Source organism: Bremerella sp. JC817 (assembly GCF_040718835.1).
GTDB lineage: Bacteria > Planctomycetota > Planctomycetia > Pirellulales > Pirellulaceae > Bremerella.
Window position 1 is genome coordinate 346,029 of the sequence record NZ_JBFEFG010000280.1, and the last position, 57,355, is coordinate 403,383.

Annotated in this window: 55 protein-coding genes (2 of these 55 only partly in view); 32 read left to right on the top strand and 23 right to left on the bottom strand. The window is 56.7% G+C overall.

From position 1 onward, the window contains the following. Together AB1L30_RS19665 and AB1L30_RS19670 are read right to left on the bottom strand one after the other, a co-directional pair. Positions 1-50, bottom strand: partial view of a hypothetical protein gene (locus AB1L30_RS19665; protein WP_367015222.1) — the 5' end (the start) only. The gene continues 475 nt to the left of window position 1, outside the view; 50 of the gene's 525 nt are visible here — the first part of the coding sequence; the start codon lies at positions 48-50; the stop codon falls past the left edge of the window. A 2-nt stretch (positions 51-52) separates the two neighbouring features. Beyond that, entirely contained in the window at positions 53-979 is a 927-nt protein-coding gene (locus AB1L30_RS19670; protein ID WP_367015224.1) for a DUF1559 domain-containing protein, read from the bottom strand. A gap of 608 nt (positions 980-1,587) precedes the next feature. Between AB1L30_RS19670 and AB1L30_RS19675 the strand changes: the two genes are divergently transcribed. Then, positions 1,588-2,991 (top strand): DUF1598 domain-containing protein, encoded by a 1,404-nt coding sequence (locus AB1L30_RS19675; protein ID WP_367015226.1) that lies wholly within the window; start codon positions 1,588-1,590, stop codon positions 2,989-2,991. A 185-nt stretch (positions 2,992-3,176) separates the two neighbouring features. Then, on the top strand, positions 3,177-3,608 hold the full coding sequence (locus AB1L30_RS19680) for a peptidylprolyl isomerase (protein WP_367015228.1): 432 nt from the start codon (positions 3,177-3,179) through the stop codon (positions 3,606-3,608). Positions 3,609-3,679: 71 nt separating this feature from the next. Here AB1L30_RS19680 and AB1L30_RS19685 read toward each other — a convergent pair whose 3' ends face one another. The 3 genes from AB1L30_RS19685 to AB1L30_RS19695 form a co-directional block, all read right to left on the bottom strand. Continuing rightward, complete coding sequence (locus AB1L30_RS19685; RefSeq protein WP_367015230.1) at positions 3,680-5,068, bottom strand: DUF4147 domain-containing protein; 1,389 nt, start codon at positions 5,066-5,068, stop codon at positions 3,680-3,682. A 27-nt stretch (positions 5,069-5,095) separates the two neighbouring features. Continuing rightward, positions 5,096-5,689, bottom strand: a complete 594-nt coding sequence (locus tag AB1L30_RS19690) for a hypothetical protein (protein WP_367015232.1) — start codon at positions 5,687-5,689, stop codon at positions 5,096-5,098. Between the two features lie 80 nt (positions 5,690-5,769). Continuing rightward, positions 5,770-8,499, bottom strand: a complete 2,730-nt coding sequence (locus AB1L30_RS19695; protein ID WP_367015234.1) for a hypothetical protein — start codon at positions 8,497-8,499, stop codon at positions 5,770-5,772. A 254-nt stretch (positions 8,500-8,753) separates the two neighbouring features. On the opposite strand from AB1L30_RS19695, the gene AB1L30_RS19700 reads away from it, so the two are divergent. The 4 genes from AB1L30_RS19700 (at position 8,754) to asnB (ending at position 12,457) form a co-directional block, all read left to right on the top strand. Beyond that, positions 8,754-9,056 (top strand): transcriptional regulator, encoded by a 303-nt coding sequence (locus AB1L30_RS19700; protein ID WP_345089953.1) that lies wholly within the window; start codon positions 8,754-8,756, stop codon positions 9,054-9,056. A 320-nt stretch (positions 9,057-9,376) separates the two neighbouring features. After that, positions 9,377-9,868, top strand: coding sequence for a glutathione peroxidase (locus AB1L30_RS19705; protein ID WP_367016448.1), 492 nt, complete (start codon positions 9,377-9,379; stop codon positions 9,866-9,868). A gap of 164 nt (positions 9,869-10,032) precedes the next feature. Continuing rightward, positions 10,033-10,533, top strand: a complete 501-nt coding sequence (locus AB1L30_RS19710; protein ID WP_367015236.1) for a MarR family transcriptional regulator — start codon at positions 10,033-10,035, stop codon at positions 10,531-10,533. A gap of 7 nt (positions 10,534-10,540) precedes the next feature. Continuing rightward, positions 10,541-12,457, top strand: a complete 1,917-nt coding sequence (asnB, locus tag AB1L30_RS19715; RefSeq protein ID WP_367015238.1) for an asparagine synthase (glutamine-hydrolyzing) — start codon at positions 10,541-10,543, stop codon at positions 12,455-12,457. A gap of 6 nt (positions 12,458-12,463) precedes the next feature. Here asnB and AB1L30_RS19720 read toward each other — a convergent pair whose 3' ends face one another. After that, positions 12,464-15,145: a hypothetical protein gene (locus tag AB1L30_RS19720; protein ID WP_367015240.1), complete on the bottom strand. Its 2,682-nt coding sequence runs from the start codon at positions 15,143-15,145 to the stop codon at positions 12,464-12,466. A gap of 253 nt (positions 15,146-15,398) precedes the next feature. Continuing rightward, a complete protein-coding gene (locus AB1L30_RS19725; RefSeq protein WP_367015242.1) occupies positions 15,399-16,067 on the bottom strand; it encodes an RsmD family RNA methyltransferase in 669 nt (222 codons plus the stop codon). Positions 16,068-16,163: 96 nt separating this feature from the next. Here AB1L30_RS19725 and AB1L30_RS19730 point away from each other — a divergent pair, with 96 nt between their 5' ends. The 6 genes from AB1L30_RS19730 (at position 16,164) to AB1L30_RS19755 (ending at position 21,005) form a co-directional block, all read left to right on the top strand. After that, positions 16,164-16,382 carry a hypothetical protein gene (locus AB1L30_RS19730; protein ID WP_345089940.1) on the top strand — a complete coding sequence of 73 codons (219 nt, stop codon included), beginning with the start codon at positions 16,164-16,166 and terminating at the stop codon, positions 16,380-16,382. Positions 16,383-16,465: 83 nt separating this feature from the next. Further along, positions 16,466-17,056, top strand: a complete 591-nt coding sequence (locus AB1L30_RS19735) for a hypothetical protein (RefSeq protein ID WP_367015244.1) — start codon at positions 16,466-16,468, stop codon at positions 17,054-17,056. Positions 17,057-17,326: 270 nt separating this feature from the next. Further along, on the top strand, positions 17,327-17,833 hold the full coding sequence (locus tag AB1L30_RS19740) for a TadE family protein (RefSeq protein ID WP_367016450.1): 507 nt from the start codon (positions 17,327-17,329) through the stop codon (positions 17,831-17,833). Between the two features lie 104 nt (positions 17,834-17,937). Beyond that, entirely contained in the window at positions 17,938-18,420 is a 483-nt protein-coding gene (locus AB1L30_RS19745; RefSeq protein ID WP_367015246.1) for a TadE family protein, read from the top strand. Positions 18,421-18,513: 93 nt separating this feature from the next. After that, positions 18,514-20,370 (top strand): vWA domain-containing protein, encoded by a 1,857-nt coding sequence (locus tag AB1L30_RS19750; protein WP_367015248.1) that lies wholly within the window; start codon positions 18,514-18,516, stop codon positions 20,368-20,370. Between the two features lie 158 nt (positions 20,371-20,528). Then, the gene (locus tag AB1L30_RS19755; RefSeq protein WP_367015249.1) at positions 20,529-21,005 is read left to right on the top strand and encodes a hypothetical protein; all 477 of its coding nucleotides are present in this window, start codon (positions 20,529-20,531) and stop codon (positions 21,003-21,005) included. Positions 21,006-21,023: 18 nt separating this feature from the next. On the opposite strand, the gene AB1L30_RS19760 is transcribed toward AB1L30_RS19755, so the two are convergent. Together AB1L30_RS19760 and AB1L30_RS19765 are read right to left on the bottom strand one after the other, a co-directional pair. Continuing rightward, complete coding sequence (locus AB1L30_RS19760; RefSeq protein ID WP_367015251.1) at positions 21,024-21,968, bottom strand: endonuclease/exonuclease/phosphatase family protein; 945 nt, start codon at positions 21,966-21,968, stop codon at positions 21,024-21,026. 249 nt (positions 21,969-22,217) lie between these two features. Continuing rightward, positions 22,218-22,703, bottom strand: coding sequence for a HEAT repeat domain-containing protein (locus tag AB1L30_RS19765; RefSeq protein WP_367015253.1), 486 nt, complete (start codon positions 22,701-22,703; stop codon positions 22,218-22,220). 222 nt (positions 22,704-22,925) lie between these two features. On the opposite strand from AB1L30_RS19765, the gene AB1L30_RS19770 reads away from it, so the two are divergent. Further along, positions 22,926-23,639, top strand: coding sequence for a sensor histidine kinase (locus AB1L30_RS19770; RefSeq protein WP_367015255.1), 714 nt, complete (start codon positions 22,926-22,928; stop codon positions 23,637-23,639). A gap of 141 nt (positions 23,640-23,780) precedes the next feature. Further along, on the top strand, positions 23,781-24,854 hold the full coding sequence (locus AB1L30_RS19775; RefSeq protein ID WP_367015257.1) for a PP2C family protein-serine/threonine phosphatase: 1,074 nt from the start codon (positions 23,781-23,783) through the stop codon (positions 24,852-24,854). Between the two features lie 2 nt (positions 24,855-24,856). Here the strand turns inward: AB1L30_RS19775 and AB1L30_RS19780 are convergent, their stop codons facing one another. Next, entirely contained in the window at positions 24,857-26,929 is a 2,073-nt protein-coding gene (locus AB1L30_RS19780; RefSeq protein ID WP_367015259.1) for a fused MFS/spermidine synthase, read from the bottom strand. A gap of 550 nt (positions 26,930-27,479) precedes the next feature. On the opposite strand from AB1L30_RS19780, the gene AB1L30_RS19785 reads away from it, so the two are divergent. The 3 genes from AB1L30_RS19785 to AB1L30_RS19795 all read left to right on the top strand — a co-directional run bounded on the left by AB1L30_RS19785 (position 27,480) and on the right by AB1L30_RS19795 (position 29,655). Continuing rightward, positions 27,480-27,911 carry a nuclear transport factor 2 family protein gene (locus tag AB1L30_RS19785; protein ID WP_367015261.1) on the top strand — a complete coding sequence of 144 codons (432 nt, stop codon included), beginning with the start codon at positions 27,480-27,482 and terminating at the stop codon, positions 27,909-27,911. Positions 27,912-28,129: 218 nt separating this feature from the next. Then, a complete protein-coding gene (panD, locus tag AB1L30_RS19790; RefSeq protein ID WP_367015263.1) occupies positions 28,130-28,516 on the top strand; it encodes an aspartate 1-decarboxylase in 387 nt (128 codons plus the stop codon). An 824-nt stretch (positions 28,517-29,340) separates the two neighbouring features. Continuing rightward, positions 29,341-29,655: a hypothetical protein gene (locus AB1L30_RS19795; protein WP_367015265.1), complete on the top strand. Its 315-nt coding sequence runs from the start codon at positions 29,341-29,343 to the stop codon at positions 29,653-29,655. A 39-nt stretch (positions 29,656-29,694) separates the two neighbouring features. Here AB1L30_RS19795 and AB1L30_RS19800 read toward each other — a convergent pair whose 3' ends face one another. The 4 genes from AB1L30_RS19800 to AB1L30_RS19815 form a co-directional block, all read right to left on the bottom strand. Beyond that, positions 29,695-31,563: a transketolase gene (locus AB1L30_RS19800; RefSeq protein WP_367015267.1), complete on the bottom strand. Its 1,869-nt coding sequence runs from the start codon at positions 31,561-31,563 to the stop codon at positions 29,695-29,697. A 116-nt stretch (positions 31,564-31,679) separates the two neighbouring features. Beyond that, the gene (locus AB1L30_RS19805; RefSeq protein WP_367015269.1) at positions 31,680-32,315 is read right to left on the bottom strand and encodes a protein-L-isoaspartate(D-aspartate) O-methyltransferase; all 636 of its coding nucleotides are present in this window, start codon (positions 32,313-32,315) and stop codon (positions 31,680-31,682) included. Between the two features lie 104 nt (positions 32,316-32,419). After that, the gene (locus AB1L30_RS19810) at positions 32,420-34,591 is read right to left on the bottom strand and encodes a DUF1549 domain-containing protein (protein ID WP_367015271.1); all 2,172 of its coding nucleotides are present in this window, start codon (positions 34,589-34,591) and stop codon (positions 32,420-32,422) included. Then, on the bottom strand, positions 34,588-35,115 hold the full coding sequence (locus AB1L30_RS19815; protein WP_367015273.1) for a sigma-70 family RNA polymerase sigma factor: 528 nt from the start codon (positions 35,113-35,115) through the stop codon (positions 34,588-34,590). The genes AB1L30_RS19810 and AB1L30_RS19815 overlap by 4 nt, the downstream gene beginning before the upstream one ends. Positions 35,116-35,530: 415 nt before the next feature. Here AB1L30_RS19815 and AB1L30_RS19820 point away from each other — a divergent pair, with 415 nt between their 5' ends. Next, entirely contained in the window at positions 35,531-37,000 is a 1,470-nt protein-coding gene (locus AB1L30_RS19820; protein ID WP_367015275.1) for a trypsin-like peptidase domain-containing protein, read from the top strand. 210 nt (positions 37,001-37,210) lie between these two features. Beyond that, positions 37,211-37,960, top strand: a complete 750-nt coding sequence (locus tag AB1L30_RS19825) for a hypothetical protein (RefSeq protein ID WP_367015277.1) — start codon at positions 37,211-37,213, stop codon at positions 37,958-37,960. 10 nt (positions 37,961-37,970) lie between these two features. Here the strand turns inward: AB1L30_RS19825 and AB1L30_RS19830 are convergent, their stop codons facing one another. The 4 genes from AB1L30_RS19830 to AB1L30_RS19845 form a co-directional block, all read right to left on the bottom strand. Then, positions 37,971-40,979 carry a DEAD/DEAH box helicase family protein gene (locus AB1L30_RS19830; protein WP_367015278.1) on the bottom strand — a complete coding sequence of 1,003 codons (3,009 nt, stop codon included), beginning with the start codon at positions 40,977-40,979 and terminating at the stop codon, positions 37,971-37,973. Between the two features lie 115 nt (positions 40,980-41,094). Further along, entirely contained in the window at positions 41,095-41,811 is a 717-nt protein-coding gene (locus AB1L30_RS19835; protein ID WP_367015280.1) for a DUF1559 domain-containing protein, read from the bottom strand. Between the two features lie 31 nt (positions 41,812-41,842). Further along, positions 41,843-42,610: a DUF1559 domain-containing protein gene (locus tag AB1L30_RS19840; protein WP_367015282.1), complete on the bottom strand. Its 768-nt coding sequence runs from the start codon at positions 42,608-42,610 to the stop codon at positions 41,843-41,845. Beyond that, positions 42,607-43,245, bottom strand: a complete 639-nt coding sequence (locus tag AB1L30_RS19845; RefSeq protein ID WP_367015284.1) for a DUF1559 domain-containing protein — start codon at positions 43,243-43,245, stop codon at positions 42,607-42,609. The genes AB1L30_RS19840 and AB1L30_RS19845 overlap by 4 nt, the downstream gene beginning before the upstream one ends. Before the next feature lie 748 nt (positions 43,246-43,993). Here AB1L30_RS19845 and AB1L30_RS19850 point away from each other — a divergent pair. After that, complete coding sequence (locus AB1L30_RS19850) at positions 43,994-44,617, top strand: RNA polymerase sigma factor (RefSeq protein ID WP_367015286.1); 624 nt, start codon at positions 43,994-43,996, stop codon at positions 44,615-44,617. Next, positions 44,614-45,276, top strand: coding sequence for a hypothetical protein (locus tag AB1L30_RS19855; RefSeq protein WP_367015288.1), 663 nt, complete (start codon positions 44,614-44,616; stop codon positions 45,274-45,276). The genes AB1L30_RS19850 and AB1L30_RS19855 overlap by 4 nt, the downstream gene beginning before the upstream one ends. Positions 45,277-45,349: 73 nt before the next feature. Here the strand turns inward: AB1L30_RS19855 and AB1L30_RS19860 are convergent, their stop codons facing one another. From AB1L30_RS19860 to AB1L30_RS19870, 3 genes are all read right to left on the bottom strand, one after another. After that, entirely contained in the window at positions 45,350-45,520 is a 171-nt protein-coding gene (locus tag AB1L30_RS19860; RefSeq protein ID WP_367015290.1) for a hypothetical protein, read from the bottom strand. Positions 45,521-45,801: 281 nt separating this feature from the next. Further along, positions 45,802-46,836, bottom strand: a complete 1,035-nt coding sequence (locus AB1L30_RS19865) for a hypothetical protein (protein WP_367015292.1) — start codon at positions 46,834-46,836, stop codon at positions 45,802-45,804. Further along, positions 46,820-47,479 (bottom strand): RNA polymerase sigma factor, encoded by a 660-nt coding sequence (locus AB1L30_RS19870; RefSeq protein ID WP_345089859.1) that lies wholly within the window; start codon positions 47,477-47,479, stop codon positions 46,820-46,822. The genes AB1L30_RS19865 and AB1L30_RS19870 overlap by 17 nt, the downstream gene beginning before the upstream one ends. Positions 47,480-48,216: 737 nt before the next feature. Between AB1L30_RS19870 and AB1L30_RS19875 the strand changes: the two genes are divergently transcribed. The 11 genes from AB1L30_RS19875 (at position 48,217) to AB1L30_RS19925 (ending at position 56,541) form a co-directional block, all read left to right on the top strand. Beyond that, positions 48,217-49,494, top strand: a complete 1,278-nt coding sequence (locus tag AB1L30_RS19875; RefSeq protein ID WP_367015294.1) for a hypothetical protein — start codon at positions 48,217-48,219, stop codon at positions 49,492-49,494. Between the two features lie 49 nt (positions 49,495-49,543). Beyond that, a complete protein-coding gene (locus tag AB1L30_RS19880) occupies positions 49,544-50,230 on the top strand; it encodes a class I SAM-dependent methyltransferase (protein WP_367015296.1) in 687 nt (228 codons plus the stop codon). Positions 50,231-50,421: 191 nt separating this feature from the next. Then, positions 50,422-51,615, top strand: a complete 1,194-nt coding sequence (locus tag AB1L30_RS19885; RefSeq protein ID WP_367015298.1) for a GNAT family N-acetyltransferase — start codon at positions 50,422-50,424, stop codon at positions 51,613-51,615. A 58-nt stretch (positions 51,616-51,673) separates the two neighbouring features. Further along, entirely contained in the window at positions 51,674-51,973 is a 300-nt protein-coding gene (locus tag AB1L30_RS19890) for a hypothetical protein (RefSeq protein ID WP_367015300.1), read from the top strand. Between the two features lie 65 nt (positions 51,974-52,038). After that, the gene (locus tag AB1L30_RS19895; protein ID WP_367015302.1) at positions 52,039-52,797 is read left to right on the top strand and encodes a VIT1/CCC1 transporter family protein; all 759 of its coding nucleotides are present in this window, start codon (positions 52,039-52,041) and stop codon (positions 52,795-52,797) included. Positions 52,798-53,133: 336 nt separating this feature from the next. After that, positions 53,134-53,568, top strand: a complete 435-nt coding sequence (locus tag AB1L30_RS19900; protein WP_345089841.1) for a universal stress protein — start codon at positions 53,134-53,136, stop codon at positions 53,566-53,568. Between the two features lie 47 nt (positions 53,569-53,615). Further along, the gene (locus AB1L30_RS19905; protein ID WP_367015304.1) at positions 53,616-54,056 is read left to right on the top strand and encodes a hemerythrin domain-containing protein; all 441 of its coding nucleotides are present in this window, start codon (positions 53,616-53,618) and stop codon (positions 54,054-54,056) included. A 92-nt stretch (positions 54,057-54,148) separates the two neighbouring features. Continuing rightward, on the top strand, positions 54,149-54,586 hold the full coding sequence (locus AB1L30_RS19910; RefSeq protein WP_367015306.1) for a universal stress protein: 438 nt from the start codon (positions 54,149-54,151) through the stop codon (positions 54,584-54,586). A gap of 27 nt (positions 54,587-54,613) precedes the next feature. Beyond that, entirely contained in the window at positions 54,614-54,928 is a 315-nt protein-coding gene (locus tag AB1L30_RS19915; protein ID WP_367015308.1) for a hypothetical protein, read from the top strand. Between the two features lie 247 nt (positions 54,929-55,175). Further along, on the top strand, positions 55,176-55,805 hold the full coding sequence (locus AB1L30_RS19920) for a hypothetical protein (protein ID WP_367015310.1): 630 nt from the start codon (positions 55,176-55,178) through the stop codon (positions 55,803-55,805). A gap of 133 nt (positions 55,806-55,938) precedes the next feature. Next, complete coding sequence (locus tag AB1L30_RS19925) at positions 55,939-56,541, top strand: hypothetical protein (RefSeq protein WP_367015312.1); 603 nt, start codon at positions 55,939-55,941, stop codon at positions 56,539-56,541. Between the two features lie 97 nt (positions 56,542-56,638). On the opposite strand, the gene AB1L30_RS19930 is transcribed toward AB1L30_RS19925, so the two are convergent. Next, complete coding sequence (locus tag AB1L30_RS19930) at positions 56,639-56,854, bottom strand: hypothetical protein (RefSeq protein ID WP_367015314.1); 216 nt, start codon at positions 56,852-56,854, stop codon at positions 56,639-56,641. Between the two features lie 154 nt (positions 56,855-57,008). Next, on the bottom strand, positions 57,009-57,355 hold the final stretch of the coding sequence (gene ptsP, locus AB1L30_RS19935; protein ID WP_367015316.1) for a phosphoenolpyruvate--protein phosphotransferase. Its footprint extends 1,423 nt past the window's final position; only the last 347 of its 1,770 coding nucleotides appear in the window; the start codon falls outside the window, past its right edge — the gene reads right to left on this strand; it ends in the stop codon at positions 57,009-57,011.

Genomic DNA, 57,355 nt, shown 5'->3' on the forward strand with positions numbered 1-57,355 from the left:
CCGGCAGGACCACGAACAAACGAAACCAGGTTCTGTGGATCGATGCTCATCGTTACTCCTCAGAGATGATCTTGCCGTCATTGCGGCAAAGAAGGTACGTGATGTTACGGACATTCATACTGTCCGTCAGGAATCGCGCGGAACCATCCCCCATACCCACCATGACTCCACTTGGATGGAACGAATAGAGAGAGTTGAAGTTCTGGTTATTCAAGATTGGACCAGGACTAAACACAATCCCGACACTTGCTGAGTCGCTATAGGTGTAATAAAACTGCGCGGGATACCCGCCGCCGGCGCTTTCCGTCCAATATTTCCCCACATAAACGGTTGGATTCTCTGGAAGTACCTTTTGGCCATTCACCCAGCCATACGGGCCAGCAGCCTGTTCATGCATCATGATCGTATTCGAAAGGCCATCGGAGCAGTCTCGAAACTTGGAGTACTTACCAACGGCAAACATGGTGTCTCCCAGGTAGGATCCCCATGTTTTGTCGTAGTCCGCAACGAGCGCCGGCCAACTGTAATCCCTGGTCTGCAGGCCCTGTCGCAGTTGCCAACTCGCTGATGCGTTAGTCAGATTAGGTGCCACGCCTCCTTCTGGCGTGCTGGGGCAAACAAACGTTTGTGGCATCACGCCGATCGAGGCAGCCAAATTGTCGGGACTATACCAGTACTCGCCAGCCACCCATTTCTCAGCGATGGCTCCCTGTTCGATAAAGGGCAGCGTAACAACCAAAGGATTCGGTTTTTTGCTATCGCCGGGTCGAGGGAGACAACCATAAGTTGACTCATAGTTATGCATCGCCAGCACAGTCTGCTTCAGGTTATTTGTGCATTGCATCCGCCGGGCCGCCTCGCGGGCTTGCTGAACTGCGGGTAGCAACAGTGCGACTAAGACACCGATAATGGCGATGACGACCAACAGTTCCACCAAGGTAAAACCGCGGTTCTTTCTCGAAGGCCAGGAAGTGGACATGGGGAGTAATCCCTTTTGAATTAAATAGGCAAGCAGTGGGAAATGGCTACGCCACGTGATAATCGGCGGGAGTATTGCAAAGGCAATGCCATTGTATTATTTCACGCAAACTCGACAATTCCACCCCTCAGCCGACGCAAGAATGATTTCTTGCTGATCTACGTAAGTCACAGATATTACATCAGTAACGTCGTTTTTAAGAAATCTCACGGGATACCGTAGCTTCTTACTCTGGCTTCATTCAGGTCCCTCTCAGAACGTACTATCTTGCGCAATTCCCAGGCAATTGCTTGCTACGCTTTTGAGCTCGCGAGCTAAACGGGCACTTATTACACCACCCATAACAGGGATTTCCGGCTCCTGATCAATCAGGACGTTTCGGTTGTGCGGCTCGATATGGAAGAGGAGGGGAGGGTTTTGTCAGTCTTTCCGCTGTTTACTTGCCTTTCCTATCTCCTCAAATTATGATCACTGATAAACTTACCCAGTTTCCACCGACAGACCGACGACAGCATGCCAGTTATGTGGGAGACTACTAACAGGCCGTGCTCCGGACGTACGTCCGTCTTTTCACCTTCTCAAGTTAAGAACACATCCAGGGATCTACTATGGACTTGCGACTCATCAAGCTGTGGTCGTTGCTCGCGGTCGCTCTCATGTTGACGCTGAGTGCAAACACCGCCTTCGCTCAGACCACCGACGACGACGACGATGACACCACCACCGTTGCCGCTGGTATCTTCGTCGATGCCCAAGGTGTGCTGAAGATGCGTCGCGCACTCGATCCGACGGGTCAACTGATGCGTCGTCGCGTGCAGCAAGCCGCTTCGGTTCTTCCACCAGAACTGAATCGTCCGAGCAAGCTTCGTAAAGTCTCGCTCAATCGCCTTGAAAAAGCAGTCGCGGAAGCGGTTGCCAAGGGTGGCGGTATCCCAGACGAAATGAAGAACCTGGCTGGTCTGAACGAGATCCAGTACGTCTTCTATTACCCAGACACGAAAGACATTGTCATCGCCGGTACGGCCGAAGGCTATGTTCGCGATCTGAACGGCGTGAACGTCGGGACTTACTCCGGGAAGGCCACGCTGCAGTTGGACGACCTGGTGGTCGCTCTGCGTGCGTTTGCTCCTTACTCGAAGGGAACCAACGACGTCGGCGTCTCGATCGACCCGACTCAGGAAGGCCTGGCCAAACTGAATCAGGTGATCGCTTCGATCCCACAAACGAGCGTTCGTCCTGGCGACACCCAGGCCATCGTCAGTGCGATGAAGAACGCCCTCGGCCTGCAGGTCGTTTCGGTTCGTGGCGTCTCGCCAAACACTCACTTCGCTCGCGTGATGGTCGAAGCCGACTATCGCATGAAACTGATTGGTATCGGGCTGGAACAGCCACCCGTCAACATTCCTAGCTACGTCGAAAAGGCCCGACCAGGCTCGATCGCCTCGAACGCGATGCAGCGTTGGTACTTCGTCCCGAACTACGACTGCGTCAAGGTTTCGGAAGATGGCCTGGCGATGGAACTGATGGGCGAAGGGGTCAAGCTGATCGGTGCCAGCGAAATGGTCACCATGCAGGGTGGTCGTCAGCAGACGAACGCCGTCGATCGTTCGAGCTATATGTTCACCTCGACCTTCACCAAGAAGTATGGCGAACTGGCCGAACGGGAAGCGGTCTTCGCTCAACTGCGAGACCTGATCGACATGCTGATTGCTGCCGCTTACATCCAGGAACAGGATTACTACCAGGAAAGCGGTTTCGACCTGGGTGTCTTCGCGGACGAAGATTCGTTCCCAGTCGAAAACCTGGCCGCTCCTGAAACGGTCGAAACGGCCGTCAACGCGATCTGGAAGGGCAATCGACTGCTGACCCCAATCGGCGGCGGTGTCGAAATCCGAGCCAAAGAAGCCCTCACCCCTGAAAATGTCCAGCAGGACGAAAAGGGTGAACTGGCCGAAACGCAGAAGGGTATCAACCTCGATAACCTGGCCGCTGGTCAGTGGTGGTGGGACTAGTTTCCCTCCCTCGCCCTACGAGTTGAATTCAAACCAAGGCCGAATCCAATGATTCGGCCTTGGTCGTTTCTTGGGTCGGCCCATCCCCCACTCCGGTCAGATACCCGGTTATCGGCCTGAAAAGAACGCGCTATAATGAAGGCCGAATCTCAAAACGAACCCCCAACGCAATTAAGGGAAAGACGATGAAAGTCGCCACCATCGAAACCAACAAGGGCACCATCAAGCTGGAACTGTTCGACGACAAAGTCCCCAAGACGGTCGCCAACTTTGAAAAGCTCGCCGGCGAAGGCTTCTACGATGGGCTGAAGTTTCATCGCGTGATTCCTGACTTCATGATCCAGACTGGTTGCCCACAAGGCACCGGCACCGGCGGTCCTGGCTACAAGTTCGCCGACGAATTCCATCCAGACCTGAAGCACGACAGTCCTGGCATCCTGTCGATGGCCAATGCCGGTCCGAACACCAACGGATCGCAGTTCTTCATCACTCACACCGAAACCCCTTGGCTCGACAACAAGCACTCCGTCTTCGGTAAGGTTACCGAAGGCCAGGATATCGTCGATGCGATCGAACAAGGCGACAAGATGGAAAAAGTGACCGTCACCGAAGGCTAGTCACCAGCCTTTCGTCTCCGCCCAAACAAGAAGGCGGCCTCACACGTTGAGGTTGCCTTTTTTTATGAACGCTACTTCGGTTGCGGCTGAATGCGATCGACCACCACCACGCGCACGTCGCACACATTGGTATGGGTCGGCCCGGTCTTCACCAGGCGGTCGAGCGGTTGAAAGAAATGGTACGCATCGTTTCGCTTGAGGAACGCTTCCGGATCGAGCCCTTGCTGCCGCATCGCCTCGACCGAGCTGGCATCCATCCAGGCTCCAGCGGCATCGGTCGGGCCATCTTCGCCATCGGTCCCGCCACTCAAGATCGCCATCCCTTCGAGCGGATTTGCCGGTTGCTTCTCGATCGCCTCTTGCAGGGCCGCCAAGATCAGTTGCTGGTTACGACCACCCAGTCCACGTTCCGCTTCGTCGGCCAGTCGCACGACCGGTTCGCCACCGGTGATCAGACAATCGGGACCAGCTTCGCTTCGCATCTTCATTCCCATGCGAATCAAGTGCTGTCCAACTTCCTCGGCTTCGCCTTCCATGCCGGTCGAACAATGCATCACGTGCGAGTAGCCTCGCTTCTCGGCTTCAATCCCAGCCGCATCGACCGCCACCGCGTTGTTGCCGATGACATAGTTCGCCACGCCACAGGTCGTCCGCGAATCGTTACGCGGATGATGCTCCGCTTTCGCCTCGAGCACGCTCATCACGTTCTTAAAACGCTCGATCGAGTCGGCACCGAATGATCGCAACACGTTCAACGCATCTTCCGCGGTCGTCGAGTTCGGCACCGTCGGCCCTGACGCGATTACGTCGAGCGGATCGCCGAGCACGTCCGAGATGATCAAGCTGACTAGATTGCCAGCCTGACACTGCATCGCCAGGCCATGTCCTTTAAATCGGCTGAGCTGCTTACGAACCGTGTTAAGCTGTTCGATGTTCGCCCCATTGGAACTGAGAAACCGAGTCAGGTCTTGCTTCTCTCCCAGGCTGATCCCATCAATTGGCGAAGGAAGCAAGGCGGAGCCTCCACCAGAGATCAAACAGATACAAAGGTCGTGCACCGTCATCGATTGACAAAGCTGCAAGATCTGCCGCGTGATCTCGACTCCTTCGACGGTCGGCGAGTTCTGTCCGGCAGGGCGTCCCGCTTTGAGCTGAATGTGCGACAACGCTTGCACGCAGTCGGCCGGCACCGACAAGATTCCGTGCACGTGCTTTGACTCTAAAACCTCTTCCCCCAGCGACCGCTGCAGACCGACCGCCATACCGGCCCCCGCCTTGCCGCCACCAACCACAAAGATCCGTTTGATCGCCGGCAAATGAAATTCGGAATCGCCCACGTACAGCGTATCGCCGGCCACTTCGACCGCGTCGTACACCAACTGGTCACTACGAACGGCATCGACGCCCGCCTGCCAGATGGCTTGGACATCTTCGGCCAGTTGTTCCGGAGTACGTTTCATGGTTGTTCCGCGTTCTGCTTAGTTCGGTTACGAAATCCGGACGATGTCGGTCCATTGCTGCTTCTGTTCGACCAGGATGTGCCCCAGGGGATTGTCTTCGTCAGCACAACCAACCAGGCCGACAAGATAACCGGTTCCCTGGTAGTCGAAACGGCCAGCGATCGCCAGCCAGGGCGTTCCCTCGCCATGTTCTCCTGGCAGGTTCGCTTGGGCGAAGAAACGTTGGCTGAAACCACGCGTGCTCATCTGCCCAGGCCAGCGATAGACGTCTGGTCGATGGGCTCGCACGACATCCATCATCTGCGGCAAGAAGCTTTCCATGAGCCCCCGCAAAGTCTCTTCGCTAAGGATGTCATGGCCGCGTCCTGCCGGGGCAACGACGATCGCGACAATCCTCACCGGTACGTTGTAGACCCGCACGGTGGGTCCCAGTAGTGACTTCGGTCCCGAGGGGACCATCGGGTCGATGGCGATGTCGACTGGGGTTACCTCCGGCGGCTCGTCTTTCTTAGGCCAGACAAACCAGTACGCCAGCACCCCCACGGCAATCAGGCCCAGTACCAGGCCGCCCAGCAAGGGATTGGGGATAGGTATTTCTCCGAGGAAGATCGGAAAGATCACGACGCTGCTCTATCGATGAAGTGGACGACACCTGGAAAGCATCGATGTTACCGCAACCTGGCCAATGGTGCGAGCAGCAACTACGGTTGAAGCGTCTGGAATCGGTCGTCGTCGGTCGATTGGAAACCAGGAGCGATCTCGGGCCCGCGAACTGCTTCGTAAGTCGACACCGTCACGTCATCGAGAAAGACCTGACCGACATCGTTGAGCTCGAACGTCAGATACATCGTGTCGGCATCGCCGGTCGCGCGGATCAAACTGAACTCGGTCCAGTCGGTCGCTTCGGTCAAATGCAAACCGAGTTCGCGTCCCCCAAGTGAGTCGTGAATCAGCACCCCGCCCGATTCTTTCGAGAGCGGTTGAGGAATCCGGATCCATCCACGCACCAATACCAGACGATCTGGTTCCAGCTTGACCTTGGCACTTCGTACCGCGATGGGTGCCTGTTCCGGCCGGGCATAAAGTCCATCGGCATCAGGTGCGACCCGCATCGAGACGGAGTAGTTCCCACCGTGGGGCTGCTGAGGCGAGAACTCGACGGCCGAGTCGAAGCCTGGCTGGGGCATGATCTGCTGAATCCAGCCACTGGAAAGCACGAATGTCGGGTCTTCCATGTCGCCCCCTGGCAGGTGATTGGTGCCGGGGCGAAGGTACTGCAGGTTACCTTGCAATCGTGACGCGAACGGAACCAGGTCGTACGAAATAAGTGTTGGGTTGGTCAACGCGAAGCGATACTGCTGCGCGAGCTGTTCCCACTGCAATCGCTGCACGGTGGCCACCTTGCGTTCCGCTTTTTGAATATAGTCGTAGGCTGTTTGCAGGTTGTAGTCGGCAAACAGCGTGCGAGCCTGACGAATGTCGGCCCAGGCCTGATCGATCCCGCGACTAATCGCCGGGGAATCGGAAGGGGACTCTAGTTGCTGTTGAACGTTGCGAGCCAATTCAAACTCTTGGCTGATCGCTTCCATTCGCAAACGGACGATCTCGACACGATGCCGTTCACTGCGTGCACGGATCGCTGAAACGACGCGTGGGTCTTGCGTCAGCAAGATCAGCGAGACATGCTCACCCGGTTCAAGTTTGACCTGCATGTCACCCAGCCCGCGTGTGTGATCGACCGGATGAATCCCGGAGTCACCAATACGATGCGCTTCGGCGGCCATTGGCACGCCGCGCACATGAACCGTCACCTTCCGATCGGGCAGCGGCTTCACGACAAAGTGATCGTCCGGATTGGTCCGCACGGCGATCAACAGAATGGCCGTGTCGGTCGCCAACATCGATACATGAACGTTCGGATCTTCCGAGAACGCACCGTCACGTGGGGTTCCCTGAGCGACCCAGGGATAGATCAACTCCATCCGCCGATTGATGAGGTCGAGTGCCGTCCTCCGCGAAAGGTCGACCGGGTGATCCGAGTTCAGCGGCGTGTTGCTCTCGAACACAATGCCACGCACACCGTTGGACAGTGCCAGGAAAACTTCTTTCTCGAGCTGCTGTGGCTGGAATGCCATCGGAACTTGCGACTCTTGAGAAAGCAACGAAACCTGACGCTGGGTGTTCGGGCTGAACTGCGTTGGCACGACGGCCCAGCGGGTCACACTTGGTGAAGCAAACAGACTCCACGATTGCATCCAGCGGGCATAGTCCGACAACGTCTGCGAGGTGCCTAAGACCGGATGCCGCGAAGCGATGATCTCGCTGTGCTGGCTGAAGTCGTGGACCCGTCCCGGAGCGATCGCCAGGACCGGCCTTGGCTTCCGACCATCCAGCAGACGCAGGTCAGCCGCGCGAATCGCAAAGTCAGAGAAACCATCTTCTCCATCGGTAATGGGTAGTTCCCAGGCCAGCACGCCTGATTGATCTTTCGGCTCGCGTCCTTCGGGCGGCGAACTGACACTCCACATGTTGTATCGCAGCAGTTCCTGCTGAAGACGCGGCGAAGGAGCCTGACTGGTTCGAATGGCCGTGAAGCCAAGTCCCTTCAGGAACCCGAGAGGCTCGCCGTTGTAATCGATGATACGTGGCACGGCGGGGTGATCGTTCAGTTCGATGACCTGACCATTGGAGGCGGACTCGGCCCTTGGCGGTGCCAGTTGCACGTTGGCCCCGGTGGTGCCAGACATCCCACGGATGCCTCCCGACATGGTGACATGCTGCGAGGTGGTTTGCGTTTGAGGAACGTTGAGCAGGCCTTCCCCTTCGAGGTCGTCGATCTGCACCCGCATCAGGCCGGGCTGCGAATAGAGATTCAACTCGATCAGATCGACATACGCTTCGCGTGGATCGAACTGGGCTCCGTATTCGCGCCGGAGTGCCGTGACTTGCTCGTGAACCATTCGGTCGATCTGGCGAACGCCAAGCTGTGTCCAGCGGTCCGGATGGTTACAGCGATCTCCCAAGATTCGTGTCGTGATCGGACGCCGAGTCCGCGGATCGAGGCTCCGAGGAAAGACAACCCGGGCCGCGATCTGGATGCCTGGCCGATCGGTCTTCACCCAGACCGAATACTGAAGGTCGGGCACCACGCGAGCCGGCGCGACCGTATGGCCATAGTAAGCATACGAACCTTGTCCCAGCCGAACGACAATCTGTTCGCTGCTGGCCCCCATGTGCGAGTCGCCCACCTTACGTTGATGTTCGATCTGGCTGATCGGAGCGTCGGCGGAGGAAGGACGCCAGGTCGTGACGGCAGATTCAAAGTCCTCGATCACTTCGCCGCGCGCGCAGCGGACGCCGGTCATGTTGCTAACAAGCATCATGCCCAGCAGAAGGATCAGAAAATGGGTTGCCGCGTGACGTGATTTCACGCCCAATGTTTCCTGGATTCAACAAGATGTTTCTTTGGCCGTAAGTCGTGCTTGTACCTAGATTTAGAAATGGATTCCAGATCAATCACGAGGCAAAAAAACCACATGTCGAAATGCTTCCACTTTTTGGCAATTTCCACAAGTTGTTTGCCACTGGTGGTTTAGGTCGCATAGACTGGATGCTTGCACGTTCGTGGCACGAGGGCTGCAAATAATCGTGTCAGAAGCGAACAACTCAATTGCGGAGAATCATCATGAGCCAAGCCAACGAACGCATCGAAGACCAAGCCACCACCCAAGACGAATTGCCAAAGGACCTGGTTGAGCTGGCCATCATGATTGCCAAGTTGCCAACCGAACATCGCGAAGTCCTGGAACCAGCGGTGAACAAGGTCATCGAAAACAGCCGTCGTCGTCGCCGGATCTATACCCTGGTCCAGGAAGCCCTCAGCCAACTGCGGTTGGACATGAAGTACCTGATGTTTGACCTGGAAGCGACTCGTCGCGAACGCGATCAGTACAAAGCCGACTCCAACGGCAACGACGAAGACATCTAATCCCCCCGGTTAGAAACACCCCCCATCGAGCCTACCTCAAGCGTGGCAATGCAAGACCCAGGCGGGAGCAATTGCGTTGCCACGCTTTTTTTCTCCTGCCACTTTCCTGCCGGATCTCGCAGGGCCTGCCTAAGAAGTTTGTTGCCTCGACACCTGCGCGACCGGTACACTAAGACATGGCTGTTGGCACAACTATTGAGTGCCAAAGTCCTGCCTGGAACCAGAATTCCCCCCTGCATACGTTAGGAGTCCCTCTTATGAAGTCGGTTCTATCCGTCTTTGCGTCGTTGGCCCTGTTGGCTGCGTTTTCGGTCTCGGCCATGGCTGCCGATGAAGTTTTGACTGGTGAAGTGAAGTCGCTGGAAGGCGAAAAGGTCGATCTTTCCAAGTACAAGGGGAAGGTGGTCATGGTTGTGAATGTCGCCAGCAAGTGCGGCAAGACTCCTCAGTACGAACCGCTGCAGGCTCTGTACGAAAAGTATGGTGACCAGGGCTTCACCGTCCTCGGCTTCCCATGCAATCAGTTCCGTGGTCAGGAACCTGGCTCCGCTGCCGACATCCGTGCTTTCTGCACCGACAAGTACAACGTGACCTTCCCAATGTTTGAAAAGGTCGAAGTCAACGGCGACGGCACCTTGCCGCTGTACAGCAAGTTGAAGAGCTTCGACAGCGATCCTGGCGACGTGAAGTGGAACTTCGAGAAGTTCCTGATCGGCAAAGATGGCAAAGTGGTTGCCCGTTTCCGTACCCCAGTCGAACCAGACGACGCCAAGGTAGTGGAAGCGATCGAAACGCAATTGAAGAAGGACTAGTGCTCTTGGGCGAGACGCCTTGGATCACTTCCTTGCGATCAACAGAAAAAGCCGCTGGCGAATGTCGGCGGCTTTTTTGTTACTGGGCCCCCATACCCTTGGGTTTCTGATAATAATAGAAACAGTCGCTCGTAATATTCTTCTCGCTGGAAGGTTTTTTCGTTTTGCCCGAATCGATTCTTCAGAAGCAGCTGAAAAAGGAACAGCCGTTCGAGTCGATCGAGCTGGAAACCTTTCTGAACCTGCTTCGCTCGCACAACATGATCGCGGCCGCTCCTGGTCGTTTGATGAAGCGGCATGGTCTGTCCAGTGCCCAGTACAACATTCTGAAGATCCTCGATTCGCATCATGGCGAAGGGCTGCCATGCCTGGAGATCGTTCAGCAGATGGTCACCCGCGTTCCCGATATTACGCGACTGGTCGACCGCCTGGCCGAGGCCCAACTGGTCGAGCGCAATCGCAGCGAAAGCGATCGCCGCGTGGTCATGATTTCGATCACCCCCAAAGGACGCCAACTGGTCGAAACGATCCGCAGCCCATTGCTTGAAATCCACAAGCAAAACCTCGGGCACATGACCGAAGATGAACTCTTCCAGTTGAACCAACTGCTGGTGAAGGCCCGGATGCGAGCAGAAGCCACACCTCTTTGCGACGGATCTGAATAGACCATCTATGTGTGGCATCGCGGGCGCGTTCTGGGTTTCTCCTGAAAACGAGGTGAGCGAAGAAGTTCTCCGGCGGATGACCGACAGCTTGTCGCATCGCGGGCCGGACGACTCCGGCGTCTACCATCGCTCGCCGAGAGATCTTCAGCCTTACGGCCTGGTGCCAGGTATCGGGCTCGGGCATCGTCGCCTTTCGATCATCGACCTCAGCGGCGGTCATCAGCCGCTGGCCAACGAAGACCAGTCGGTGTGGACCGTCTTCAATGGCGAAATCTTCAACTACAAATCATTGCGAGCCCGTCTGGAAGGTGCCGGTCACACCTTTCAAACTCACAGCGATACCGAAGCGATCGTTCATCTGTACGAAGATGAAGGGCCAGAACTGTTCTCGCACTTCAACGGCATGTTCGCCATCGCGATCTGGGACGCACGACATCGCCGCATCGTGCTGGGTCGCGATCGCCTCGGGCAGAAGCCGCTGTACTACACCATTCAAGGCGACCGGTTGCTGTTCGGCAGCGAACTGAAAGCAATCCTTCAGGTACCTGGCGTCTCGCGTGAGATCGATCCCGGCGCGATCGATGCCTACCTGACGTATCAATACGTTCCGCATCCGCAATGCATCTTCCGGGGCATCCACAAACTGCCGCCGGGGCATTACCTGACCTTCGATGGCAAGCAGCTCACTGTCAAGAATTATTGGAAGCCTGACTTCTCGAACGAGATCAACATTTCGCTAGAGGCTGCCAAGCAGGAACTGATTCGATTGTTCACCGATTCGGTTCGATTGCGACTTCAGGCCGACGTTCCGCTGGGGGCGTTTCTTTCGGGCGGGATCGATTCGTCGCTGGTGGTGGCGACCATGAAGAAGCTGACCGATCAGAAGGTGAAAACCTTCTCGATTGGTTTTCCGCAGAAGGAATACGACGAGACCAGTTATGCTCGCCAGGTTGCGATGCACCTGGGGACCGAACATCACGAGTTTCAGGTCACGCCTGATGCCCTCGAGATGCTACCGAAGCTGATCCATCACTACGACGAACCATTCGCCGACAGCTCGGCGATTCCGACCTGGTACGTCGCCCAGAGGACCCGCGAACATGTCACCGTCGCGCTCAGTGGCGATGGCGGCGACGAGCTGTTCGCCGGATACGATCGCTACCGAGCCGTTCGCCTGGCGGCATTGGTCGACATGCTCGGTCCGGTCGGTCGCTTTGGCTCGAAGGTCGGCATGAAGTTTCTTCCGGCAGGTGGCCCACAGAAGTCACGACTGAGGCGCGCTCGCCGTTTCGCCGAAGCAATCGCGATGACGCCAGGACGACGTTACCTCGACTGGATCAGTATCTTCAACGAAACGCGTCGCAGCGAGCTTTACGCCGACGAGTTCGTCGAAAAGCTGCCCGATGTCGATCCGTATGCGTTCCTGAACTCGGCCTGGAAACGCGTCGGCAAACGCGACGTGATGACGGCCGCCTCGCTGGCCGACCTGACGACCTATTTACCGTGCGACTTGAACACGAAGGTCGACATCGCATCGATGGCCCACGCACTCGAATGCCGGCAACCGTTTCTCGACTATCGACTCGCCGAGTTCGCGATCCGCTTGCCATCGAAGTGGAAATGGCGGATGGGTCGCGGCAAGTTCCTGCTGAAGCATGCCTTCGGCGATCAGTTGCCGCCGAACATCTGGAAGCGACGCAAGATGGGCTTTGGTGTGCCGCTGAACACCTGGTTCCGCAATCAGCTTCGTGGTTTGCTGCACGATACGCTGCTATCTGAAACCGCGATGAGCCGCGGTTATTTCCGGCGTGATACGGTCGAGATGCTGTTGAAAGAGCACGACCAGAACCAGTTCGATCACAGTGCCCGGCTGTGGGCACTGTTGGTTCTTGAACTGTGGCATCGCGAATGGGTCGATGCCTAGTTCGTCTTAGCGGAACAAACGAGCTGGCTCGTCGGCCACTCGGTACAGCTTGTTTGGCTGCAGGTTCTTCGTCTTGGTTCCCAGCGACAACGCCATCCAACCTTCGTGCAGCGCCAATTGATCGACTTTGAAGTCGGCCAATCGTGGATCGACACTGGCACCTTCCGGGAAGAGCGGGATCTCGTGTTTCTTCGAGAGCACCTTCAAGAAGACCGCCCGCAGGGCAATCTGATCGCGGAAGCCAAGTCGCTTGCCAGTCAGGAATACCGTACTATCGCGAACCAGCTTGGCGTCGTAGTCGACACTGGTTGGGCTATAGAGGGCCGACACTTCCAGGTCTTCCCAGCGGTTGTCGTCGACCTTCAGCTCGTCGATTCGAAGGGTCAACTGAGCCTGACCATCTTTGAATTCGACCCGGATCGGATCTTCCTTCGCGAAGGTGAACTTCACCTCGGCTGGCAGCTGTTCTGTTTCGCCCTGGATCGCCGGGAAGCGAGCACTGATCTCGTACAGAAACTCGTGCGGAGTCAGTTCGCGTCCACCCAGTCGCAACTGGCGGATCATGTTGTTCAAACCTGACTGATGCAGTTGAACACTCATCACGCTGCCGATCGGGCTACTAGGTCGCGGCGTGTGGGCAGCCAACTGCTTCGAGCCAGCACCACGGAAACGACCACTGATCGAACGACTGCTGGTGTTCAGATCAACCACGGATGGTTCAAGCCCCAAACGGCTCAGCGGTTCCACCACGTTGACATAGAGCTTGTCTTGCCACTGCTGAACCTTGCCGTTGAGTTGGTCGTTCAACTGCGTTTCGGCTTTGCTACGAACCTTGCGTTCGACTTCTTGTTCGGCGGCATACTTCTTGTCTTCGGTCTGGCCGCGAGCGACGTTGCGAACGATCGAACCGATCAGCGGAATGCCGTCGTAGTCGCTTTCCAGGTTGTCGACGCTGGTGGTCGTTTCGGCCCGAGCGACCGCAGGCGACACCCAGAAGCCCTTCGAGTTCACCACGACCTGCTTGGCCGCGTGATAGCGGGAACGACCTCGGTTGAAAATCGTGATCGGGCCTGAGTAGCTGCGGGTGCGGCTATCGACGTTGCCCAGCACTTCCAATTGAACCCGCCACTGCTGATTGTCTGGCACTGGGCGAACGTTCAAATGCATCTCTGCCCGACTTCGGCCCAGCACGCGTGCCCCAAGGATGAAGTCATCCACGTCGGCTTCGTCTGGTTTCAGTTCCGGCATGAAGGCCTGCATCAGTTGCTGGCTGACCTCGAACCGAGCATTCGCGTTGCGGTAAGTGTGATCGATCAGCCGACCATAGGCGACGATCGGTTCCTGACCATGATGCTGCAACAGGTTCGCTTCCATGGCGATCCGCTTGGCGTCGTCAGCCGACTGGTCCAGCTCGTAACGTTCAATCGTGGCCAAGGTGGTTTCCGGATTGAACGAGATCCCCAGCCAAGGGCGGAGCGAGTGGGCGAGGTTCACAAACGGTGGCTGCGAAAGCAACTGCCGCTGCGACTCGTCAAAATCGGTGCTTTCCAGACGCGAAAGAACCTGGCTGGCGACTTCCTGCATCCGCTGCGGCGTTGGATTGTCCATTGCCTGACGAAGCTGCTTGAAGCGAAGGTAGTCACTCCAGCTCAAGAGCTGGCCACCATCACGCAGCACCGCTTCGGCCGCTTCCAACCGCTGCTGCAAATCGCCCAGCGTCGTTGGCGAACCGTGGAGCTCGGTGCCATTCAAGATGATGGCATGGGCCTGGTTCCATAGATCCAGTCGTCGCAGCATGGCATAGTAGGTTTGCGAGACGTCGGTTCGTTCCCAGCCGAGTTCCAGCCCTTCGGCCAATGGCACGGCGTGGCTAACCACTTCCGCCAAGGTTCCCAGGTACTGCGTTGCTTGCGGGGTGCCAATGGACGACTCTTCCCGCAATTGGCGGAGAGCGCTGCGAAGCTCCTTCGACCATTTGCGGGCCGAAGTGTATTCGTCGAGACGACCAAGCATATGGTCGATCTGTGGCGTCTTCGGCCAGCGATACGCCAGCGGCCGGGCCATGTCGACTTGCGGCAGAACCTTCGGTGGATCGAGCGAAGGGAATGAGGTGCTCGAATTGTCTGGCTCGTCGGTGATGCGGTACAAGTTGCCGTCTTGGCGGGTATCTGGCTTGTACGAAATAAGCGGCATCCGTTCGAGGCTAGGCAGGTTGTGCGACAGCGACAACGGAATTTCGATGGTCGGGTCACGCCATGGGCTGACTTCAACCGGTGGAAGCATCTCGTCCGTTCCCGGCGTGATCAGCGTATCGACTGGCTTGTCCATCGGCTGGGTGATGTCGTTCGGGTCGGCTTCCGCAGGACCTTCGACCGGCAGCAACATGTCCCGGATCTTGTCGACCGCCTTGGGAAGTTGCTGATGCAGATAGCGCAGGTCAGGCAATCCCATCCCCGGTGGTACCGACGGAAAGGTCTCGCTTTGGTTTGCCGGGGCTGGTTCGGTTTGAACCTTCGAAAGTGGCTGGAACTGTTTCTGCACCGGAGGCTCCAGTGCCATGGTCGCCGGCTTTTCGAGAACCGATGGCATCGATTCTTCGACAGGCGCAGCAACCGCCCAACCGGCCTGGCCGATCATGGGCAACAGTATCGATACCAGCCAAACGCGGTATTGCCGTTTGGATTCCATCCGCCTTTTGATCATCACGCTCAAGAGAATACGCCGGGGGGTCATCGTCACTCGGTGAATTCGGACTAAGCCGTCTTCTCCCTACATCGGTCACAAACCGAGCGGATCTGAAACCTTGCCTGGAAAGATGCACTGCTAGCAGAAAACAGCGTGCGAGAACCCACCGAAACGCGCAGGCAGATAGCGTCAGAAACCACATTCGGTGGGAGATTGCCAGCAAAGCTGCCGGCGGAAGTCTACGAGCGGGCGGCGTTTATTCGGCTGGCTCGTCGGACGCGTCTTCTTCCGTAACTCGATAGATACCGACATGCGCCGGCGAGTAGACACGGACGTCCCAGTTCTCGGCGTCAGGAAGTTTCGCGCCGTCGTACTGCTGATCGAACTCTACAATCAACACGCTTCCGTCCGGAGCGTTCTCGATCAGGGTGTTGATTTGCTTGTCCATCTCTTCGATACGCGACACGAAGAATTCGTACGGAGGGCAGATAAACACAGCCCAAGGGGTCCGCGGCAGATTATCCAGTTCCTTCTTCACCCAGATAAACGAGTTATGGGCGTAGATCGAAACCTGGTCGACTACTTCCAGTTCTTCGGCGTTGGCCCGGATCAGCTTCGACGTCGGAACGTGGCGTTCAATCAGATGGGCGTGGATCGCGCCGCGGCTGATTGCTTCCAGCCCGAGGGCTCCGGTACCAGCGAACAGGTCGACGGCGATCTTTCCTTTGATCGAAGGGCCGACCAGGTTGAAAACCGCCTCGCGAACCCGTTCCTTCATTGGACGGGTACGCGTGTCCCCGGAGTACTCGATTCGCTTGTTCTTCAGTTGGCCACCGATGATGCGCATCGGCGTGTCCACCATCGGCTGCGATTGCGGGCCGGATCCACGATTGGGCTTCTTATTGGTGGGGCGACGTTTGGCCATGCAAGTCCAAGCAGGGGAGTAGGGAAAGACGCACTGTCGAGAAGCGTCTATAGTAACATGCTCCCCCCTGGTGCGCACCCCACATGGTCCGAAGAGATGAACGAAGAGCAGCGATTAACGATCGAAAAGTGGCGTCGGCGGCAGATTTACTGCGTGGCGATAGGCAACCTGGCGGCAATTATCGCCTTGATGGGGATCGCTCTGGGCAGCTTCATTCTGCTGGGAATCGGGGCGGTGGCATTTCTGGGCTGTCTGCTGGGTATCTTTGTGGGGGGCTACTGTGCTTCCCAGGCGGCCCGGTCTTCCTCGTCCTAGTTGCTTGCATCGCTTGGCTTTCGGGGGGAAAATAGGGCCTGTGGTTTTCGACGACTCCTCTTCTTTGGATTGGCTCTTTCTCCATGTCTCGAATCTTTCTTTGCGTTGCGTTGTTGGCATTGGTTGGCTGCGAAGGTAAACCGCTGGTCGATCTCCCACCCTCCGGCGAGTCGGCACCGGTCCAAGGGTCAGCTTCTGGGGATTCGACACCGACCAACGAACCAGCCTCCGGAGGCGCCCCGCCGGCTCTCACACCTGAAACGATGATTCCTCCAGGCGTATCGCCAACCGCACAGCCGCCGGCCGAATCGAAGCCAAAGAAGGGTGTCATCCACCAGACCACCGACGAGATCGTCAACGCCAAAGAGTGGTTGATGAAAGAAGGGATCGAGGTCAAAGATGGCAAAATCCAAGGCACCGATCCATTGAGTCAGGCCGCTTCGGGCTACTTCACCCTGGCCGCCCAGGCCAGCACGCTGGGTCTGAAGCACCAACTGCAGCAGTACAAAGCGGTAAACGGCAAGTCGCCGACCTATGCTGAATTCAAGCAGATGCTGCAGGACAACCGGATCCAACTGGCGAAGCTTCGCTGGTACGAAATTTACGCTTACAACGAAGATACCGGCACGATCTTGGTGCTGGTCGATACGGTCGCCCAGGAAGAAGGCCCGTAACGCTTTTGTCTTCTTAGGACGTACTCGGCCAACCGCAACGGGTCTGCAAAGCGGTTGGCATATCTCACGTCAGTGCGCCGGGTCGAGCGATTGCGCTGAATCCCCAGAATTTCTTTCCGCACAAGATAGATTCGTGACCTAGGTTTTCAATAGCAATCAATCCCGATCCTCTGATGCGTCTGCTCAGGGGGTCAGGTGCGGCTGCTACGGAACCAATTCTCTTAGCACGAAACCGCGGCGTTGCCGCACACTATCGAAGAGGCTCTCGCCATGTGGCGAACGCGTCCGCAATCACGTCGAGTATCCCGTTTCTTGCATGACAAAAAGGGCAAGCGAACCGGCGCTACGATTGTGGAAACTGCACTCGTGATGCCGGTTTTTTTCATGTTTGTGTTCGCGATTATCGAGTTTGGCCATGCCACGATGATCAACAACGTGCTGAAGAATGCCTGCCGTACGGCTGCTCGCTGGGGTTCCGCGACCGGAGCGACAACCGCTCAGGTCGAACAATATGCCCGCGACCGCATGGGCGGTGCCGTCAATCCTGCGATGGTCAACATCCAGATTAAAGACGCGAGCATGTTCGACACCGGCGGAGATGCTCCGAAAACAAACGCAGATTTCCAGGCAATGCCTGACATCGAACTCAAGAACGCCGAGCCGAGGCAGATGTTCATGGTCCGCGCGTCGATCCCTTACGGCGAGGTTTCGCTGATTCCTCAACCCTGGCTGGGCGGTGTCACGCTCAGCGGCCAGACCTTTACTCGTCACGAATAACCACTGGCCGACGACTCCCATACAGGAACTGACACGCTTTCATTGAAAAGCAACTTACGCACTTCGGTGCTTTATCTCATTCTTCTATTCCACTACCCAGTGCCATGAACCTATTCACGCGAAGACGAGCACTCAACAATCGACGGGCCACGGCAACGGTCGAATTTGCCGTGATCGCTCCGGTATTTTTAATGCTCATTCTGGGAATGTTGGAAGCCAGCCGGCTGTTCGATACTTATTCGCAACTGGCCCAGGCTGCTCGCGACGGGGCTCGACTTGGTGCCATGGATCGCGCCGATTGGGTTGCCAGCGGACTACGCTCGAACGACAAGATCATCGCCGACATTCGAAGCAGTCTTGAAGCTGCCGGGTACGACCCCGACAAGCTCGAGATCTCGATCGAACCGGCGAACAAGCCAGGCGAATCCTTCGATCTGGATGATCCCAATAACGATCTCGACTTATTCCAGGTACGCATTGCACTTCCATTTTCTGAGGTAGCCGCAATGCCTGTACCTGACGGAGTAGATTACGACCTGTCTACGGCCGTAATCTTCCGCAACACGCGGTCGACGATTGTTCAATAGTCATCAATTCTCTTGCGTTTCCGTTCCGCCCCCAATCAAAGCCAGTTGGCAATTGCGACTGCACTCCCCCGCAGGTACAGAGAGATAAGAGTCATGGCCAGTAAACGACACTTCCGGCTGAAGTCAGCACAACCGCGGCGTGGTGTGTTCATCGTCCTCGCGGCCTTCGTGATGATCGTTCTGTTCGCGTTCCTTTCACTCGGGATCGACTCTGGGTTGATCGCGATGGAACAGACCCGTCTGCAGAACGCAGTCGACGCGGCGGCACTGGCGGCTTCGCAGGAGATTACTTCCGCAGTCCAGGACGCTCCTCAGGGAGGCGATCCTAATTCCATCTCGCTTGAATATGCTCGCGAGATGGCAGTCGACGTGGCGGAACGCAATGGCGTTTACATTGACCCTTCCCGCGACGTGATCTTCGGCAAACGAACTTACAACGAAGGCACCGGCAAGTGGGACATCAACTGGAACGAAGGTCCGTACAACGTCGTGAAAGTGGTCGCTCACCGCGATCAGCCCGACATGTCGGCCCGTGATAGTTCGCTGGCCCTCGCCTTTGGCTGGGCCGTCGGTAAGCCGACGATCGATTTGAAAGCGGAAGCAATCGCCTTCGTCGAAGCACGCGACATGGTCGTGGTGCTCGACTTCTCGGGCTCCATGAACGACGACAGCCGCTACTCCTCGATCGGTCGCCTTGGCCAGGACAGCATCGAGAATAACATGGTCGACATCTTCAACTCGATGAACCCAAATGTTGGTAGCCTGACCTTCGAGCAGGACTACCTGACCATCGTGGGTGCTCCACCGACCAACGGCGGCGCACCACAAAACACCGTGACCTTCAAAGATCGCGAAGTCTTTGTCAAATCGACCAAGACCCTCAAGCGAGTGATGCTGTACTTCGACAACGGCCGTACCCAGACCTTCAGCGCCAGTGGCACCAGCGGAACCTTCAAGGGAACCGGCAGCTATAACGGTCGCCAGATCGATCGGGTTTATGTCCGGGCCGGCAATGCGACAGGCAACGGCGAAGAATTCCGCGACACCAACAGCGCGGTTAAAGATGCCTTCGGTCTCTCGAACTTGAAATACCCATACTCGCGTGGTAGCTGGGACGAGTTCATCAACTATTGCCGCGATAACGTTTCCAGCAGCAGCGGAAACCGGCAGAAGTATGGCAAGCTGAACTTTGTCGACTACCTGCTGACCAACCGTTATCACAACTACGAAACGCAGGACTTGTGGAAGTCGCCGCACTACCCGTTCCACGCGATCAAGAACGGTTTCTCATTGTTCCTCGACTTCCTGGAAGATCTCGACTTTGGTGATGAAGTCGGTATCGTTTCTTACGACGAGTCGTCGCGAGTGGAACATACACTGAGCGATGGCGACACCTACGCCAGCTTGAATGGCAACTGGATTTCAGACGAGTACGACACGCTCGATACCATCCAGCGACACAAGCAAGCCGGTCATTATGGTAGCTACACGGCCATGGGTTACGGCGTGAAGGAAGCGAACCAGCTTCTGCTCGATCACTCGCGTCACGGGGCTCGCCCAACGATGGTGGTAATGACCGACGGTAATGCCAACCAATACCCCTATGGATGGAGCCTGCCCGGGGACTGGAACTGGAACGAAATCACCGACTACGACGGCGACGGTCGGGCCGACTACACCACCGGCGACCGCTCGAAGCAGTATGCCTTGTATGAAGCGGTCGAAGCCCACAAACGGGGCGTGACCGTGCATACGATGAGCGTGGGTGCTTCCGCAGACCGACAGTTGATGACCGCCATCGCAGGGGCGTGCGGCGGAATTCACATCGCTGTGCCGGGTGGTTCCACCATTGCTGAACTGGAAGCCCAGATGCTGGAAGCCTTCCAGCAGATCGCGGCCAAGGTTCCACCACCGCAATTGGTCTACGACCTGACCCAGGCCCAGGAATAAGCCAAACTCCGACATACACCACGACGTGTCCAGCAAGGTGGTTGCCTTTGAAGTCTCGACTCGGGGCAACCACCTTGTGTTATTTCTTGTCTGGCAATTGGTTCGTTAGAATGAGGGAAGCATTCTAACGACGACACCACCTCTTCTGATTGCCGACCATGGACGATTCAAATTCCATCCAACACAGCGAGACCTTTCCTGTCAAACCGCCGATTAGCTGGGTGATGTTCCCACATTGGCCGGAAGATGGCGACCATTGGATTCATCCTGAAGATCGTCATAAGGCCGAGGGGCTGATTCCGAGCGATGTCATCTTTCGTCGCGAAGCAACCGACGACGATTGGTACGAGCTAAGCTACGGCGATGTGACGCTGAGGGCCCGCCCTGTCATGGTGGAAGAATTGCCGGAGCCAAAATACAAGATGGGCGAGATCGTCGAATTGGCCAACCAGATCGATGGCGACAAGATGTCGACTGGCCGAATCTATGCGATCCGCTGGAGCGACTATCACCGCGAACCCCATTACTATTTGATTCGCGGTGATCTCAAGAGCCAGAACGCTTATCTGGCCAAAGATTTAAAACCGTACGAGCCGCCGAAGGAATTTCATGCGATGCATACCTACGAGGACTAAACCTCGTCGGATGCTTACTTAACGCGTGGTGCCGGCTGCGGCGGAAGCGACCGAACCCGAGCCTGTTTCGGCCGCGGTGAAGGTAGCCCAGATCGGCAAGTGATCAGAAACGTCGCTGGCTTGTTCCTGGGTCAGCTTGAAGGCGGTCATCAAGTCGAGCACGCCCACGTCGCCGGTGAATTCGGTCGTCAATCGCCGATCGAAGACAATGTTATCGTAGCTCTTGGTTTGCAGCGTGTTCGTAGGCGTGCCTTGGACCGTAGCAAAGATGCCTGGAATCTTGCCGAGCATTCCGAGCTTGGTGTAGTCGACATTCAAGTCACCCAGCAAGATCACGTCGTCTTCGTTCGGGTTCGCCTGGCGGACCACTTCATACACTTCGGCCAACGCGTCCAGTTCCTGGTCGGTTTCGTCCGGGTCGGTGTGGATGTTGATCAACGTGAAGCTGAATGGCTGCACGCCTTCAGGGACGCGGGCACGGAACGAAGCGACATATGGTTCGCGGTGCAACAGGTCGAGCGGATCGTTGAGCGTGAAATCGCTCTTCTCGACGAACTCGATCTTGGCTGTGTTGTACAAGAATACGTACTGCTCTTTGCTCACCGTTCGACCGATACGAGGCCCGACCAGCGAGGCCCAGTGCGAACCATCGGCGTTGATCATTTCCAGCCAACGTGGAATGACGTCTTGTTCTTTGCTGCGTAGCTCTTGCACCGCGACGACGTCAAACGACTTGACCACCTGGGTCAAGACTTGCATCACCTCGGGCTTATCCATCTTCGATTGTCCGAAGACCTGGATATTGAAGCTGGCAATCCGAATCGACTCGCCCGGCTGCGCGGCCACGGTGGTCCCACCGGCAGGCGTCTGGGGCAATTGCTCCAGCATCTGCTCGACATTGCAGCCAGTAGCCGCAAACAGACCTACGAGAAACGCCAGCGACGAAAGAATAAGAGCACGCACCAGAAGCCTCCTTGCTATGTGCGGTGTCGATTCGTGATGGAAAGCAGGCCATCCTTCGGCCTACTCCCCAACAAATGCGGGGCAACCTTAGCGGAACGAATGGAACGCTTCCAGATCAGTCACTGCGTTGAAAGCAGGAAAAGCGTTGCTGCGGCATTCTTTTTCAGAAGACAACCCGGCGCGAACCGCTAGCAGCGGCAGAGTGATCGATGCGGTCGCGCCGTAAGAGATCGGCTGCAAGCCAAAGGCTTACAGCTTTTCAAGCGCACTGGCAGCAAGCCGGGCCGTGCGAGGGTTGTCGCTGGCCGCTGCCTTTTGCAAGGCTTCACGCACCGACGCGTCGCCCGAACCGATCTTGCCGATCGCCCAGATCGCTCGATCGCGGACTTCAGGCGGGGTTTCCGGTTGATTGATCGCAGCCGCTAACTGGGGCAGGGCAGGAGAGCCTGCTTCTTCGAGTCGGCCCACCAGCGTCGCCGCCCAATAAGCCGTTGGCGCTGCGGCAGTTAAGAGATCGATCAACGCGGGCAGCTCTTCTTTGGCAGGCGGTCCCAACTCTTCGAGGGCACCGTTCGCCCATTCGCTGACTTGTTCGTCTTCGTCGGCACAGCATCGACAAAGTGGAATCACAGCGGCCTGGGCCAAGTCGGTATTTTTAGCACAAGCCTCCGCGGCTTGCCGCCTCTCGTCGACGTTACTGCTTCCCAAAGCTTGGATTGCGATCGATGGCTCCATACAGTTGCTTTCTAGAAACAAAGTTGAGTCGGAGTTTTCTGCCCAATTCGCAAATTCTCAGCTCATTGAGCAGAATTGCGCTAAACGATCCACCCACATGGGGGTACCATGTCGGGTGAGGGGCATTGGCAGACCGGCGACGGGCTGCAACTCTTGGATCTATGACCGCACCTAGCTTAGCGCCAACGTGAGATTATGAATCCCCATTTCGTGAATAACCCGATGCCTTTTTCGGACAGTGCCGAAGAGGCCAGCCCCTCCGGCTCTCAAGATATCGAAACCGGTGGGACGCCGCCACTAAGCCGCGAGGCCCAGGCCAACCTCTGGCGTTACATCGACCATTTAGAGCGGTGGCGGCAATCGATTGGATTTGAGATCCACGACGGGCTGACGCAGCAAATAACAGCCGCACTGCTGTTTCTCGAGTCGTACCAGCGCGAGCAGCCCGATCCGACGACACTTGAACGCTGCCGGGCGATCCTGGAAGAAGCCCTGGCCGAGTCGCGTCGTTTGATCCAAGGGCTCAGCCCCAAAAAGCTTGATGACGAGGGGATCGAAGCGGCCTTGGCCGAGTTCCTCACGGTGCCGTCGGTGTCACTGGCTACGGTCGAGTTGGAAGTCGATGCCGAGCTTCCTTCGCTATCTCCCTGGCAACGGACCACGCTGTTCCGCTTCCTGCAAGAGTGCATCACCAACGCCCGCAAGCATAGCGAGGCCTCGAAGATCGCTGTCTCGCTCCACCAACAAGATGGCCAGCTTGTCGGCAAGGTAATCGACAATGGGATCGGCTTCGACCTGGAAACCGTCAAGCTGGTGGGCTACGGAATGCGAAGCCTTCAGCAGAAGGCAGATCTTCTGAGCGGTGAGCTCACGATCGAAAGTGCCCCAGGCAAAGGAAGTGAAATCACGCTCCGACTGCCAATCGCTGCCAAGTAGCCAAATGCAGGTGAAATCGATTTCCGCGCGAAGATTCGGGAATCGTCCTTGCTGCCAAGTTGCCGACCGCCTCACGATCCTTGACAATCGTGGGGAACTGGCCTCATCCCTTCGCCGGAAGGAATCGGAAACGGCAGCAATATGGCATTCACCCTCGTTCTGGCACTCGCCGCTCTGTTTCAATTGGTCGCAGTCGTCCTGGCACTGCGGCTCAATACAATCTATCGTCGTCGCTATGCCTGGCTGTTTATCTCTGGGGCGGGCATCTTGATGACCTTCTGGATCGGTGCCAGTTTGATCGACACCTATCGGAACCCGCCCGAGACCATCGTCTGGGAGCCGACCCTCTGGGTGCAAACCTTGGCAACGCTGCTGACTTCGATCTTGTTCTTCGCCGGGATTGGCACGATCGAGCCCCTGTTTAAAGAGAACGAAGCGGCCAGGGCTTTATTGGCCAGCGAGAACGCGTTGCTCAATCGCGAAGTGCAGCATAGTCGCGAAGAACTACAGCTCGCCCAGAAGGTGCAAGCGAATCTGCTGCCGCATAGTGCGCCTTCGATAGAAGGCCTGGAGATCGCCTTTCTGACCCGGCCGGCCGAATGGACCAGTGGCGACTACTTCGACTTCGTTCAGGTCAACGACCATCGCCTGCTGGTAACGGTCGCTGATGTTTGTGGCCATGGTCTTGGTCCGGCCCTGCTGATGACGACGTCGCGGTCCTATTTTCGCGGTATCTCGCACACGCGGAAGGAATGTCAGCCGATCCTGAATACCTGGAACAAGGTGATCAGTGACGACATCGAGACGGGCGACTTTATGACCGCGATCGTCGTGGAACTCGACCTGCACCAGCTGCGACTTTCGTATCTCGGGGCAGGGCAGAATGGTCTGTTGATCGACGTTGATGGCAGCCACCACGAACTAGAACGAAGCGGCCCCCCACTGGGCGTTCTACCAACCTTCCAATTCCCCGAACCGAATGTGGAAGAACTTCGCTCGGGCCAGGTTCTCGTGCTGTGCACCGATGGCATTCACGAAACAGTCGGACAAGATGGTAGCCAGTTTGGCATGCAGCGATTGGGGGATCTCATCGCCGATCATCGTCACCAGTCGGCCAGCCAGCTTGTGCAAACGCTCGACAGCGAAGTCATCGCGTTCTCGTCCGCACCGCAGCCTCAAGATGATTTGACCGCGGTGATTATCAAGATTCTGTAGACCTACTTCAGCACTTCTAGCAGGTTACTGAAGTTGTCGGTCCAAGGCTTGGCATAAACCATCTTCGGCCTCAGCTTGGTCGTTGCCGATTGCATGGTGTCGTCCGAGAGAAACTGCGAGTTCTTCGAGGCGATGATCCACTGCGAACCGGTGGCCTGGGTGGCGGCATCGGGAGCCGTGGTGATGTAAAGCGTCTCGAAGTCGAACTGATCGCACGTTCCCAACACGACCGGCCGCAGGTCGAGGTGCTTGTTGCTGACATGAATTGCCAGCACACCGCCGTCGGCCAGATGACGCTCATAGATTTCGAACGCTTCCTGAGTGAGCAGGTGCGTCGGAATTGCATCGCCGCTGAAGGCATCCAGCACCAGCACATCGAATTGTTGATCCGGCTCTTGTTCGAGCGAAAGCCGGGCATCGCCGAGCACGATGTCGGTTTCGGCCGGGCAATCGCTCAAGTAAGTGAACGACTCCTCCGCCATCTCGATTACATCGTCGTTGATTTCGTAAAAGCGGAAGTAATCGCCAGGCTTGCCGTACGCGGCCAGCGTTCCGGCACCTAGTCCGACCACGCCTACCCGTTTGCCTTCTGCCTGCGGCAAGCGAGCCATCGTCAGTCCGACGCCGGTGTCTTCCGCGTAGTAAGACGTTGGCTTGCGACGCTTCTCCGGTGACTGATACTGAAACCCATGCATGATCCGGCCATGGTACATCGCCAGAATTGGCCCGCCGTTGGCGGTCGGAACCTGACCGAGGTTCAACACTCCGTAGAAGTTTCTATGCGACTCAAGATAGTCCGACTGGAAACCACGAAGCTGACCAGACAACATCGCCAGCATGCCCATGAACATCAGCCCCATCGACCAGAGCGGTACCGAACCGAATTGCTTTTCGACCGAGGTCACGGTGACATGCATCGCCAGCCCGAACGCAACGATCAAGCTCAACGGCATCTCGTAGTACTGCGAGAAGATCATCGGGCAAACGAGCGACACGAACAAACCACCGATCGCTCCACCGGCGGAAATCGTCAGATAGAACAATGTCAGGTGGCGTGGCGCTGGCTTTAAGCGGACCAGCTCGCCGTGGCAGATCATGCAGACGAAGAACATTGCTCCGAAGTAGGAAACCGCAACCCAGGCAATGTCGAGCATTCCGCCCAGAAGCTGCAACGCGCTGATCAGCACAATGCTGCCGATGGTCATCCAGCCGAGCCATCCCCGGCGATACCAGCCATCACCATCGAAGCAGAAGATGAACGTCAGCAGGTAAAGGCTCAGCGGCACCACCCACAAGAAAGGGACCACCGCCATGTCTTGGCAAACGTGATTGGTCGTGGCCAACAGCATGATGCAGGCAAACGCCGGCAGCGCAACCCAGGACGCCATTGTCTTCCAACTTGGGGCGGCTTGGTCGGCAGCTTCCAGCGTCGATTCGCTCGATTCCGTCGACATCGTTTCGATCGGAAGGCGTGAGATCTTATACGCAATCGGTAGCAGGATCAGGGCGAAACCGAAGTAGCCCCAGCTCCATGCTCCCGACTGAATCGGCAACGTCCAGTTCGGTTCTACCACAAACGGATAGGTCAGCAGCGCCGCCAGCGACCCGATGTTCGACAAGGCATACAACCGGTAAGGCACTTTGCCGGGGGCAATCTCGCTGAACCAATGTTGCAGCAGCGGTCCGTTGGCCGAGAGCAGAAAGTAAGGTAGCCCCAGGTGCGAGACCAGAAGCAGCAAGATATAGCCCGCCGGCCAGGCATCCGCTGGCGGCTTCCAATCTTCGCTGGGGGAAATCGGCATCAACAGCAAGGCTGCTAGCATCAATCCGGCATGGACTAAACCTTGCCAGCGGCGGGGACACCATGTTGCTAGCAAATGCGCATAAAGGTAACCCGTGAAGAGGAAGACCTGAAAAAACAGCATACAGGTCGTCCAGACGGTCGGACTGCCGCCAAACCAGGGCAAGATGGTTTTGCTGATCAATGGCTGGACCTGGAACAGCAAAAACGCACTCCACAGGACTGCCAAAGGCAAAAGCCAGGTCTGGACTAATGAGTTCTTCTCGCTCGCCACTGCGGGCCTTCCCACACATAAGACTGGAAATGATAGTCAGCCAGTGCGCAGTGCGCTCACCCATGCCCAATTGCGCAAACCTGCGTAGAAGTGTAGGTCACAGAAAACCCTAGTTTGCGCGTGGTAATACTCACACCCCATATAGGCGATAACGACCAGCGATTTATGCAACTTTAGCCGCCACTAAATTATGCGCAACGGATTTCCGGAGAAATCTTTCTGATTTAATCCGCGCAAGCCGATCAATTGTTCTTGGAGAAGACAAGATGGGAACATTAAAATCCTGTCTGTGCCTTATCCTTTTCTGCAAATCTTTATCTGCGATGTCCGCCTCGATATTGTGGGTAGAGAAAGGGTTCCTTAGGGAGTGCGTTTCAGCCAGATGCCTCGGCGATCGAGCTAGTTTCAAGCGGTTCCTGCAAGGTCAATTCAGAGTCGTTTTTGTCTCTTCCTTATATCTGACCTCTCCTCGAAACTGTCTTATTCAACTTGCTTCTTCTCTTGGGCCACGTTTGGTCAAAACGTGCTCGCGCATGACAGGGAGATTGTCGTGTACGCAACTGCTTCGGTAGAAGCGGATGTGATGAGTGTGCTGCGCCAGTTCGCAGACGCCTACGCATGCCGCGACAAGGGGAGACTCCTGGGCCTGTTTTGTTCAGATCGAGATGCTGTAGTCCTCGGTAATGGCAGCGACGAACGCAACGTCGGTGCAGCCGCCATCTGGGGACAAGTGCGTCGAGATTGGGAGCAAACGGACACCTTACGGATGCGATTTGGCTGGAGAAGCGTGTCGACCATGGGTCAGGTTGCCTGGCTCGCCACCGACTGCTACCTCTATGTCCAAGCTGGCTACCGTAAAGCGGAGTTACCTTTGCGAATTACAGCCGTCATGATCCAAGATCACTGCGGTTGGAAGATTGCTCAAATGCACTATTCCTCGCCAATTTGCGTGGAAGCAGATGCAGACACTTGTTTGGAATAGCTAAACCTATCTGCCTTGTATTTTATTTTTTGACCGATATCCCAGCTAATCCAAATTCAAAAAAGCCCCTAGGTTTCCATCTGGGGGCTTTTTCCATTCTTGCCATTATCCGATATAATCTAAGGCTTGGCTGATGTTAGCCATGCTGATAGTGGCTTCCCCGAGCCTGGAACCGGCGTCCTCGCCGCGACCGGCTTGAATCTACGAAAGCATTTGGGATGCTCCGTACTTTCCTCCGATCCAAGATTCACCGCGCTACCGTGACTCAGGCCGACCTGAATTACGTCGGTAGTATCACCATCGACTCCAATCTGCTGGAGGCCGCTCAGATTCTGCCCCACGAGCAGGTGGATGTTCTGAATGTCACCAACGGACAGCGGCTGACGACATACGCCATACCGGGGGAAGCGGGCTCAGGCGTGATTGGTATCAACGGGGCAGCAGCCCACCTGGTGAACCCGGGCGATCTGGTGATCATCGTGTGCTATGCCCAGTACACCGATGCCGAAATCCAGGGACATCAGCCCCGCGTAATTCTGGTGGACGAGTCGAATCAAATGACTGACTGCATCGTCGAATCGGCCTCGATGAATTCTTCTCTCTGACTGCAATTCTTCTGTGGTTATCCGTACTATCTTGAAGCTGCGCGTTTTGACAGTGGACGTCATCGCGCTAGGCACCCGATCTTCTAAAGTACAAAAGGCAGAGCTTTCCGATCGGCAACGATCCGGAGCCATTCAAACCACGAGTCTCGTGGCCAATCCTGGTTGAAAATTAGGTTTTCCTTTTCGAAGGAATCCGAAAACGCAGTTGTTTGTGGAAGTGGAAATGTGGTCTGGGGCAGCCTTCGCTAAGGAGGAAACAGATCCAACTTCCTAAACAACTGCGTTTTTTCGTGGAACCGTTGTTTCCCCCATCTACCAGACGGGATTCCGCATAATGCCAGAAGGGGAGCGGTTATCTCTTGCAGCGCAACCGCAAATGAGCAAAAGTAGCTTCGTCGATCGTTGCTGGGGGCAGAAAACGGTCGAACGAATTGCTCACGTTCAGAAGACATTGCCGGTTCCGCGATCGGCAAGAGGAAGCAAAGGAAGCAAAGGACGCAGGATGCATCCGTTCCGCGACAAGACGTCGCAACTTGCTTCCTGGTGAGCGCTGATGACAGTCAAGGAGACGGAATAACGTACCAGCGATGCTTTTCGGAGCATGTAGTTTGGGGCAGAACGTTAGTCCGTCTCCTTTTTTCATGCGCGCATCGCTGCCCGATGCTATCACCCGTTTTCTCGGCAATCTCAGCCATTTTCAGCGCCTCGGCGGAATTTCTTCTGGCTTTGACCTGACGTGTCATCAGGCCCGCGATAACTACTACTGCCCAAGAGGCAACCAAGTTATCGAGAACCCTAAAACAATACACGGAAGGATACTAATCATGGCCAAGTTCTACGTTGAATCGGGAACCCTGCGTTTGATCGTCGATGCTGCGGATGCTCGCCGTGCCGCGTTGTGGGCCGTGCATCGGTCCCTGGAACATATTCTGCCAAACGAAGAAGAGGAGTTGGACGTGGACAATCTGCCTGAAGTGGAACCTGCGGGATCGATGGTGCTGGGAGACGTCATTCGCTTGAGCGAACGTGGCTTCGAAACCCAAGACACCGTCGAATACGAGACCTTGAACATCGTCAGTGAATGGAGCCAACTGATGATGGCTCTATCAAACATGGAGCACGAACTGCGAGCCGCTTAGTTCGGGTCACAGTCACAAGCTTGCTGCTGGGACGATACGTTACCCAACTTGGACTTCGGTCTGCGTCGCCAAGGCCTCGCGGACCACTTTGACAATGTTAGCTTTCGAGATTCCCTCCAGATCGAACAGTTCGTCCGTCTTTCCACTCCGAGGACGAACAGTAACCGCCAAAGATCGAATCGGAGTTGGTTGGTCCGACAACGCCGCCGTGACCGCCTCTCCGATTCCACCGGCGGCGAAATGATCTTCCACGGTTATAAGCAACGAGGTCTCTTCGGAAGCCACACGCAACGTGTCTAAATCGAGTGGCTGGATCGAGTACAAATCGATCACTCGCACTGCCAGACCATCGGCCCGCAATTCTTCCTCGGCGGCCAGGCATTGATGTAATGTCGCCCCTGCTGAGATCAAGGTCACTTCGTCGTCGTCCGATTCCCGCAAGGTTTTGCTGCCACCGATCGGGAACTGTTCCTTGTCGTCATAGATCACCGGCAGCTTGCCCCGCGTTGTCCGGAGATATCCGATGCCTTCGGAATTTGCCAGCTGCTCTACACAGCGTTCTGTCGCGACCGCATCGCAAGGATAAAGGATCGCGGCATCCATGATCGTTCGGAACATCGCCAGATCCTCGAGCCCCATTTGGGAAGGGCCATCTGGTCCAATTTCCACGCCAGCATGCGATCCGACAAACTTCAAGTTCGGATTCGAGTAACGTGCCATCCGAATCTGATCAAATGCCCGTGTCAGAAATGCCGCAAATGTTGAGACGAAGGGAACTCTTCCCCGGAGCGCCATCCCTAGTGCTGTCCCCACCATGTTCTGCTCGGCGATAAACATCTCGAAGTATCGCTCAGGGTACTTCTCTTGAAAAAACTCGGCCCGCGTCGAATTTGAGACCTCACCATCGAGAGCGACAAGATCCATTCGGCTGTCCCCCAATCTCGCCAGGGCATTGCCATACGCGGTCCGGGTCGCCACCTGTTCCCCTCTTTCGTAATGAAAAGAAGGGGGATCACTCGCTTGAATCTTAGGGAATTCGGCGCGCTGAGGTTCCTTCAACTCGCCTCGCACATCGGGGATTTCGCCAAGTTCCCGTAACGCTTCGGCCAACTGGTCGTCGTCGAGTGTCTTTCCATGCCAGCCGTTTTCATTCTCCAGGAATGACACTCCCTTTCCCTTGATCGTGCGCGCGATGATCATCGTCGGGCGATCCGTCAGTTCGGCTGCCTGGCGATAGGCTTTGCTCACTTCGCCGATATCGTGACCGTTTGGGATCAAAATCGTATTCCAGCCGAATGCATCCAAGCGGCGACGGTAGACATCGAGGTGATAGCCTTCCATCGTTTCTCCCCGCTGCCCAAGCCGATTGACATCAAGAATGCCAATGAGGTTGTTCAGTCGGTAGTGCGCAGCGATCTCGATTGCTTCCCACTGCGATCCCTCCGCCAGTTCACTGTCGCCGATCAGCACATAGGTGCGATACGGAAGCTGATCGAGATACTTAGCGGCCAACGCCATACCGGCACCGATAGAAAGCCCCTGGCCAAGCGAGCCAGTCGCCGCTTCTGTGTAAGCAAAACGTGACGTGGGATGCCCTTCCAACACGCTATCGAATTGTCGGTAGGTCATCAGATCGTCTTCGTCGATCGCGTCTGCCGCACACCATAACGCGTAAAAGAGGGGTGAGGCATGACCTTTGGAGAAGATCAAGCGATCGTTATTGGCGTACTGAGGGTGGTCGATGTCGTAGCGGAAGTTCCCATCGAAGAACAACGCGACCATCAATTCCACTGCCGATAGGGAAGAGGTCGGGTGCCCGGAACCGGCCCGGTGCGTGGAATTCAAAATCCACTTACGTATGTTCGACGCGATCTGAGTTTGTTGGTCAGAGGAGGCGGGGACGATCATGTCTGGCTCCCTTTCATCAGAAGAAAGTGATGTGCGAATGTCGTTCACCGTAGAAACGCCGCAAGTCATATGCCGCGACGGGGATCGATCGCCCTGGAAAAGGAAGGTCGCGGCGGCTAAGTCGTGTCGGGCAATAGAGGAACGAAATGAACACGCCCGAAGTTTTCCCGTTCGTAGCGATCCTTATCTACCTTACGTATTCGCACCAAAGCCAGCGAATCTGGTTTGGAACCGAGCGGTATGACCAATCGGCCACCGATCGCCAGTTGATCAAGCAACGCACTGGGCACGTGATCGCCGCCGGCGGCAACGCTGATCGCGTCGTAGGGTGATTCAGCTGGCCAACCTTTGATTCCGTCTCCGAAACGAACGTGAACATTCCTGATGTCTAGTTGGCGAATGGTCTCTGCTGCCGTGATCGCCAGGTCGGTGATCCGCTCGACGGTGAAGACCTCGCCGCAGAGATTGCCGAGCACCGTGGCGGCATACCCGCTGCCGGTCCCGACTTCGAGCACGCAATCCTCTGGTTTCAGCTCAAGCACTTGTGCCATCAACGCAACGATGAGTGGCTGCGAGATCGTTTGCTTGTGCGTCAGTGGTAAGGCCGAGTCGGCGTAGGCATCTTCGCGGAAGTCTGGCAGCACGAACGCTTCGCGCGGGACATCTCGCATGGCCTTAAGGACGCGTGGAGAGGTGATGCCGCGCTGTTGCAATTGCGATAGCATCAAGTCACGCTGCTGGTCTAGATCCATGATGCCCCTCCAATCCGCGATTGCCCATGGATTGGAGTGTGGTGCAATTCAGCATGAAATGCAAATGCCAGGGCCCGCCAGGCCCATAGAAACGGCGTCTGCAATCAATGATCGAGAATGAACTCGTTGCTATTAAGCAGCGCCCACCAGATATCTTGCAGGGCGGTTGCCTCGTTCTGGCGATTGTTGAGGATCTCTTTGATGGCGACCGATTCCTTCTTTGTCGGACGACGCGAGAGGGCTGCCAGGAACAAGTGATCGATCTTTTCCTGGGCCGACATCTTCGAGGCGGTCACCTTCTTCAGCACGGCGGCCTGGGCGTCGGTGGCTTGCTTCATCAGGCCACCGTTCATCAGCAGCAGCGACTGCGTAATGCCCCCGTCGAGCGACGATGTCTCGCTGTCTTCATCGTCGCCCATCTTCTGATTGACCTGGCCGAGCCACGAGTGGCGATCGTCCAGCGAAGCGATGATCGGGCTTCCCTCAGTCGGCGAGCTCTTAGCCAGCATCTGCAGCGAGTGGAACAACTGCTCCGCTTCCATCTGACGCGAGTAATACCGGGTGAACAGTTGGCGACCGCTGTCTGGGCTATCGGCGAGGTTCTCGTCGATCTGACGGCTGCTGAGCCCGTACGGCTGCGACAAGGTGATCCATCGCATCAGCCGGCGGAGGTCGAAGTTCGATTCCGCAAAGTGCTCCGACAAACGATCCAACAGTTCTGGATGCGAAGCAGGATTGTGCGGTCCCATGTCGTCGACCGGCTGAGTGAAGCCAACACCGAAGAAGTGCTGCCACATTCGATTAACAGTCGCCTTCGGGAACTGATCGGAGTTGACGATCAACTGGGCCAACTCTTGCCGCCGATCAACTTCGGAGACATTCCCAGAGCGTGGGATCGTGGTGCCATCGACAAACTCGGGGTAGGCGACCTTCAAGAGGCCGTTGGGTTGTTCATAGTAAACTTCGCCCGAGTCCGACTGACGCGTCTTCGAGAAGTCTTGGTTGACGATCGCCAGCTGGCCGCTGTCGCTTTCCTTCGCCAGCTTGGTTTGACGGAAGAAGGCATTCAGTCCCCAGAACTGCTGCTGACTCCAGCCGGTGGTCGGATGGTTGTGGCATTCGGCACATTGCAGCTGCTGCCCTAGGAAGGCCGAGCAAGTCTTGGCGGTCGCCAGCTTCGCATCGCCGTCGATCATGCTGACCAGGAAGTTGGTCGCCGGGTTGAAGTTCTCGCTGCCAGGACTGGTGGTCCCGGTGGCGGTCAACAGTTGCTGGACCACCTGGTTGTAAGGTTCGTTCTTCTGGAATGCCTTCGACAGATAGCCTTCCAGCGCGGCGCGATCGATCGGGCTGTCGTCGGTCATCCCGCCGGCACGTCCCACCAGCAGGTTCGCGAAGCGAGCGCTCCAGAACGAAGCGAATTCGGCCTGATACTTCTCAGTACCTAGAATTTGATCGACCAGCCACTCTCGCTTGTTATCGCGTCGTTGGCTGACGAAATGTTCGATCTCGTCGACCGTCGGAATTCGGCCGAGGAGTTGCAGGTAAGTACGACGGCAAAATTCGAGATCGGTCGCTTGCGGCGAAGGCTTCACGTTTTCCGCTTGCCAGACCGAGGCGATCGCTTCGTTGATCTCGCCGACGACTTGCTCGTCCGAGAGCTTCAAGCTGCCACGCACACGTGGCGCGACGAACCGCGGCGCAGGCTCGTTCGACTTGGCCAGCGACTTCGGATCAACCGCTTCGACCTCGATCGGCATCTGCGGCTTCATTTCCGGTGTGGTACGCGGATCCTCGACACCCAGGTCGTGTGGATCGGTATGAGAAGCGATCTGCGGAGCAGGCTCCACCCTCGCGTCGGTTTCGCGGGCGCCGCCAGACGGTGTTTTGGTCCCGTCGGCGGCGAGCGGCATGCCTTGCCCTGGCAAAACGTATTGATAGCTGTAGTAGGCGACTCCACCCAGCATCACCAGCAAACACAAACTTAAAGCGAGCGAACCGATCGAAGTGATCAATCGACGCCGCTGAAGCCGTCGTTTGGCGGTGCTCGACTTGGAAGGTGGAAGCTCAATCTCGGCACCATTCGTATCTGCCGAGGTGGTCGCGGCCGAAACCATCGAAAGCGGAGCCTTCGCGTGACCGTTGGTCTGGGAAGGCTTGCTGCCGGTTTGCCGCTGCTGGTGCGTCTTGAGAATGCGCGCAGTAAGATCCGGCATCTGCTGCTGGCCCAGCAGTTCCTCAAGCAGAGGATCGATGATCGGATCTTGGTCGTTCATGATTCTTCTTTAAGTTTGAACTCGATGCAGTCCCGCAGTTGCTGCTTGGCACGCTGCATCAGGTTCTTGGCGCCGTGCTCGCCAATTTCTAAGGCGTCGGCGATTTCGCTTCGCGATTTATGATCTTGAAAACGCATCTGCAGGGCCATCCGGGCCCGTTCTGTCAGCCCTTCCAGGCAGTCGGCTAGAAACTCTAACAACTCTTCCGGCTTGCGATCGTCACTTGCGACCCAGAACTGGTCGATGTTTTCCACCGCCTGGATATTGGTTTGCCGTCCTTCACGACGACGCCGATCAATCAGCAGGTTTCGGGCGACAGTCCTAAGAAACCCCCTGGTGGCAGCATCCGTCAGCTGCTCGAACGGCTTTTCCAGGACCTTCAAAAAAGTTTCCTGGGTCAAGTCTTCCGCTTCTTGAGGTGAACACCCCCAAGATCGCAAATATCGCCACACGCTAAGTTGATGGTCGGCAACAAGTTGCGCGATATCAACCGCAGGCGTTTCGTGTTGCGGAAGGTCTTTCATTAAGAAATAACGTCGTCTGGCGGGGAAAAGTACTCAGAAAGCCATGTCAGTAAACAAGATTCGCACCGCTGGCGGGTAACTGTTCCAGTCTATCTCGAAATCGCGCGAAAAGATCGCATTCTCCCTCAGTTGAAGGGGGCATCGCCACCATCATGGATTGCCAGCGAAGGGATGCCTGCGACTGATAGCAGGGTCCAACTTGAGGATTTTTCGCGGATCTTCGCAAATTAGGTCCGATTCGTCAGAGATTGCCCTTGTTGGAAATCGGCCATCCAACGACATTGTCCCGGCGTTTTTCCGCCCCGCCTGGTCAGGACGGCCAGAAGCGAAAAGCCAGGACCAACCCCCGCAGGTCCAATCGATACAAGACTGCCCCATAAAGGCAACGACAGTTCTCGCTCCAAGGAGGGATGCGATGAAGGTGGCAAGCTCGCTACTACTACTCTTCCTGCTCGCGACTCCGGTCGCGGCGGCCGACACCGTTCTGTACTGTTTCACCGCCGACTGGTGCGTCTATTGTCATCAAATGAAGCCGGTCATCGGTCGACTGCAACAGTCTGGCCATCCGGTTCAAGTGATCGATCGGGACCAGCAACCGCAGATGGCTCAGCAAATGGGCGTTCGCGGGCTGCCGTACTTCGTCCTGGTCTCGAATAACCAAATCGTTGATTCGGTCGAAGGTGCCACCTCGTACGACCGCCTGGCCCGCATGTTCCGCGTGGCCAAGCCAGAAGTCCCAGCACCTCCCCAAGCGATTCCTGCTCAAGCGGCCGCTCCGCTCGGCTCGGCCACTGGTTTAGCTCGCGGCCAATCGCCGCACGTCGGCGCCGTGCAGCCTGCTGTTTATGGTCAGCCGGCCGCTCCCCAAGCAGCCGCCAACCCTGGCAACGTTCAAGCGTTGGCGATGCAGGCCAGCGTGAAACTGAAAGTGTCAGACCCGGACGGCCACTCGTACGGCAGCGGTACCGTGGTGCATAGCCAAGGTAACGAATGCCTGGTGCTGACCTGTGCTCACTTGTTCCGCGATTCCCAGGGCCAAGGCCCACTCGAAGTGCTGACCTTTCAGGACTCGGAAGCAGGCAGCAGCGTGCCAGGTAAGGTCCTGGTTTACGACCTCGATCGTGACGTCGCCCTGGTGGCGATTCGCACGCAGTCGCCGATCACACCAATGCAGATCGCCGGCGAAAATCATCAACTACAAGTCGGCCAACAAGCCTTCAGCGTTGGCTGCGATAATGGCGGTCCGCGCAACCTTTATCAGTCGCGGATCAACAGCTTGAACCGCTATGTCGGTCATGCCAACGTGCAGGCCGCCGGAGCACCTACTGTCGGTCGCAGCGGTGGTGGCCTCTTTACTCCAGAAGGGCAACTGGTTGGCGTTTGCAATGCCGCCGACGACGAAGATAACGAAGGGATCTACGCGGCAATTCCTACGATTTATGCCGTACTGCATAAAGCAAACCTGGCTCACTTGTTCAGCAAGCCTAACCCGGTTCAACTTGCTTCGGCGTCGGCTCCGTTGGCTTCGCCAGAACCTCGCTCGATGCCTGTGACTCCGCCATCGAACTTCCCTGGCAACCCGGCCGTTCGTCCAATCCCAAGCAGCCCTTCGGTTCCAGCTTCGGCACCGGTCAATGCGATCACTAGCGGTGGCGGCAATATCGATGCGATGCAGGGGCTCAGCCAGGTAGAGCGGGAGATGCTGCACTATCTGCGCGGGCAGAAGGGTGGTGCCGAGGTGACGGTGGTCCTTCGATCGAAGGATAACCCCACGGCCCAGCCGGCTGTCTTTACGCTTCCTGGGCAGCCTTCGCAGGAATTTCTACGCCAAGCTTCAAAAAACGATGGGCGTCCTGGCCCGATCATGCGAGGCCAAAGTCGCTAGGCCTACTCCGATAGCGGGAGGCCCCCTGCCATTGGTGGGAAATTATTTACTGGATAGTCGCTTTGTAACGATTGATAGTTTTTAAGGCGAAATCTTACTACGGCATTCCGAATGCCGAACCACGCGGTAGTTGGTTGAAACGTATGCTTTTGAGGTAGGTGGACATTCCCCCTACTTCGTTCTAATTACGTTTCCGCTAATGGTTGGGCCGTGTTAGTTTTCCTTCTGTTCTCCGTCGTCAATCTGTGCGTGGGTTTCGGTGCCGCAGTCCTTTTGGGCTATGGCCCTCGACCATGGTACGCCTTATTCCTGCCATCTGGCGGTGACGAGGTCGTGCAGATCGATGCTTTGGACGGCGAGGCCGAGTCGGCTGAAAAGGCAGAAGCGGAAGAGCCACAAGCTCCGAAGCCGGAACCCAAGAAGCCCCCCGTCGTCAGCCACCCATTCCCAGAAATGAACGAACCGGAAGATGCTCCGGAACCAGAGCCCACACCAGCGCCACCTTCGATCGAAGATGTGGTTAGTGCGGCCGAGCTCGAATCACTAACGGTTGAAGAAGAAGCCGAACAACCGGTTGCCGAAGTGAAAGATGAGCCAAAGGTTTCGGCTCCTCCCGCAGCCGCTGCGGAAGCTGCCGACGACGAAGAGCACGAACTGGAAGACTTCCTCGCTGGTCGCCGCGAAGAACCCAAGAACCAAGAGCCAACCAACGAAGAAGCGTCCGCGGTCGCATCGGCGGACGATATCGCTTCGATGTTCGCCTCGGCCCAGGGCTCTGCCGGACCGAAAGAAAACGACGAAACTAAGAAGGAATCGCCAGCGGCAGCCAAAGCTGTGGCGAACGAGCCTGAAGAAGCCGAATCGTCAGAGGACGCCGAGGCCAAAGCGGAAGAGGCCGAAGAAGACTTCGAGGACAAACCGCTCGATCAAGACGACATCGCGGCGTTGTTCAACAGCTAAGCTGCTCCGCTTAGCGGAAGATCTCTTTCTCGTGAAAATCTCCTTGGGGACTCATCCCCTTCTTGAGCGCCTCGCGTAGCAGGTCCTCGCCATCGCCTCGCAGCGCAAACACGGGGAAGCCAGGACTGACGTACTCGTTCCAGTATTGTTGATAGACTTCGACTGTCTCTTTGTTTCTCGCCAGCACATTGGGCACCGCGTGGACGGTCACCGTCTTGTCGACCGACTTCTCGAAATACTGTCCCAAGACCTTGGGAAGCATCTGCGAGAACCAGTTGCCTTTCACGAACTTCAGCTTCCGCGGGATGATGTAGCGTGGTCGATTGAGCGGGCCGAGTGCCTCGTGCAGCGCCGTAACAAAAACGCGGCTATCTTCGTCGTTGGCATCTTCCAGCAGGACACGAACATAGCCACCGGCACGTGACTTGGCGAGGACGTGCGGAGCCGATTTGAGCATGTCGAGCTGCACCATCGTACGGGCAATCGCTTCGCCGATCGCTTGCACCAGCGACTCGCTCGACCAGGGCTCCTTCGCCCCAGGGAAAGGCGGAAAGCCACCTTGCTCGCGCGGTGCTTCGTTGATGCGCATCTCGAGCGTATGATTCGGATTGCCTTCGTAAGGCGTACCGATCTTCCACAAGCCACGCGTCTCTCGGCGTCGCGTCACGCGCTGCAGCATATCCCGATTCAGATCACGGACCGAGCCTTCCAGCAGTTCCGGTCGCAGTTCGGTGAGCGCGGGATGAACGTGACCGACACCTTTCTCGATTACGGCATCGTCGGTCACACCAAAGATGTTTTGATGCTTCTTGATGAAACGGGCATAGTCATCCAGGCCTTTGCTGAATTCCGGAGCGAGGCACACCACGTCCCAGTTGTCGGCCAGTTTCTCCGGCTCTTGCGGATCGAGTCGGAACGATCGGCCGCGCAGCTGACGCACTGTCATGCTGGTGGTGACTGTCGTTAGATCGATCAGCACGTTGATCTTGTTGGCGTCCCAGCCTTCTCCCAGCAAGCCACGCGTCCCGACCAGGCACTTCGTCAAACCGCGTTGAAACAAATCGGTGATCATCTCGACATAAACGCGCGGGCACCAATCGCGACCACTTCCGGAAACGACATGAAAGCCAGTCTCCGCTTCGAAGGTCAACGTTGCTTCGTAGCCGGCATTGGATAGCCACAGCTTGGCGGCTTCCTCGAAGCGAGGTGACAAGTCGTCATCCACGAGAACGCTGGAACCGGTAACGAGAATCGGATTCAATTGATCGAGCTGCGGATCGCTCACCAGCACACGAAAGGCGGCGATCGCTCCGCCTGCTTCGCTGCTGAGCAGGTCTTCGACTTCTGAAATCGTAGCGGAAGTCTTCTCGAAATCGGTCACCACGACTGCCCGGATGGCTTCTCCCATCGCTGCCATTTCCGCGGTCAAAATCGGGACCAACGCGTTGGCTTTCTCGCTGGAATAGGCCAGCACGCGTCCGACCGGAGAAGCACATGCCTGGCAACCCGTTTCGGTGATTTGCACGCCGAGCATCCGCAAGCCAGAGATTACCCGTTCCGCCAAAGCACGATCTTCCGCGTTGGGCGAACGCCGCAAGGCATGCCGTACGTAGCGATCGAGCACCGGGATCACGACCGGAATCTGAGGGACTTCGTCGAGGGGCACTTCGATGACGACCGGCGGGACCTCTTCCGGCAATTTAACTTCGCGGACCTGAAGAAAGACCCGAGCCGCATCGGCGAACTCCGGATCGCGGCGATGGAACGACGCCCAGGTCTTGAAGGTACTGGTCGCATGCCGTCGCGTTTCTAGCGTTTGCAGGAGCCACGGTACCAAGGCTTTGATGCGTGGAGCCTCGTCAGCTGTCTCTGGCTCGACTGCCACAGGAACTTCAAGCGGCGGCGTTTTGGCTGGGGGTTCGTTTTCAGGGATCAGATCGTCGAATGGGTTCTCTTCGTGATAGACCGCTTCGGTTCCACCCACGTGCTGCAGCATCAACGGTTCTTCGGTCAGTGGCTCGTCCTCTTTGCCTTCGACGATCTCGGAAGTGGGGGTCGCTGGCTCGGCTTCGCCATCGTCGGAGGGCTTGGTGCAAACTTGCTCCAGGATCTCTTGCAGGTGATCGTCTGCTTGGGCCACGAAGCGCAGCTCAGCCTCGGAAGGGCGAACGAAGTACGCCAGGTCCTGGTAAGGTGCCAGGAACCCGTCGCGAACCACGGCCGGGACCGGCACATCGTGATCGATCGGTCCGAGGAACTCTTGATACCGCTGAAAGTCGGCCGGCACCTTGCCGTCGCCATCGGGCGGAGTTGCCGTGAGGCCGATCACGATCGGGTTATCGAGATACTGTCGAGCATCCGAAAGCACGCGGCCCCAATGCCCCACCAGGTGATGGCATTCGTCGAGGATCAATAGCCCGACCCCAACGTCGCGCAGTCGCTGCCAGGTCTTCAAGCAAGACTGATGCAGCATCTCGAACGATTGCCCTGCCAGGCCTGCTTCGTCCCGTACACTCTTGCGATAGGCGGACAGGCGTTCGTCGTAGTAGTCGCGATTGTGTTTTTTCAGGTCGCGAATCCAGACCTTCGCTTCGGCTGGATCTTGGGCCTGACCTTTTTCGATCAGGCGATCTTCCCACAACGACATCGCGGCATGATCGAGTCCATCGTCGCCGCGACGTGGCAACGTGACCGCTTGATAGGTGAGCGAGGTCAGAAGCTGCGGTTCTTCCGGATTGGTGCTGACCAGCATTGGCATCGGCCGGTCGGTCTCGAATAGATCGGTCCTGGCCGCCCATTGCGACTGGATGGCCGAGTTCGGACTGAGCACCAGGGCAGGGCGTTTGATCAGTTCCGCCCACAGATAAAGGCCCAGGACCGTTTTGCCAGAGCCGGGCGGGGCAACGATGTGCAGTTGATGCTCGCCGCGCGAGAGCTGCTGCTGAGCGACATCACGAACCTGAAGCTGCGATGGTCGAAGCTGGCCGCGAAATTTGATCTGGGGAAAGGTATCGCTCATGTCGCTTCCGGCCCAAGGTGATAAACATGGTAGTTCCGTGTCATTTTCCTTGCTACGGCCAGAAAGTTGAAGAGGGGCCCCGCATCAGCGAGCCCCCGCTTCTTGATCGCTAAAGTTACTCGGCTAAGTCATCCGTAGTGACCAAGCCCTGCAGTTCCCCCTTCTGATCCTCGGCAATGAAGCGGACTGAACCATCCACATTACCAACCATCGCCCCGTGGAACACCTGTTGGCTGAAGTCCATTGCCAGGAACGCTTCTGGAGAGATATCGGTCGGCTGGGACCACGGGACCGGGTTGCTGGTGTCTTCGACCACCATAACTCGGTTCGGGGCGCCACGCATGACTTCACTCAGCTTGACCCCTCGCTGGGTGTTGATCGCCGTCTTGGGACCTGCCAAGGCGACATAGGTCGTCAAACCCTGGTCCTCGAGTTCTTTCATTGCAGGATTGGTGTAGGCCCATGGCGTTTTCGCGGCAAGCTGGAGGTTGGCAGGACTGTTCCATGGCTGGTCGAAATCGTACTGGTCGTAGAGATAGTTCTCTTCGATGAAGGGCAACAGCAGCGTCCGCCACGAATGCATTGGCTTGCCATCTTCATCGGGAATGTAGGCAGGTGGAAGCGTGCCGTAGGTGTCGTGATAGTTGTGCAGTGCCAGGGCGATCATCTTCATGTTGTTGCTCGACTGCATGCGCTGGGCAGCGAGACGTGCCTGCCCCAAGGCAGGGAACACCACCAACGCAACGAGCCCGGCACAGGTCAGCATCATCGTCCCGATCACGGCGAGCACGACCAGCACAATGACCTTGGCATTTCCACGACGACGAATCATGCAATGGATCCTTTAGCGATACCGAAAAAGATTAGTTGGTCGAATCATCGTCGCAGTACACATACGAACGAATCGAAGGGGAGTCGACGTAGCCAAACCACTGGGAACTCGCATCTCCCTTCAGCAGCAGACCACCACACATCTCATTGTTACGCAGCGGGGGACGCCCCACCAGTTCTTTCGGGTGAATGTCGATAGGTTTTGTCCAGAGTTCACTCCGCCGCGGCTCGAAGACCACCATCCCCGTGAGATCGAGCCCGTCCGCTACGTCGGAAAATCGACGTCCCACGGTCGACTGCATCATGGTTCGATCGGACTTCGGATCGACGATTGCCAGACAGCACGTCTCACCCCGATTGGCCGAGGAATGTTGCGTTAGATCGGCAAACCAGTCGGGCATCTGCTGAACGAGAGGGAGATTCGTTTCGCTATCCCAAGGTTCGTCGAGTGCGAACTGCTGATAGAGCTTGCCTTCCCCCAAGTAAGGCAGAATGAGAATGCGCCACGAGTACAAAGGGCGTCCCTCTTCGTCCGTTACCATGGCAGGGGGAAGCGAGCCGTGAGCGTCGTGGTAATCGTGTAAGGCAAGACCGATCTGCTTCAGGTTGTTGGCGATTGCCCCGCGCAAGCCAAGATTGCAACTAATTGTACTGCTCGGCAAAAGGAGCCCAATCAACACGCAGATGATCGCCACGATCACCAACAATTCGATCTTAGTAGGAAAACGACCGGTCGCTGGCGACTCTTTCGCGTCTTTGGTTGGCGACTTGTAGGGGTTAGCCTCGCGCTGGTCATTCATGGCAATGTCCCTTCGACCGGAACGAAGTACGTGGACAACTGCTGCGAGGTTGGTTGGCCAAGTTCCATAACGTTGCCAGCCGAAGTGACGAAGCGCAGGGGCAAGTCTGCCTCGGGATAGTGGCTGACCTGTTGCCAAAGCTGTTTCGGAGAAAGCACCTCAGGTTTCGTCCAAATCACCGGGGCACTGGGCAGCGATACGACGATCGCCGCGTCGTTGCCCTTGGGCAGGTTGGCGGCAACGATCCGATAGGTTGTCACCCCGTTCGCTCGTTGTTGGTCGTCATGAAATGGCGAGTCAAAGCCACCAGGCATCTGCGAGATCATCTTCTGGTTCACCGGTGCATCCCAAGGCTGGCTTAAGTCGAACTGGGAGAACAGATCTTCGTGACCAAGTTCCGGCAAAATCAACACCCGCCAGGAAAGAAGCGTATTACCGTCGCTGTCGGTCACACCTTGGGGCAGGGGAGTGTGGTCCTGCGAGCGATGCTGCGTGATCGCCTCGGCCAGGCTGGTCAGGTGCAATCTCTCTTGCACCTGGCGGGCTTCGTTTCTTCCCATCTCGATGTTCGGCAGGAAGACCCATAGCAAGAACACCAAAGCCATCGTGATCAGCACGAGCAAACGAATCTTCATTGCCCTGAGTCCTTCCGGTCGGAGGTGTTTGACAAGATGCCAGCAACCGCCATGCGAGCGAGACTTGCCAGAACTGCCATCATAGCCCCCATCGGAACGAGCTCCTAGAAATTGGTCGTGCGCCATTCGGCCAACAAAGAGAGATGAGTGGCGTTCGAGGCGTCGGCTTACAAGCTGTAGCGGTCGTTCGGCGTTACAACCGGCACACTCGCCACGACTCGACCGACTGCGATAAGAAATCCAATTAGCAAAGCAGTATCAATCACATCCAACCGCTCATGTTTCGATAAGTCTATTACCTGGGCAAGGTGGGGATCTTCCTGGGTGGTTAAAGGTTTGCGAACATCGCGAGTGAACAAGACGCACGTTCACGCACGATAGTTCAGTTGAAAGTCCGGCTCTCTTACCAAAGGTGATAGCACGGCAAGATTCCAGGGAAAGCTTCTCCTCTGGACTGGGGCTAAGTTCTGATGGCCCTTTCTTGCTTCGCTTCCCGCTCTTGGTAAGAGAGACGGACTTTCAACGTTTCTTGACTCAAGCAAACCCGCTTTACGAACGGCAGTCTGCTCGTTGCGAATAGACTTCTGATCTAAACTGTTATTTGTCAGCAACTTAGGTAGCATCGATGGCGTTTTAAGCGAACTTCGGGGGCGGGTTGGCCGCGAAATGTATCTCCTGGACTGCGGCAGCGCTATAATGAGGGGAACGTTGCAACCTTCCTAAGTATCGCTTCCCACCTTCACTACTGATGGCACCTAATAACTCGGCACCTGAAGAGCTGACCGATGGCGAGATCCTCGCAGCCGTTCTGGCGGGCGATGCCGATCAGTATGCAACGATCGTGAAGCGCTACCGCCGGGCTCTGTTGAACCTGGCTTACAGTTATCTGGGCGATGCGCAGTTGGCGGAAGACGCCGTCCAGGAAGCGTTTCTCAACAGCTTCAAATGGTTGCACACCTACGACTCGCGATACAGTTTCCGAACGTGGCTGTGGCGAATCCTTCTGAACGTATGCCATCGGCTGCGAGAGAAGTCGAAGCGTCAACCGGTCAACACGACCACGCTGACCAGCGGCAGTGACGATCGCGAGCAAACGTCCATTTTGGAAACCGAAGTTCCTTGTCAGGCTTTATCGCGTTTGATCGATGGCGAACGCCGCGATCAAGTCTTGCGACTGCTCGATCAACTGACACCCATCCAAGCGGAAGCGATTCGCTTGCGGTTCTTCGGTGAGATGAAATTCCAAGAGATCGCCGATGCTCAGGAAATCGGCTTGCCGGCCGCCAAGGCACGGGTTCGCAATGGATTGTTGCAACTAGCCAAACTCATTCAGAACACGTGCCAAGAGCTCTCCGAGGAACACGTCCGATGATTCAATCGCACCATCTGCCGACCTGCGACGACGTGTTCGAAGTGTTGACCCAAGGTCCTTTTCCAACCGGGCAGCACGAAGTCGACTTCCCTGTTGAGCGGCACCTGACCGTTTGCCATAGCTGTCGCGAGCTGGCAGAAGCACTGCGCCCAGCGACAGAAATGCTAGCCGAAGGCAAGCCAGACGCCGCCGAAGAAGAATCACCGCTGCCTGCCTTTCTGACAGTTGATAGCATCCATTCCGACCGCTGCGTTGCCGACCAGCCTGAGCGACCAAAGACCGACATTCTGGCCACAATTACTGGACCGCTGATCGCGCTAGCGTTGTGCTTGATGTTAATCCTGGCGATCGACAGCAACTGGCGTGGGGAAGTTTCTGGCCCAGGCAGCTCGGTCCCGCCGATCAATCGCTTCACTTCATCGCAGTCCGTGATCGTGCCGAACTTGCCAGAGTTGGCCGTCGGCCAGGCTCCGTGTTCGTTGGCTGCCATCGACTTCGCCGTGGGCGAGGCCGCACCGGAAGCATTCACGGCAACCCACTGCTGTAGCCAATGCCATCATGCCGGCTCGCATGACGACGCCGACTCTCCGATGGTTACGCTGAAGCAGCCTCAGATGCTCGCGTTGATTGGCCGCTGCCAACATTGCCACGCTCAGTAAGCGCAGAGCGAGTGCGTAGCGGGCCGCAACGTGGCGGTTCGACTATCTTGACCAAGAAGGATGCGGAGAGCTTCTAGCCGCTCGTAGGCCGATAGACCGGGGCGGTGACCGGCTTAAGGCGACGCTGCAGCCAGACGATACCGGCACCGCAGCAAATGCCCAAGAAGGCACCAGCAACTAAGCCGCCTGTTTGCCAGAGCAGGTTGCTTCCCAACAAGGTGGCGATGGCCGATCCGGTGGCCAACCCGAGTCCCGAGCCGATGTAAAAACCGAGCTGGACTGCCTGCTTAACCGTATCCTGCGGTGCAGTGGTGGAAGAAGAGCGCGAGTCGATCACTTGCGACGTACTGCCTGAAAATTAGTTCTGTTCCGGGGAGAAGGCTTTATCTTCTCCGAAAGATAGCAATTCGACCAGGGTAGGGCAAACCCGAATTAAAAAGGCGTCATGAAATCTTCACGACGCCTTACGTTTTTTACTGGAACACCGAACGACGTGCACGATTGTCGCCACGCTTGTGGGTGATCCTACGGTGCCATAGGCAGGTTGTCTTCGATCAGCGGATGGGCAATGCCATTGGCAATGACCGCATCGTCCTCGTCGAGACCAGCCGCGACCTCGCCCTTGTCGTTGAAGAAGTAATCTTTCATCGAACCTGGCAAGTCTTCGAGACTGATAAATTCGACGTGGCCGTCATCAAACAAGATGTTGAAGCGTCCATCTTCGTGGGCTTGCGGCGTGATCTGGCCATCTTTCACGATCACCACGTCCGAGGCGACCGGATAGCGGGCGCTCCCCTTCATCAGAGGTGCTTGAAGCTTGCCATTTTCGAGATTGCCCAGATTATAGCTGTAAACGGCAGCCAAACGCTTTTGCAAACGCTCGACGTCGTCGGCCGGAGCATTGAGAAGCTGCTCGACGGTTGGCAGTTCCTGGTCGATGCCGGGACGATTCATCTCGGCACAGCGGACCGTTTCAGGATGACGGATGATTCCGTTATCGATCAGCCGTGGTGCGTACGAGCCGGCGATCGACAGGGGGCCGTTGGCGGCGATGGCCGGATATCGCTTTTCGGCGTTGCCGGTGGCGAATTCGTGCAGTGCCATGCCGACCTGGCGAAGGTTGTTTTCGCACTGGAGCCGGGCCGCCAGCATTCGAGAACTGGCCAAGGCTGGGAAGAAGATCGCCACCGCGGCAATACATGCCCCAACGGCGACCACCATATCCATCAGGGTAAATGTAGGGCGTCCGCCGCCACCAAGCGACTCGAATGCCGCGCGATTGGGGCGTTCTGGTGCGGTGGGGCTTTCTGGGACAGCGGGATCGAGGATCTCCGCGAACAGTCCTGGGTTATCCAATAAGGCACATGTTCGCGAGGCGAGTCCGGCCGGCGGGGCGGCCTCGTCGAGACCATCGGCCATGAGATGGAGATGCGATCGGAGTTGTGCGATTTCAGCCGCAGCGCGAGGGTCGCTGGCAATTTGCCGTTCGACCGAGGCTTGCTCGTGTTCGTCCAGGGCACCCATAAGGTAGCCCAACCAATGCTCACGCGTCATCGTCATCGGGTGTATAAACTTCGTTCCATGCTTCGGTAAGTTTCTGCACGGCGGTGTGCAGGCGACTTTTGACCGTCCCGACCGGAATACCCAAGATGTCGGCCGCTTCGCGGTACTTCAAACCTTGGTAGTAGACCAGCACGATCGCGGTCTTCAACGACTCCGGAAGGTCCTGAACGGCATCACGCATAACACGTTGTCGTTCCTGATCATCCATCTGCGACATCGGCCCTGGCTCTGAGCTGACCAGCAAATCGACCAGCGAACCGGTCTCTTGCTGCTCGCCCGAGCTGCCAGCGCGATCCAGGCTAACCATCTTATGGCGCTTGGTTTTACGCTGAGCATCGATCGCCTGATTCGTGGCAATCGTGTATAGCCAAGGACGGAAACGACGTCCCACCTCAAAGGTGTCGCATTTCAGGTGCACTTGCAGGAAGGCAGCCTGAAACACATCCTCCGCCATTTCGGGGTCGCCGAGGTAGCGTCGCAGGTAGTTGTACAGCTCTCGCTCGTAGCGCTGCACCAACTTCTGGAAGTAACTCCGGTTCCCCGAATCCCGATACGCCAGCAGCAAGTCCTCGTCGGACTTGGGTTGAACTAGCGATGGGTCGGAGTAACTTGACGTCATTTCAAGTGTGGCAGTTGTCATTTTCTACGAAGGTTCCCAGCAATGGTTCGAAATCCGTTTCCTGAAGGGAGCAATCTTCATACAAACCTTGAAAAAGGCTTGGCGAAGGTGCCGTTCGACCATTGCCGTGATCCATATTCTAACACGCGTGACCCCCAACCGGAGTTTTGCGTGGGCAGATGGTCGAGAATTGACAGCCCCATGACAGGCTCCTAAACTCGTCATACCCCTTATGCAACGCCCGTGCCGAAGGACAACAAATGAGTGACACCAAATACAAATGGGCCGTTGCAGGCGACGTTAACGCCTTCTTTGGCTTGATGTTAGATAATATCGCCGACCTATTGCTAACAATCGGATTGCTAGCAACAGTCTTTAACTTTCCTACAACGTTCGCGATTGAACACATGGTTCCGGGAACGGCCATGGGCGTGCTTGTAGGGGACCTGATATTCTTCTGGATGGCCCTGTCCCTGGCTAAGAAAAGTCGTCGTAACGACATAACTGCCATGCCTTTAGGGCTTGATACCCCGAGCACATTCGGCATGGTCTTTTTCGTTTTGGGGCCGTCGTTCCTGTTTGGAATCCAGGATTTACAACTGACAGCAGAAGAGGCTGCTATCCGTACGTGGCACATTGGCATTTGGTCCATTGTTATGTCCGGAATTTTCAAAGTCGGCTGTTCTTTCTGCGCGGGCTCCATTCGTAGCATCATTCCTCGCGCTGGCTTGCTAGGATCGCTAGCCGCGATTGCATTGGTGCTGATTAGCTTCCTCCCGTTTGTCGAGGCGATGCACTTTCCGCTGGTCGGCATGACGGCCCTGTCGATCATTCTGGTGACCTTGGTTGCCCGGATTCATTTGCCTTGGAACATCCCCGGAGCGTTCGCCGCGCTGGCCGTTTCCGGAACCATCTATTACGTGATGTATGGCCTGGGCATGCTTGGGGCGACCCCGGAAGGGATGAATTTTCGTCCGGAAGATGCCTTGATGCCGACCGGCTGGCTCTCGGCGTTTCACTTCCGATGGCTCAACTGGACTTCCTTTATGGAAGCTGCCGCTTATTTGCCGATCGTCCTTCCGTTTGCCTTGGGCACGGTGATCGGCGGGATCGACTGTGTCGAAAGCGCTGCGGCATCCGGCGATGAGTACAACACCAATCACATCGTTGGCGTTGAAGCGTTGGCGACGCTGATCGCCGGCTTGTGCGGGGGCGTGATTCAAACGACACCTTACATCGGGCATCCTGCTTACAAAGCGATGGGGGGCCGGGCCGCTTTTACGCTGGCGACCGCCTTTTTTGTCGGCGGGGCAGGGGTGCTCGGCTACTTCGGGTATCTCTACTGGGCGATCCCCAAGCCGACTGTCTTTCCGATCCTCGTTTTCATCGGGCTCGAGATCACTTCGCAAAGCTTCCTGGCGACGCCCCGACGGCATTACCCGGCGGTTTCGATTGCTTGTATTCCGGCCCTCGCGGCGATGGTGCTGATCTTCATGGGGGACCTTCAAGGCCAATACACCAGCATGTCGTTCGAGATGAAAGGACAGATCTCCGCGATGGTCGAAGCAGGTCATCTCGACGACGAAGGGGCGAAGCAGATGACGGCGTTATCGGACAAGCTGTTCGACTACAGCCAGGGTGATATCCAGTCTGCTCCCGACGAACATGGCCATTCGCATCCATCGGAAACCGCGGTGAAGATGCAAACCCTGCGGACCCTATCTGGCGGGTTCGTGCTGACCGCTATGCTGTGGGCCGCGATTCTGGCGTACATCATCGATCGTCGATTGATGATGGCGGCAGCCTTTGCCGGGGTGTGTGCGATCTTCAGCCTCTTCGGGCTCATTCACTCACCGTTTCCCAGTGGTAAACTGGTACTGGGCTGGGATGTCCCTGACATGCCAGTTTCCGCCGCCGGTCAGGGACCTATGTATATGATGGGGGCCTACTTGTGCATGGCGGTCGTTCTGATGGTGTGTGCGGCCCTAGCGAAAGAATCGAGCCCGCCAGAGCATCCGGAACACGAATCAGCCTAAGCGATCCTGCGAGTTTCGCACCTACTTCCCACACGGAAAGCCACCTCCCATGCTCGAGCGCATTCTCGAACCTGAATACATGGACTCGCCACAAGAGGCCATGGACTACGACGACATGGACCACGAAACGGTCAACGAAGCGTTCGTGACCGATCTGCTGACTTACCTGGGAGTGACGCCTGATCCCGAGGCGGCCGAGATGATCGACATCCTCGATCTGGGCACCGGTACCGCTCGCATTCCGATCGTCCTGGCCGACCGCATTCCGCAGTGCCGAATCATGGGGGCCGATGCCTCGATCGCAATGCTGGACGTGGCGAAGATCAACATCGACATTGCCTGCGTCACCGATCGCGTGCAGTTGGTGAAGCTCGACGCTAAGCAGATCGACTACGAAGACGAGTTCTTCACCGGTGTGATGTCCAACAGCATCGTCCACCATATCCCGGAACCGCAAGCCGCCCTCGCCGAGAGCGTTCGTGTGGTTGTCCCTGGCGGATGGCTTTTCTTCCGCGATCTATTGCGGCCAGAAACCGACGAGCAGTTGCAGCACCTGGTCGAAACCTATTGCGGCGGTGAGACCGATTCGGCCAAGAAGATGTTCGCCGATTCGCTGCACGCGGCCCTCTCGTTGGACGAAATTCGAGGCCTGGTTTCAGCCCTTGGATTCGATCCGGAAACGGTCCAGCAGACGACTGACCGTCATTGGACCTGGGCGGCACGAAAGCCGGCATAACCACTACATCCGGCAACTTGACCAATCGACTGGCAAATGTTGTGGCAATTCTAGCGAGTTGCCTCCCACGTCTGGGCTTACGCCCACCTACGATAAATTTCGTAGTGCGTGGTTACGTGATCCAACCTGGGTGATGTTCCTGGAGGAACATCGGGAGGGTCACGCTCCATCTTCAGTCGATTGAAATTGTTATGTCTACCGATTGCCCGTCGAGCGACGCGATGTCGCTGACGAGCGGAGAGCCTCTGGCCAACACCGTTGTCGTTTCCGATATCGATCGCTCTTCATCTCTGCTGATCGAATGGGAACGCCTTGCCGGAGCGCGCCTGTTTCTGGGACCACGCTGGCTGCTGAGTTGGTGGGATCATTTCCGCCAGCCTGGCGATCAACTGCACATCGTCACCGTCCGCGATCCCGATGGCTGGCTGATTGGCCTCGCCCCGTGGTATCGCCGCCAAACCTGGTGGGGCGGAAACGAGATCCAGTTCCTTGGCTCCGGCGAAGTCTGTAGCGACTACCTTTCGATTTTGGCCAAGCCTGGCGAAGAAACGACCGTCGTACGCGCGGTCTCGAACTTCGTGGAAGAGGCGATGCTCGGCATCGACCGATTCTACCTCGAAGGGATCGAAGCGGACGACGCCGTGATGCGTCAGTTCGTCGCGGCCATGCAATCGCATCAGTTCGATGTCAGCCAACGCGAATGCCTCGAAGGGTATCGTTTGGAACTACCCACCCAGTGGGAAGGATGGCTCTCGCAGCTTTCCAAATCGAGACGCAACCGCGTACGCCAACTGTGGCGAAATCAGTTCGATACCGGCGTCGCCAAGATCCAAGTTGCCGACGAAACGACGCTCGACAAAGGGTTCGCGATCCTGGTCGACCTGCATCAGCACCGTCGCAATCAGCTCGGTCAAGCTGGCTGCTTTGCCTCGACGCGGTTTCATGACTTCTTGAAGCAGGCCGCAATCGAACACCTGAAAGCGGGGCAACTTCGTCTGCAGTGGATCGAGCTCGAAGGGAAGCCCGTCGCGGCGGAACTCGACTTGATGGAAGGCGAGAACTACCTCCATTACTGCTCGGGCATGGCCATCGACTGCGAACACGCACGTCCAGGTTGGCTCGGCGTGACGGCGGCGATACGCTATGCCATTGAATCAGGCCGCACCAATTTCGACTTCCTCCGTGGCGACGAAGGCTATAAGAGTCACTGGCGTGGCCAGCCAGTCGCGATGATCAATGTCGAACTGGTCCCACCGAAGTTCCGAGCTCAGGCCCGCTATCGATTCCGCTCGATGGTCGATCTGGCCAAGCAACATGCCAAGCGAGTTCTTCATCGCCCGGCAAAATCGGCACAACCTGCCTCCGGTTCATCGGACCACGACTAACAACTCGATGAAAGGAGCAGGGCAACGTTGCTAGCTCTTTTTTCTCGAGGTGTCGTTCATGAATCATAAGGCCTGGGCGATTCATTTCATTTACGCTGGCGTGATCTTACTTCTCGCTGGCGGTCAAATGTATGCCGTTGAATCGTATCAGCTCACGCCGTCTGCCACCAAGTTCCTGGCTCACAATGTGGGACCAGGGCCTGAGACCGCTCGCGGTGCGATCAATCATTTCATGGTGAACTCGAATACCGGCGTTCGCGAAACGATCACGCCACCCGGCTGGGTTGCCTGGGCAGCTTTAAGTGCCGGTGCGGTCCTATCCGTGCATGGCGGCATGCTGATCGCCAACAAGCGATAACCTCGACGGCCCGATCGATCGTATACTGAGGTCTGCCCAGCCACACCTTTCCGCCAGGCCGTCCGATGATGAAACCCACCCCCCAAGAGCTCGCCGAGCAGCATACCGACGAAGCGATTGCCGCACACATTGCTGGCCCTGGCGTGGATGGATTCGCAGGCGACTTTGTCCTGGGGGGCGTCGATGGAGCTGTGACTACCTTCGCGATTGTTGCCGGAACTGCCGGAGCCAACTTCGGTGTGACGGTCGCCATCATTCTGGGGATCGCGAATCTGCTGGCCGATGGTTTCAGCATGGCGATCAGCAACTACCTGAAAGCACGCAGCGATCAGATGCAACTGCAAAAGTATCGTTGGCTCGAGAACCTTCACATCCAGAAGCTGCCTGATCGCGAGCGGGAAGAGATCCGCCAGATCTTCGCTGCCAAAGGGTTCGAGGGAGAACTGCTCGAACAAGTTGTCGAGACCATCTGCCAGGATCAACATCGCTGGGTCGATACGATGCTGGTTGAAGAATGGGGCTTACGTCTGCAGCCACCCACGCCCTGGAAGTCGGGTCTGGTGACCTTCAGCGGATTCGTCCTTGCCGGTTCGATTCCGTTGATCCCTCTACCATTTGCGCATTTAGGATTCGATCCTTCGCACATCTTTCTTACCAGCGCCCTCTTAACGGGCCTGGCGTTTGTGCTGATTGGTATCTTCCGCGCCAAGGTCGTTCAGGAAGGCATCGCGTCCTCCGTTTCTGAAACGGTGATCACCGGCGGCTCGGCAGCAGCGATTGCCTTTGGAGTGGGGGTTTTGCTGGATCGATTCCTGCAAACGTAACCCCAGTCGGACGGGTAGGATGCTGTCACTCCTTTCCCGCGCATGCCCCTGGGAAATGGGCGAGAAACGTTTGCCCCGGCAGGCCCGAAGGTGGAGAATAGAAGTTAACACTTCGCCTTGGAATGCAGTGCGACGACACCCCCTCCGCCTCTTCCCAGTTCCGGTTATCCGGGTCGCCTCTCTCGCCCCAAGGTAAGCTTGATTCGAGACGAATTTCCGCTGCGTTTTGCATCGATTCTTGAGAACTCCGCTCTTGTGAAATTCGTAACAAATAACAGAGAGCTGAAGGTTTGAGAGAAGCTCAAACCGACACACCCATGGAGAAGGAGTCGCGCCATGAACTTTCAACGAATTCTCTTTCCGACCGACTTTTCCCACTGCGGCGATGCGGCGATGCACCTGGCAACCGCACTGGCACGTGATAGTGGCGGAACGATCATCATCGCCCACGTCGAAGAACCGCCCACGGTCTACGGCACCGGCGAAATGTATTACGGCATGCTCGATCCGTCTCCGGACGATCTGAAACGCATGCTCCACGAAATCAAACCGAGCTCGCCCGAGGTTCCGGTCGAATACCGGCTGGTCACTGGCGATCCCTCGACCGCGATTTGCCGTCTGGCAGCGGAAGAGAATGTGGACCTCATTGTTCTAGGAACGCACGGCCGAACGGGCCTGCTACATATGTTGATTGGAAGTACGGCGGAATCGATCGTACGTCATGCCAAGTGTCCCGTGCTGACGTTCAAGCAGCCGCCTGACTCCACCTGATTCCTTACCCCATCTTGAACATCCCTGAAAAGGGAAGGAGGTGTGCGATGTCCGACAACACTTATCTCACGGGAGGAAACAAATCCTTCTACCTGCATTTCGCTTTTGAACATGAAGGACTCGATTGTGCGATCCACGATCTGCAACGAAGCCTTCGCGGCCCAACCAAGGGGCTGACCACACCTCAACTTTCCTTGCGTCTGGTGCAACTCCACGAGTTGATGACCAAGCACTTTCAGGAAGAAGAAGAAGGATGCTTCGACGAGATCTGTGCCCAGCATCCGCATATGTGCCCGGCGACTCGCCAGATGGAAACGACGCATCGAAACTTGATGCAACAAATCGACTCGCTGATCGATACCCTGGAGGCAGACAAAATCAGCGAAAACTGGAAAGAACAGTTTGACAAGTTCGTCACGGCAATGAAGGAGCACGAGGACGAAGAGAAAGCGTTCGTCCGTCGCGGGCTGGAACTGAGCGAAGAATAGCCCTGGCTGTTATGCCCAGTTGTCGTTCGCTAACATAGGACGCGATGCCCCATAAGAGACTGCCTGACGAGAGTTAGCAAAGGAGATTGCCAATGTCTTGGATTACGAAACCTCCGGTTGTGGTTCCTTACGACTTCTCGGAAGATGCCAAGGGAGCCGTCGACATGGCAATTTCCATGCTGGGTGGCAGTGAAGGGGTTCACCTGATTCATGTCCTCGGCGAACTTTCTCCAGCCGAACCTGGCGAGGTCTGGCACACGGTCGACGAGAATACCCGGACGCATCACGCGACGACGTCGATCCGCAAAAGCCTGGCCGACGAGAAGTACAAGGACCTGAAGATCTCGGTTGCCTTCGGCGATCCTGGCGAACAGATCTGTCACTTCGCCGACGAACTGAAGGCCAACGCGATCTTGATTCCATCGCACGGTCGCTCGTCGATCATGCGCGTGCTGGTCGGTTCGGTTGCCGATCGTGTTGTTCGCCTGGCCAACTGCCCGGTGATCGTGCTGAAGAAGCCCCGCAAGTAAATCAGAGAATCGACGTTCGAGTGAGCCATGAACGACTCGGCGGATGAAAACCGCTCTAGCCCGTTCGATTCTTCCAGCGAGGGTTCGCCACGCCAGCGAACCCATCGCTGGCTCTGGTTCTGGGCAGGCTTCGGCGTGTCTTATGTCGGCCTGCTGTGCTTCTTCCAGGTCGACATCCAGACCGAGACCGGCATTCGGTCGGTCCCGCTCTGGCAAAACTACACCCATCTGCTCTCTCGCCCAGGCGTTTCATCTGACCTGCTGGGCGAATTCGGCATTCCCCTCGGCATGGCAACGATTGTTGGGGGCCTTTTAAGCTGGGTCACACGAGATCTGGCTTGAGATCTTGAGACAACACGTTGTCACTCTGATAACAAACGAGCTGCTGGCACAAATCTCTTGCCCCTGCCGCATTTTCTGAATATTCCGCAAGCTCTTGCACCCCAATCACTTGCGTGATCATCTCCTCAATTCACGTTCGTTTTGGCACCCCTGCTGCCTTTAGTACTAGCGTTGCCAGCGAATCAACGGTGGCAACGGGAAACATAAACGAGCTTTTAATCTGAATTGAATTTTGGGGGAGAAAGAGATGTTGCTGAAAACTTTGGTTTGGAGCGGTGTTCTGTCGGTGGCTTTGGTTTCGATGACTTCGACCGCTCAGGCGGATCACTTTGTTCATCGCGGCCGCCTGGTGAATGACATCGAACATCTGCATCACGACGTCGAAGACTTGTACCGCGAAGTACGCCATCACAAGTCGTTCGGTCCGCTGGCCTTCGAGGCCAAGGCTTTGCTTCGCGAAGTCGATCACTTCTGCGAAACGGCTCAGCGTTACGGCAGCTTGAGCCACCTGAAAGCAGACTTCCGGGAAGTCTCCGACGAAATGCGTCACGTGCAGCGAGAACTTCGCACCTTGTGGCACCGCTTCCACCATCATCACGGCGACGATCATATCCTCAGTGCATGGGCTGACGTCGAGCGTTCGTTCGACCGAGTCTACTTCGACCTGTACGAAAACCACTGCGGCTTCATCCAGTACCACTGCGTGATCCCAGTCGCACCAGGTCATGGCCACGGACATGGGCACCACGGTCACGGCCCAGGCTACTACCAGCCTAAGCAGGGGGTCCAATTCGGAGTGAAGAACGGCAAAGTTCAGGTTCACGTCGGAGGCAATGCTCCCGGCTGGGCACACATCCTGAAGGCTGCCATGAAATAGTCGAGGGTGTACTCGACGGGAAAGCGTGCGATCGCCTATCGCACGCTTTTCTTTTTTCTTGGCACTCGATTGAAATCGCTCCTAGAATGCAAGAAGAACTCGAGCGAAGGCCATGTTGCCGGAAGGAAATTGAATGCGTCACATTACTCTACCACTCGCCACAATCGTGGCTGTCGGACTGCTTGCGGCCGATCTTTCCGCCCAGAATGTGTTTATCCGCCGGGGTAACATGAGCGCCGATGCCTTGGCACTCGAGCACGCGGTCAAGAAGCTCGCCTCGCACGATACCAACATGGAAACGCTCAACGCGGCCCTGAAAGATCTGGCTAACGAGTCGCAAAAGTTTACGCAACTCGCCCAGCGGCAGGGGAGTTATTACGCCCTGCAACATGCGTTTGATCCAGTGATCCGCCGCTACAAGGTGGTCGAATATACGATCAATTCCGCCTCGGATTGGCAGCAGGGCAATCCACGCATGCAAGAATGGCGGAACGTGCAGACCGCCTTCGATCAGGCTTACCTCGATCTATACGGATACGACCTGCTCGATCCATACTTCGGGCGTCATCCCGATTTTGCGGCCGTTCCGGTGCAACCACAAATTCCGCTGCGCGTGCTGCACCCAGAGCGACCATCGTGGTCTTACTCGCGCACGACGGTCGATTCGGTCACGGCCCCGGTGGTGAGTTCGCCAGGGGAAGTGATCCGGGTGCGAGGCAATCCTCGCCAGTTCTAAGGCGCCAAAGCAGAAGCCAAGAACGCATAAGAGGGCTCCATGTTGTCTCATGGAGCCCTCTTCATTGATTCACGCGGCAGTCTGGGTAGGCTCGCGATTAGCGGCCATGACGCCAGTGGTGAACGCGGCGGACGTTATTGCCATAGAAATGTCCGGGGCGGTTTGGACGTTCGAGCAACGGCATCGAGCGAACTTGCGTGCGGTATTCGACACGGTTCATACCGTTGACTGAATTTGCTTGAAAACCAAACCACAAAGCGGCCACCATAGCCATGCTGCAGACAATGCTTTTACGGTTGGAAGGAACCATCATGAAACCTTTCTATCTCTAGCTATCTTGTCGAAGGACGCGAAAGTATAGCTTTACAATCGCGCTATGCCGGTGGGTCCTCTGCAATTTCCCAGAAATCGCCAGACACGCTAGACCACCCAATCAGCAAACACGATACCAAACCACCCAAAACCACCTATTCGGTGTCTAAACGGGCAATGTCTGGTGAGATAGCTTCCAATTCCATGCGTAAGAAACGCTTCACCTGGTTGGTTGTCTTCATCTCCATCACCTTCTCGACCACCCTTTCGGCGTGTTCGACTGTCGTTAGGATTGCTAACTCCTTGATGGTGGGGATAAAGGCGGGGCTCATGCTGAACGATCGCAGGCCCATGCCCAGCAGCAGCAGAAAGGCGCGTGGCTGGCCTGCCATCTCGCCGCAGAGTGTGACCGGCTTGTTAGCCGTGTTGCAAGCTTCGATCACGTGCTTCAGCGTCATCACCACGGCGGGCGAAAGTGGCTGGCACAATCCGCTGACCTTGG

Coding starts and splice junctions, on each gene's coding strand:
- AB1L30_RS19670 (WP_367015224.1), bottom strand. CDS start 979: ATGTCCACTTCCTGGCCTTCGAGAAAGAACCGCGGTTTTACCTTGGTG.
- AB1L30_RS19675 (WP_367015226.1), top strand. CDS start 1,588: ATGGACTTGCGACTCATCAAGCTGTGGTCGTTGCTCGCGGTCGCTCTC.
- AB1L30_RS19680 (WP_367015228.1), top strand. CDS start 3,177: ATGAAAGTCGCCACCATCGAAACCAACAAGGGCACCATCAAGCTGGAA.
- AB1L30_RS19685 (WP_367015230.1), bottom strand. CDS start 5,068: ATGAAACGTACTCCGGAACAACTGGCCGAAGATGTCCAAGCCATCTGG.
- AB1L30_RS19700 (WP_345089953.1), top strand. CDS start 8,754: ATGAGCCAAGCCAACGAACGCATCGAAGACCAAGCCACCACCCAAGAC.
- AB1L30_RS19705 (WP_367016448.1), top strand. CDS start 9,377: ATGGCTGCCGATGAAGTTTTGACTGGTGAAGTGAAGTCGCTGGAAGGC.
- asnB (WP_367015238.1), top strand. CDS start 10,541: ATGTGTGGCATCGCGGGCGCGTTCTGGGTTTCTCCTGAAAACGAGGTG.
- AB1L30_RS19720 (WP_367015240.1), bottom strand. CDS start 15,145: ATGGAATCCAAACGGCAATACCGCGTTTGGCTGGTATCGATACTGTTG.
- AB1L30_RS19725 (WP_367015242.1), bottom strand. CDS start 16,067: ATGGCCAAACGTCGCCCCACCAATAAGAAGCCCAATCGTGGATCCGGC.
- AB1L30_RS19730 (WP_345089940.1), top strand. CDS start 16,164: ATGAACGAAGAGCAGCGATTAACGATCGAAAAGTGGCGTCGGCGGCAG.
- AB1L30_RS19735 (WP_367015244.1), top strand. CDS start 16,466: ATGTCTCGAATCTTTCTTTGCGTTGCGTTGTTGGCATTGGTTGGCTGC.
- AB1L30_RS19740 (WP_367016450.1), top strand. CDS start 17,327: ATGTGGCGAACGCGTCCGCAATCACGTCGAGTATCCCGTTTCTTGCAT.
- AB1L30_RS19745 (WP_367015246.1), top strand. CDS start 17,938: ATGAACCTATTCACGCGAAGACGAGCACTCAACAATCGACGGGCCACG.
- AB1L30_RS19750 (WP_367015248.1), top strand. CDS start 18,514: ATGGCCAGTAAACGACACTTCCGGCTGAAGTCAGCACAACCGCGGCGT.
- AB1L30_RS19755 (WP_367015249.1), top strand. CDS start 20,529: ATGGACGATTCAAATTCCATCCAACACAGCGAGACCTTTCCTGTCAAA.
- AB1L30_RS19765 (WP_367015253.1), bottom strand. CDS start 22,703: ATGGAGCCATCGATCGCAATCCAAGCTTTGGGAAGCAGTAACGTCGAC.
- AB1L30_RS19770 (WP_367015255.1), top strand. CDS start 22,926: ATGCCTTTTTCGGACAGTGCCGAAGAGGCCAGCCCCTCCGGCTCTCAA.
- AB1L30_RS19775 (WP_367015257.1), top strand. CDS start 23,781: ATGGCATTCACCCTCGTTCTGGCACTCGCCGCTCTGTTTCAATTGGTC.
- panD (WP_367015263.1), top strand. CDS start 28,130: ATGCTCCGTACTTTCCTCCGATCCAAGATTCACCGCGCTACCGTGACT.
- AB1L30_RS19795 (WP_367015265.1), top strand. CDS start 29,341: ATGGCCAAGTTCTACGTTGAATCGGGAACCCTGCGTTTGATCGTCGAT.
- AB1L30_RS19800 (WP_367015267.1), bottom strand. CDS start 31,563: ATGATCGTCCCCGCCTCCTCTGACCAACAAACTCAGATCGCGTCGAAC.
- AB1L30_RS19805 (WP_367015269.1), bottom strand. CDS start 32,315: ATGGATCTAGACCAGCAGCGTGACTTGATGCTATCGCAATTGCAACAG.
- AB1L30_RS19810 (WP_367015271.1), bottom strand. CDS start 34,591: ATGAACGACCAAGATCCGATCATCGATCCTCTGCTTGAGGAACTGCTG.
- AB1L30_RS19815 (WP_367015273.1), bottom strand. CDS start 35,115: ATGAAAGACCTTCCGCAACACGAAACGCCTGCGGTTGATATCGCGCAA.
- AB1L30_RS19820 (WP_367015275.1), top strand. CDS start 35,531: ATGAAGGTGGCAAGCTCGCTACTACTACTCTTCCTGCTCGCGACTCCG.
- AB1L30_RS19830 (WP_367015278.1), bottom strand. CDS start 40,979: ATGAGCGATACCTTTCCCCAGATCAAATTTCGCGGCCAGCTTCGACCA.
- AB1L30_RS19835 (WP_367015280.1), bottom strand. CDS start 41,811: ATGATTCGTCGTCGTGGAAATGCCAAGGTCATTGTGCTGGTCGTGCTC.
- AB1L30_RS19840 (WP_367015282.1), bottom strand. CDS start 42,610: ATGAATGACCAGCGCGAGGCTAACCCCTACAAGTCGCCAACCAAAGAC.
- AB1L30_RS19845 (WP_367015284.1), bottom strand. CDS start 43,245: ATGAAGATTCGTTTGCTCGTGCTGATCACGATGGCTTTGGTGTTCTTG.
- AB1L30_RS19850 (WP_367015286.1), top strand. CDS start 43,994: ATGGCACCTAATAACTCGGCACCTGAAGAGCTGACCGATGGCGAGATC.
- AB1L30_RS19855 (WP_367015288.1), top strand. CDS start 44,614: ATGATTCAATCGCACCATCTGCCGACCTGCGACGACGTGTTCGAAGTG.
- AB1L30_RS19865 (WP_367015292.1), bottom strand. CDS start 46,836: ATGACGATGACGCGTGAGCATTGGTTGGGCTACCTTATGGGTGCCCTG.
- AB1L30_RS19870 (WP_345089859.1), bottom strand. CDS start 47,479: ATGACAACTGCCACACTTGAAATGACGTCAAGTTACTCCGACCCATCG.
- AB1L30_RS19880 (WP_367015296.1), top strand. CDS start 49,544: ATGCTCGAGCGCATTCTCGAACCTGAATACATGGACTCGCCACAAGAG.
- AB1L30_RS19885 (WP_367015298.1), top strand. CDS start 50,422: ATGTCTACCGATTGCCCGTCGAGCGACGCGATGTCGCTGACGAGCGGA.
- AB1L30_RS19890 (WP_367015300.1), top strand. CDS start 51,674: ATGAATCATAAGGCCTGGGCGATTCATTTCATTTACGCTGGCGTGATC.
- AB1L30_RS19895 (WP_367015302.1), top strand. CDS start 52,039: ATGATGAAACCCACCCCCCAAGAGCTCGCCGAGCAGCATACCGACGAA.
- AB1L30_RS19900 (WP_345089841.1), top strand. CDS start 53,134: ATGAACTTTCAACGAATTCTCTTTCCGACCGACTTTTCCCACTGCGGC.
- AB1L30_RS19905 (WP_367015304.1), top strand. CDS start 53,616: ATGTCCGACAACACTTATCTCACGGGAGGAAACAAATCCTTCTACCTG.
- AB1L30_RS19910 (WP_367015306.1), top strand. CDS start 54,149: ATGTCTTGGATTACGAAACCTCCGGTTGTGGTTCCTTACGACTTCTCG.
- AB1L30_RS19915 (WP_367015308.1), top strand. CDS start 54,614: ATGAACGACTCGGCGGATGAAAACCGCTCTAGCCCGTTCGATTCTTCC.
- AB1L30_RS19920 (WP_367015310.1), top strand. CDS start 55,176: ATGTTGCTGAAAACTTTGGTTTGGAGCGGTGTTCTGTCGGTGGCTTTG.
- AB1L30_RS19925 (WP_367015312.1), top strand. CDS start 55,939: ATGCGTCACATTACTCTACCACTCGCCACAATCGTGGCTGTCGGACTG.
- AB1L30_RS19930 (WP_367015314.1), bottom strand. CDS start 56,854: ATGATGGTTCCTTCCAACCGTAAAAGCATTGTCTGCAGCATGGCTATG.